This is a genomic window from Deltaproteobacteria bacterium (assembly GCA_020848745.1).
In the GTDB taxonomy this organism is placed as follows: Bacteria; Desulfobacterota; Binatia; order UTPRO1; family UTPRO1; genus UTPRO1.
The window spans coordinates 1-40,835 of the sequence record JADLHM010000073.1 but is presented as its reverse complement, the minus strand read 5'-3'; the positions used below and the strand labels follow the sequence as shown (position 1 = coordinate 40,835).

The window sequence follows — 40,835 nt, the reverse complement described above, 5'->3', positions numbered from 1 at the left end:
TCCGCGTTGTCGAGCGCTGGGAGTCCCTCGATGCGATCAAGGCGCACCTCGTGAGCCCGCACATGGCGGAGTTCAACCTGGCGGTCGCTGCGCTCCAGCCGAAGGGTCTCGACATCAAGGCCTACGAGGTCGCCAGGGAAGTCGCGCTCGGCTGAGAAGAAACTCCGGCGATCGAATCAGGCGGCGTCCCGAGGTTGCCTCAGACACCCAGGTCGGCAACCCGACGGATGAGCCGTTTGGTGAGCTTCGTACGGTCGCGCGTGTCGAAGGAGGCGCCGGTCAGCCCGGCGCTCAGGCTCCCGTCGGAACGATCCGTGCCCCTTCGATGCTCAGATCGCGATCCGTGCCCCAGACCTCCCGAATCCTCAGGCGGCTCAGCAACACCAGGCTCGAGGCATCGACATAGGTGAGCTTGTGGCCCCGCAGGCGCTCGAGCTTGACGAGCACGGCACTGTGGTGTGCAGCGTCGAGCGTCTGGAGGGTCAGCCAGGTGAAGTCGGCCAGGGCGAGGCGAAAGGTGCGCGCCGCCTCCTCGCCGAGCCGGTGCAGGAACCATCCGTACGTCTCCGCGATCACCGCGAGGGACGTGTGACAACGGCGCGGCGGACTCGAGAACAACTCGAGGGCAGCAGAGTGAAAGCGATCCGAGCGGTCGAGGAAGGCGATGAAGATCCCGCTGTCCAGGAAGACCGTGTCGACTCTCACGGTCGCGGTCGTCCGTAGACGACCGCATCGACGCTCCGGCTCGCCTTGGAGTCACCCGAGGCCAACGCACCGGCATGGCGCATCCAGGGTCGCTGCTTCGTTCGCCGGTGCCGGATGCCGCTGGCGACCAGTCGGCGCACCAGCTCCGCCAATGAAATGCCTTGCTGCCGCGCTTCCCGCTTGGCTTCGCGGTAGGCGTCTTCGTCGAGCGAGATTTGCGTGCGGATCATTGTTATCACAATAGAGTATGTTGATATCAACGGTCAACCGGATCGCCAGCACCGTGGATCGTCAGCACGACACCGGGCGCGGCACCGAGGAGATCGCCACCGCCCTTGGTACGGCTACGATTCGCGAGCACGGCAGGAGCGCATTCCCCGGCTACGAGCGCGCGCAGCATCGACGGAGTTGAAGGACACTTCGGTTGCGTTTTCGCTCCCGCCAGTTGTCAATTCGCGTCAACGGCCGCTCACGCTCGTACGGCCAGGTTGCCACAGCCGCCGTCGGGATCGGCGACCGCGACCGCGTCACCGGCGCGACGACCGAGCTGGCCAGGTCGACCGTGACCCACGTGCGAACGGGGATCAGGTACGTCCGCCTCTTCTCTCGCGCCTCGCCCCACGGTTGAACACGATGTGGACCCGGGGACCTACCCCAGGTTAACTCGAGTTGAACATGGAGCGCATCATCAACACCAAGCAGCTGAGGGCGGCGCTTCCCAAGATGGTGGAGCGCGTTCGGCGTGGCGAGCGCTTCACCGTACTGTATCGCAGCCGGCCTGCATGCCGAATCGTGCCGGTCGCCGATGGTCGCCTCGAGCCAGCGCAGAGCGTGGAAGACGATCCGCTCTACCGGGCCGAGCCGGTCGGACGCTCGACCGACGGTCGGACCTCACGCGATCACGATCGCATTCTCTACGATATCGACGATTCGTGAAGGCGGCCTTCGTGGACACGGCGGGATGGATGATGCTCGCCGATGCGGCCGATCCGTTGCACGAGGCCGCCGCCGACTTTCGCGATCAGTGGCTCGTCAAGCGCGGGGTCTTCGTTTCCACGGACTTCGTCATGGACGAGGCGCTGACGTTGCTCCGCGTTCGCCTGGGAGTCGACGCGGCGGAACGCTGGTGGGATCAGGTCGAGCCAGCGCACGCGCATGCGCGTGATTCGCCCTCCGTCAGCAGGCGGACGAGGCTCGGCGCGGCATTCAACGTCCGCGAGCGCCACACGTCGGGATCGGGAACGGCGAGGCCCATGAGCATCGACTCATCCCGCGCTGGTGCGCGGCGTAGCCGCCCAGCGCATCGAGCACCACGCGGAACGCACCCACACTGGAGGTCCGGACCACCGCCGCGGTCCGACGACGGCTCCTGGCGACCGACAACCGACTCCCTCGCGCCGCCTGAGCGCGACTTATCGTCAGATCAAGGCTGGCTGCGCGGCTCGGGCTCGGCGGAACCGAGCTTGTCGCCCTCGCGCCAGAGCTCGTCGAGATCGAGCGTGAGGTCCGCGCAGCCCGGGACCGTCGCGAGGATCCCGCCCGTGGCGCCGAGGGCGCGGACGTAGCGGCCGTCGGCGCCGAGCTCGAGGATCTCGAACGTCTGCTGCTCGGGATCGACGATCCAGTAGTAGCGGACGCCGAAGCCGGCGTAGTCCTCGACCTTCTCCACCCGGTCGCGGCGGACGTCCCGCGGCGTCGGGGTGACGATCTCGATCGCGACGTCAGGCGGCACCCGCACGGCGCCGCGGCGCGGGAGCGCGGGATGTCCCGGAAGGTACATGGTGAGGTCGGGCTTCCGTCCCCGCCGCGCGGCGACGGCGAACTTGCCTTCCGACCCGAACACGAGCCCCCCGCGCGGCGCCGCCCACGACCGCAACGAGTAGACCAGCCACGTGAGCACGATCTCGTGCAGCAGACCTGGCATCTCTTCCTCCACCAGGTAGCCGTCCACGAGCTCGCCCGGCTCGTCCTCCGGCAGGTCTGCCCACTCGTCGATGGACATCGGGCGGGAAACCAGGGGCTCCGACTCGGACTCGCGGGACGCGCGGCTCATACGCTCGGACGCTACCACGGCGATCCGCGTACACGCCAAGCAAAAGCGGCGCGAGACGACGAGTATCAGGGTCAGCGCCGCAGCAGCGCCGGCAACGCGACCGCCAGGCGTTCGTAGTCGGCGATCGTGTTGTACGCCGCCGCCGAGATGCGCAGCAGCCGGCGCGGAGCCGCCGGCCACGGCCCGACCGGCACCTCGATGCCGGCTTCCGCCAAGAGCGCGTCCTGGAGCGGATCACGGTACGGCCCCGACGTCGGCGGCGCGGGCGAGCCGTCGGGGACCGGCACGGCGGCGAGCGAGCCGATCATCGACTCGGGCGCCGGCTCGGCGATCCCGAGGCTCTCGCAGAGGAGGCGGCGGCCCGCGAGCGCGAGGTCGCGATTGCGGGCGCGGAGCGCCGGCCAGCCGCCCGGGAGGAGCGACCCGAGCACCCGGATGGCCTCCGGCACGCTCAGGTACGCGGTCGGGTCGACGGTGCCCGTCCAGTCGAACTCGAGAAGGAAGCGCGAGCGGTCGGCGCGCCGGAGCCGCGCGCCGTGGCTGATCGCGAGTGGCCGCACGAGCGCCTGGACGTCGCGGCGCACGTGCAGGAAGGCAGCCGTCTTCGGGGCGCAGAGCCACTTGTGGCAGTTGCCGGTGTAGTAGGCCGCGCCGATCGCCGACACGTCGAGCGGCAGCATGGCGACGGCGTGCGCGCCGTCGACGAGCGTCTCGACGCCGCGCTCGGCGAGCGCCGCCACGAGCTCGGCGATCGGCCAGACGAGCCCGGTCGGGCTCGTCACGTGGTCGAGGAGCGCGAGCCGGGTGCGCGGGGTGACGCGGGCGAGCACGGCCTCCGCGACCGCGGCCGGCCCGTCGAGCGGGAACGGCACCTTGGCGACCACGACCGTCGCGCCGCTCCGCTCGGCGACGAAGTGGAGCGCGTTCTCGCAGGCGACGTAGGCGTGATCGGTCGTGAGCAGTTCGTCACCGGGCGCGAACACGAGCGAGCGCAGGACCGTGTTGACTCCGGAGGTGGCGTTCGGCACGAACGCGAGGTCACCCGGCGCCGCGCCAACGAACGCCGCGAGCGCCGTCCGTGCCTCGTCGAGAAGCCCCTCGAGCTCGCGCGCCATGAACTGCACCGGCTGCCGCTCGAGCCGTGCGCGCCACTCGGCTTGCCGCGCCAGGACCGGCACGGGACAGGCGCCGAACGAGCCGTGGTTGAGATACGTGACGGCCGGATCGAGGGTCCAGAGCGCGGCGTACGGCGACGGCTCGCGAGTCGGCATGGCCGCGCATGATGATCGCACCCCGCGCGGCCGGCAAGCGCGACGCCGAGCCCCGCCGAAACGAGTTCTCGCCTAGACTTCGCAGGCGCTGCGCTATAGATGTCGAGCCACGACGCGCGCGCGCGTCCCGTGAAGGAGGCAAGAGGGACTGTTGCTGAAAGTCGCGTCGCAGAACGATCTCCGAGCCTGGACGATCCGAGACTCGATCGAGCTCTACAACGTCAACGGCTGGGGTCGGGACTTCTTCACGATCAACGACGCCGGCAACATCGAGGTGACGCCCGGCGGCCCAGGCTCCCCGAAGATCGACCTCAAGGAGCTCGTCGACGACCTCCGCAGCCGCGGCTTGAAGCTCCCCCTTCTCATTCGCTTCTCCGACATCCTGAAGACCCGCATCCAGCAGCTCGCCGGGTCGTTCGCGCAGGCGATCGGCGAAAGCGATTACAAGGGCGCGTATCGCGGCGTCTACCCGATCAAGGTCAATCAGCAGCGCCACATCGTCGAGGAGCTGGTCGAGTACGGCCGGCCCTGGAACCTCGGCATCGAGGCCGGCTCCAAGCCCGAGCTGCTAGTCGCGCTGGCGCTCCAGGACAACCCCGAGGCGCTGATCCTCTGCAACGGCTACAAGGATCGCGCCTACATCGAGACGGCGATGCTCGCCCAGAAGCTCGGACGTCAGATCATCATCATCATGGACCGGATCGGCGAACTCGAGACGATCCTCGCCTGCGCGCGCGACCTCCAGGTCCGACCGGTGCTGGGAGTGCGGGCGCGGCTCGCCACCAAGGGCGCGGGCAAGTGGATCGAGTCGGCGGGCGACCGCTCGAAGTTCGGCCTCACGACCGCGGAGATCGTGGCGACGGTCGAGCGGCTGAAGCAGGAAGGCATGCTCGACTGCCTCCAGCTCCTCCACTTCCACATCGGCTCGCAGGTCACGAACATCAGGGCGGTCAAGGACGCGCTCCGCGAGTCGAGCCGCATCTTCGTCGAGCTGCACCACCTCGGCGCCAACATGCGCTTCCTCGACTGCGGCGGCGGCCTCGGCGTCGACTACGACGGCAGCCAGACGAACTTCCACTCGTCGGTGAACTACACGCTCCAGGAGTACGCGAGCGACATCGTGAGCCAGGTCGCCGAGGCGTGCAACGCGGCCGACGTCCCCCATCCGGACATCGTGACCGAGTCGGGGCGCGCGCTCGTCGCGCACCACTCGCTCCTCGTCTTCAACGTCCTCGGCACGCACGAGATCCTCGACGGCCAGGTGCCCGAGGCACTCTCCGGGAACGAGCACACGATCATCAAGCAGCTGCACGAGACCTACGAGGGCATCTCGCGGAAGAACTTCCAGGAGGCCTACCACGACGCGCTCCAGCTGAAGGAGGAGGCGATCACCGCCTTCAACCTCGGCGTGCTCGATCTCAAGGGCCGGGCCCGCGTCGAGCAGCTCTTCTGGGCGGTCTGCGAGCGCATCCTCAAGGTCGTCCGCGACCTTCCCTACGTGCCGGACGAGCTCGAGGGCCTCGAAAAGCAGCTCTCCGACACCTACTACTGCAACTTCTCCATCTTCCAATCGATGCCGGACCACTGGGCCGTCCGCCAGCTCTTCCCCACCCTGCCGATCCACCGCCTGAACCGGCCGCCGACGCGCCGGGCGGTCCTCGCCGACCTCACCTGCGACAGCGACGGCAAGATGGACCAGTTCATCGACCTCCGCGACGTGAAACACACCCTCGAGCTGCACGCCCCGAACGGCGAGGCGTACTACATCGGAAGCTTCCTCGTCGGCGCCTATCAGGAGATCCTCGGCGACCTCCACAACCTCTTCGGCGACACCGACGCGGTGCACGTCCGCCTCGACGGCGACGACTACCGGGTGGAGCACGTCGTCGAGGGCGACTCGGTGAACGAGGTGCTCTCCTACGTGCAGTACTCGAAGGAGGATCTCGTCTCGCGGGTGCGGCGCGCGGTCGAGGTGGCGCTACGCGAGAAGCGCCTCACGATGGCCGAGTCGGGCCGCCTCCTCCGTCGCTACGAGGAGGCCCTCGAAGGCTACACCTACCTGACGGAGAGCGAGTAGAGCGCCATCCGTCGTTCGCGACCACCGCGCCCCCCGAAGACGCGCCGCGCGCGCACCGGGCGCACCCGCGCGATCGTGAAGCAAGCGCGCGGCCGGGCGCGACACGCGCGAGAGCACGGCGGCGACCGCCGGCGGGACGCGGCCGGCGCGCGTGACGAGGCGGCAGCCGTCGCCGCGATCGAGCGCGGCCTCGGCGTCATGGCGGCGCCGCCCGGCGGCGAGGCGCTCGCCGCCCTCGCCGCCGAGCACGGCCTCCGCGCCGGCACCGTCTCGGTGCATCCCGACGGCTACGCGTTCCTCGTCGAGCCGGGCGGCGACGAGCGGCGCGGCGAGGACCTCTACATCGGCGGCGCCGGGCTCCGTCCGGCCATGCACGGCGACACGGTGCTCGCCGCCGTTCGCCATGCGCGGCGCGGACGGTTCACGCGTTCCGAGGGGCGGGTCGTCTTCGTCGTCACGCGGCGCTGGCAGCGCCTCCTCGGCGTCTGTCGCCGGGGTCGGAGCGGCGCGTACCTCATCCCGCAGGACCACCGCCTCCTCTACGGGTGCCGGCTCGTCGAGACGGCCGGCGCGCGCGACGGCGACATGGTGAGCGCCGTCGTCACCCAGTACCCCGGCCCGCACCACGACCTCGAGGCGCGCGTGGAAGCGGTGCTCGGCCCGGCGAGCGACCCGCGCGTCGAGACCGAAGCCGTGATCCGGCGCCTCGAGCTCCCGACGGAGTTCCCGCCGGACGTGCTCGCCGAGGCCGCCAGGATTCCCGCGGCGATCGATCCCGCCGTGCTCGGCGCGCTCGCCGGCGAGCTGCCGCCGCCCGTCACGGCCCGGCGTCCGTGGCACGAAGCCGTGACCATCCGCGAGCGCCTCGACCTCCGCGCGCTGCCGCTCGTCACGATCGACGGCGAGACGGCGCGCGACTTCGACGACGCGGTCGCCGTGCTGCCGGGCCCGCACGGCGGCGCGCGGCTCCTGGTCGCGATCGCGGACGTGGCGGCCTACGTGCGGCGCGGGAGCGCCCTCGACCGCGAGGCGCGCCTGCGCGGGACCAGCGTCTACTTCCCGGACCACGTGCTGCCGATGCTCCCCGAGGCGCTCTCGAACGGCATCTGCAGCCTGAACCCGGGGGTCGACCGGCTCGTCCAGGCGGTGCTCCTCGACTGCGACGCGCGCGGCGAGGTGCTCGGCGCCGCGTTCTTCCCGGGCGTGATGCGGAGCCGGGCGCGCCTCACGTATACGACGGTGCGGCGGGTCATCGTCGATCAGCACCCGCCGACGCGGCAGGAGCACGCCGACCTGGTCGAGCACCTCGAGCGCATGGCGGCGCTCGCCGAACGCCTCACCGCCATGCGGCGCCGGCGTGGCTCGATCGACCTCGATCTCCCCGAGGCCGAGGTGATCATCGACGCGACCGGACGTCCCGAGAACATCGTGCGCGCCGAGCGGAACGCGGCGCACCGCTTGATCGAGAGCTTCATGCTCGCCGCCAACGAGGCGGTCGCGCACTACCTCACGACCCGACGGATCCCGCTGCCCTACCGCATCCACGAGCCGCCTGCCGAAGACGCGCTCCGCGATCTCGCGCGCTTCCTGGAAGGGTTCGGCCTACGCCTCGTGCTCCAGGAGGGCGCGGTCCGGCCGCGCGCCGTGCAGCGCGTCCTCGACGGCGCCGCCGGTCGTCCCGAGGAACGCCTCGTCCACACGATCGTGCTGCGCTCGATGACCCAGGCCCGCTACGCGCCGGAGAACGCCGGCCACTTCGGCCTCGCCGCGTCGCACTACACCCACTTCACGTCGCCGATCCGGCGCTATCCCGACCTCGTTCTGCACCGTATCCTCGCGGCGCACCTCCGCGGCGACGGGCGCGTCCTCGCGGCGATCGCGGGCGAGCTCGGACCGATCTGCGAGGAGAGCTCGAAGCGCGAGCGCCTCGCCATGGACGCCGAGCGCGCGGTGATCCAGCTGAAGAAGGTGCAGTTCATGGAGGACAAGGTCGGCGAAACCTACGACGGCTTCGTCTCGGGCGTGGCGGCGTTCGGCCTCTTCGTCGAGCTCGCCGAGTACTTCGTGGACGGCCTCGTCCACGTCGCCACCCTGACCGACGACCACTACGACCTCGTCGAACGTCAGCACCGCCTCGTCGGCCGCCGGCGCGGGCGGACGTTCCGCGTCGGTGACGCCGTGACGGTGCGCGTGGCAGCCGTGTCGATCGAGCGGAAGCAGATCGACCTCGTGCTCGCCGAGGCGCGTCGCGACGACGTCGCGCGCCGGGCCGCTCGCGTCACTTCGACGCGAGACCGCGCACGCTCAGGACCGGGCACGCGGCGCGACGCACCACGCTCTCCGCGACGCTGCCCATGAGCGCGTGCGCGAGGCCGGTGCGGCCGTGCGTCGCCATGACGATCAGGTCCGCCTTCTCGTCGGCCGCCCCGCGCACGATCTCGTCGGCGGCGGCGCCGCGCCGGTACACCGCGCGCGCCCGAACGCCGCGTGCGCGCAGCACGTCGGCGGCGCGCCCGATCGCGACCTTCGAGGTGACGACGTCGTCCTGCGTCGGATCGTAGATCGACGGGGCGAAGTCGACGTAGAGGACGAGGAGCTCCGCGTCGAAACGGCGCGCCATCTCCTCCGCGTAGGGAAGCGCGTGCAGCGACGACGGCGAGAAGTCCGTCGGCACGAGGACACGGCGGATCGCCGGAGCGCGCGCCGCTCCGGGCGCGCCGATTTCCGTCGTGAACGTTTCGATCAGGATCTCGTCGAGCGTGATGCGCTCGCCTTCGGGTCGCGTCATAACGTGCGCCTCCCGATCTTCGGAAATGCAGAGACCATGCCACGCACCACCCGCGCGGGAGCAGCGCGAAGCCGGGCGCGATTCCCAGCGCTGCGAGCGACACCCGAGGGCGTTTCGCGCCGTCCGGAACGCCGCCGCGGGAACGACGTCAGCGCGCGTGGCCGTGGTAGCGCATCCGCGCCGTCCCGTTCCAGGACGAGCCACGACGCCGCCGGCCGCTCACGCGCGGTCGGGACCCAATCGCACGAGCATCTTGCCGGCGTTGACGCCGCTGAAGAGGCCGAGGAACGCCTCGGGCGCCCTGGCGATGCCGTCGACGATCGTCTCCTCCCACTTCATCTTGCCTTCCCGCACCCACTGCCCCATGTCGGCGAAGAAACTCGGGACCATGTCGAGGTAGTCCGACACGATGAAGCCCTGCAGGGTGAGGCTCCTGCCGATGACGAGGCCGAGATTGCGCGGGCCGGGCGGCGGCTCGGTCGCGTTGTACTGGCTGATCATCCCGCACGCGACGATGCGCCCGAAGCGGTTCATGAGCTCGAGCGCGACCTCGAGATGCTCGCCGCCGACGTTCTCGAAGTACACGTCGATGCCCCGCGGCGCCGCGGCCTTCACCGCCGCCAGCAGACTGCCGCAGGTCTTGTAGTTCACGATCGCGTCGACGCCGGCCTCGCGGCGGAGCCAGTCGGCCTTCGCGTCCGACCCGACGGAGCCGACCACGCGGCAGCCCTTCGCTTTGGCGACCTGACACACCACCGACCCGACCGCGCCTGCGGCCGCCGACACGAAGACCGTCTCGCCCTCCTTCGGCTGCCCGATGCGCAGGAGCCCCGCGTACGCGGTGATCCCCGGCATGCCGAGCACGCCGAGGTACGCCTGCAGCGGCGCGAGGGCGGGATCGACCTGCTGCATCATCGTCCCGTCGGAGAGCCACCACTCGCGCCAGCCGCCGGTGGCGACGCCGCAGACGTAGTCGCCGGCGGCGAAGCCCGGGTGCTCGGACTTCATCACCTGCCCGACCGAGCCGCCGTCCATCACCTGCCCGACCTCGAACGGCGGGATGTAGCTCGGGCGGTCCATCATGCGGCCGCGCATGTAGGGATCGACCGACATGAAGACGTTCCGCACCAGGAACTGTCCGGCGGCCGGCGTCGGAATCGGGACGTCGACGAGCTCGAAGTCGGCGGCCGTCGGCATCCCGACGGGACGCTTCTTCAGGTGGATCTCGCGGCTCACGGTCGTGCTCATTGCTGTCCTCCGGCGCGGGACCTTCGCACGGGCGCCGTGCCGACACCAGGCTGTTCCTTGGCGCGCGAATCATGATTCACTCCGTCCGGAGGAGTGCGACATGACGGCATGGCTCAGCGACGCGGACGTGGCGCGGCGGCTCTTCGACCACATGGACCGGGGCGGGACCGATCTCGCGGAGGGTGTGTGGCGCGAGCCCGTGGCCCACTATCGGTCGGCCGCGCGCTACGCGGCCGAGCTCGAGCTGTTGCGCGGCCGCATCGCGGCTTTCTGCCCGTCCGCGGCCCTGCCCGAAACGGGATCGTATCTCGCACGCACGGCGGCCGGAACGCCGCTCGTCGCGGTGCGCGGCACCGACGGGTGCGCCCGCGTCTTCCGGAACGCGTGCCGCCACCGCGGCGCGCGCGTCGCCACCGGCGACGGCTGCGCCAAGGCGTTCGTCTGCCGCTACCACGGATGGACCTACGGGCTCGACGGCGCGCTCCGCCACGTGCCGCATGCGGACGCCTTTCCGGGGCTCGATCAGGCGCAGCGCGGCCTCGTCGCGCTGCCGACCGTCGAGACGCACGGACTCGTGTTCATGTGCCAGGAGCCCGCCGTCGCGGCCGACCCCGAGCTCGACGGGTGGCCGGCCCTCGTCCCCGCCGGGAACCGCCTCGTCCAGGCGACCGACCAGGAGCTGCCCGTCAACTGGAAGGTCTTCGTCGAGTCGTTCCTCGAGGGCTACCACATCCGCTCGACCCACCGGGACACGTTCTACCCGGTGCAGTACGACAACCTGAACGTCGTCGAGCACGTCGGACCGTACACGCGGATCACGTTTCCCTATCGCGCGATCGAGCGGCTACGCGCCCGGCCGGCCGCCGAGTGGCGCGTCGACGGCAAGCTCACCTACGTCTACCACCTCTTCCCGAACGTCATGGTCGCCACGTTCCCGCACTTCGTCTTCGTGGTCGCGATCGAGCCGGTCGCGATCGACCGCACGCGCTTCCTCACCTGGGTCACGGCGGCGGACCAACGCAACGGCACCGCGGGAGGCGTCCCGGCGGCGCCGCGCCTGCGCGCCACCTCCGCCGAGGGCGCCGCGCTCATCGCCGCCGGCGCGGCCGAGGACAACGCCGCCACGATCGCCGTGCAGGAAGGCCTCGCGAGCGGCGCCAACGCGTGGCTCGAGTTCGGCCGCGCCGAAGGCGCGATCCAGCACTTCCACCGCACGCTCCGTGACGCGCTCGCCGCGCGCGGCGTCGTTCCCGAGGCGACGGCGTGAGGCGTCGCGGACGGCTTCCGGGCCCGACGCAGGCACGTACGTCACCGCCTCGCTGACGAGCTCCGTGTCGGCGTACGCCGACGCGATGCGGCCGGTCGTCGCGGGTTGACCTCGACCGATTCGTTCTTACCCTGCGGATCGCCCTTCGGCAGATCCGGTTCGCACCGCCGCACCCGACGATCGACGCAACGACTGGAGGAGACGAGGCGCCGCCCGCCCCGCGGGCGGCGCCGCCCGCTACCGTAATGGACTCCGAGAACCACATGTTCGAGCCCGACGCCGTACTGGCGTCGGAGTTCCACGCGCCCCGGTCGGGCCTGCCCGAGCCCGAGCGGGCCCTCATGATCGCGGTGCTGGAGGAGGCCTCGCGCTGCTTCCTCAACTACTGCGCGTCGTCCGACCGCAAGCAGCGCGCGCTCTACGAGGAGGCGCACGCCTGGTTCGCGTCGTCTGAGGACACGCACCTCTACGCCTACGAGAGCGTCTGCAACGTGCTCGGATTCGAGCCCGGCTCCCTCCGCCGCCGCATCTTCGCGGTGCGCGACCGCCGCCGGGCCGCCAGCGCGGCCGCTCCACGGGCGGAGCCGACCTTCCGTCGCGCCACGTCCTGACGAAAGCTTCCCGACGAGAATTTCGTTGACAGGCGGCCCGTGCCGGTCCTAGGAAACGCCTTGGCGTTCCTGGGAGCTCCCGGTTAGCCACGTTCCGGTTCCTTCCGCGAGAGACGGTTTCAACGGTTCGGGACAGGAGAGGTGATGGCTGTCCTGTGCGCTCGTGACACGCCCGTGTCCGCTCCACGCGGCCACCCGGCGCCTTCGCGGCCGCGCGCCCCGCCGCGCGCTCCCGAGCGTTCGTCCGCGTTCGCCCATTGTTCGTCCACGGCAGCTCGACGAAGGAGCACACCATGAGCATTCGACATGGACGTTGGATCGCATGCGGAGCGGCCCTCCTCACGCTCGCCACGACCTCGGTCGCGACCGCACAGTTGGTTCCCCTCTTCGATCACCTGAAATGCTACGCCATCAAGGACTATGCGCAGAAAGCCGTCTACAAGGTCGATCTGCTTCCGGAACAGCGCCCGCCCTTCAATCTCGAAACGGGGTGCAAGCTGATCGTGCCCGCCAAGCTGTTCTGCATCGACGTCGTCAAGCAGAACGTGCAGCCGCCGCCCCCGGGCGCAGCCCCGGGACCGAAAGCCTACGATTACCTCTGCTACAAGCTCGCGTGTCCGAAGCAGACGCTGCCCACGCTGCTCGTCGACGATCAGTTCGGATCCCGCGACGTCACGGTGAAACCACCGAAGTTCCTGTGCGCACCGGCCACCAAGGAGATCCTGCATCCGACGCCGGTGCCGACGGCGACGGCGACGCCGCTCGCGCCGACCGAGACGCCCACCGCGACCCGCACACCCGGGTGCGATTTCAACACCGTGGCCGGCGGTGGTCAGTGCGCCGGACCGTGCCCGCTCTCGGCGAACGGGAATCCGCAGCAATGCGTGTTCGTGATCAACGCCGACGGCACCGCCGACTGCGATTGTCGCGAGCCGGATCCCGCCTGCCAGTCCGCGGGCGCGCACGTCTGCGCCGGTCCCTGCCCCGACCCGCGCGACCAATGTCGGGTGGCGCCCGACGACGGCTGCATCTGTAGTCATCCGTGCAGCCTCGATCCGACGGCGGTCCCGCAATGCAGCGGCGATTGTCCGGATCCGACCGAGGTGTGCGTCGTGAACACGGCCGGCGGATGCGACTGCCGGCCGCCGACCAATCCGCCCTGTGGCGGCACGAACGCCCCGACCTGCGATGGCGCGTGCCCGAACTCGGGAGAGGCATGCGTGCCGAACGGGCCGACCTCCTGCTTCTGCGAGACGGGAACGCCGCCGCCCTGCGGCGCGCTCGCAGGCAATCCGCAATGCCTCGGCGCCTGTCCCGCTGGCCTGGCCTGCGTCGCCGTCGGTCCCGTCCCGGGCGGCAGCTGCAATTGCCAGTAAACGCTCGATGACCGCCCGGCGCGGGCAGGAGCCGATCACGCGCTCCTGCCCGCGCCGGAGGCGGGCGCTTGGCGCCCGGGCCCCGTTGGCGGTACACCGCCGCTCGTGCCGGCGACCCCGAAAGCCCTCGTCCTCGGCGCGAACGGCTTCCTCGGCAGCCACGTCACCCGACAGCTCGTCGCCGCCGGACGTGCCGTCCGCGTCCTCGTCCGCGCGACCAGCGACACGCGCGCGATCGACGACCTCGCGGTCGAGCGGGCGCGCGGCGACGTCCTCGACCCGGCGTCGCTGCGAGCCGCCATGGAGGGCTGCGGAAGCGTCTTCCACTGCGCGGTCGACACGCGCGCCTGGCTGCACGACTCGGCGCCCCTCTTTCGCGTGAACGTCGACGGACTGCGGAACGTGATCGACGCTGCGCTCGCTGCCGGCGTCCGCCGTTTCGTCTTCACAAGCTCGATCGCGACCATCGGACGGCCCGTGAACGGCGGCCGCGCGACCGAGGAGGACGCGATCGATCCGGGCGAGGACGTGCCCGCCTACGTACGGTCGCGCGTCGAGGCCGAACGCCTCTTCCTCACCGCCTGCCGCGAGCGCGGCCTGCCCGGCCTCGCGCTGTGTGTCGGCAACACGTACGGCGCCGGCGACTGGGCGCCAACGCCGCACGGCAATCTCGTCCGGAAGGCCGCACGCGGCCGCATGCTCTTCTCCTGGAATGGCGGCGGCCCGTCGGTGGACGTGGACGACGCGGCGCGCGCGCTCCTGCTCGCGGAGACGCAAGGCCGCGTCGGCGAGCGCTACATCGTCGCCGAGCGCTGGCTCACGTTCCGCGAGCTCCTCGAGCTCGCCGCGCGGGCCGGGGGTGCACGCCCGCCGCGCTGGCACGTGCCGACGCCGATCATGGAGGTGGGGGTCCGGGCGATCGAGACCGTCGCGCGCCTCCTCGGCATCGAGACCACGATGACGATGGCGTCCCTCGAATGCTCCCGTCGCATCCCCGACACGGACGCGTCGAAGGCGCGCACCGAGCTCGGCTGGGAGCCGCGGCCGATCGAGGCCGCGATCCGCGATGCCGTCGCGTTCTACACCGAGCGCCGGCGCGACCCGGAGGCACGTTCGTGAGTCCGCGTCGCGTACCGGTCTCGCGCCTGCCCGCGACCCACGCGCGGCGGCCCATCGTGCCCGACGCCGAGTTCGAACGCGGGCTCGCGGCCCACCTCCGCGCGACGATGACGCCGAAGACGATCGCCGAGCTCTGGGGTCGTTTCGTCGACGGCACGAGCGACTTCGACGCGCTCATGCGGCGCGCCGTGCTACGAGCCCTCGCGGTGCGCGTCGGCGACGGCGTCCGCATCGAGCCCGGCGCCGGCTTCCTGCACGCCGAGACCTTCGAGGTGGCCGACGGGGTCTTCATCGGAGCGCAGGCCTACCTGCAGGGACGAAGCGGCGGGACGTGCCGCATCGGTACGCGGGTCTGGATCGGACCGCAGGCCTACCTCGACGCCCGCGACCTGGTGATCGAGGACGACGTCGGGATCGGCCCGGGGGTGCGCATCCTCGGCTCGGCGCACACCGGACTGCCCCCCGACCCGCCCGCGATCGACGCCGACGTCGCCGCGGAGCCCGTACGCATCGAGCGCGGCGCCGACGTCGGCGTGAACGCGGTCGTCCTTCCCGGTGTCACCATCGGGCGGGAGAGCGTGGTCGGCGCGGCCGCGGTCGTGACCCGCGACGTGCCGCCGCTTGCGATCGTCGCCGGCGTACCCGCGCGCATCCTGCGCTATCGCCGTCGGGCGCGGCCCCGCCAGCGCCCGACGGCCGGAGCGACCCCGGGCTCGTGAGGGACGCCGTCCCCACGGGCGCGCCGCCCGCCGTCACTTTGCCGGCGCCTGTGCCGCGCCGGCAAAGTGACGGCGGGGCCGCGCGTAACGCTGTGCGTCTTGACCGATCGGGCAGTTTCCCGTAACCGCGCGCCAACATTCGCCGACGGAGGTTCTCCCTTCATGTTCATGCGCCCGCGCTCGCTCCTCGGAGCCACCCTCGCCGCCGGCCTCCTGCTGGCCTCCGTTGCCGACGCCCAGACGACCCTCGTCGGCGGCCGTACGCTGAACGTCAAGGCGAAGCCCGGCAAGCCGCCATCCACGAGCATCGGCTTCGTGAAGGACCCGGAACTCTACGCGCTCACGAACCCGCTCTGCCCCGCGACCTCGGCGCTGCGGCTCTCGTCGTCGAGCCAGGTGAAAACCGAGATCAGCCTTCCCTGCGCCAACTGGGCGATCGCCGGGGGCGGCTTCGCGTACAAGGACAAGCTCGGCGCCGCGGGCGGCGTGCAACGCATCACGTACAAGGGCGGCAAGCTCGCCATCAAGATGAAGGGCGCGGCCCTCTCGCCGCTCACGGGTCCCGTCGACTTCGCCGAGGTGCGGCTCCGGATCGGTGACACGCGCTACTGCGGCCGCTTCACGACCTTCAAGGCCAACGAGGCCAGCCGGATCGGCGGCAAGGGCCCGACCGTCGCGTGCCAGCCGATCTGCGGCGACGGCATCGTCGACCCGAACGAGGTGTGCGACGACGGTGACCTGCAGAGCGGCGACGGGTGCGACGCCAACTGCACGCCGACCGCGTGCGGCAACGGCGTCACGTCCGGCACCGAAGTTTGCGACGACGGCAACATCGCACCGGGCGATGGCTGTCGCGCCGACTGCACCGTCGAGGCGTGCGGCGACGCCATCGTCGACCCCGGCGAGCAATGCGACGACGGCAACGTCGTCGACGGCGACTGCTGCTCGGCGACCTGCGCGGCCGAGGACGGCGGGCCGTGCACCGACGGCGACCTCTGCACGAGCGGCGACGTCTGCGTCGGCTCAACCTGCGTCGGCGCGGCGGTGAAGCCCTGGATCAACGAATTCGACTACGACGACATCGCCCAGGGCGGGAACATCGACCGCGACGAGTTCGTCGAGATCGCGGCGCCCGCCGGGACCGATCTCGGCGGCTACGCGATCGTGGCGGTCGAAGGCAACAGCGGCTGCGGCTTCACGGGCTTCGTCGGCGTCACGACGGGCAATGCCAACTTCACGTCGGTCATCCCGGCGGGCACGATCGTCCCCGACGATACCGGCCTCGGCGTCGGGTTCGTGGTGGCGTGCTTCAGCTACACGTCGGCACGCCACGTCGCGGCCGGCGACTGCGATCTCGTGCTCCCGGCGCCGAGCACCGAGACGAACCTCCAGAACGGAGACTTCCTCAATTCGAACGGGTGGCAGTGTCCCGACGGGATCCTGCTGCTCGATCCGCAGGGCGGGCTCGCGGATGCCGTCAGCTACGAGGGCACCGTGCCCGGCGTCGGCAGCTTCGGGCCGCTCTTCCAGGTGACGCCGTACAGCGCGGGCGTCGACCAGGGCTTCAAGACCGGCGTCTCGTTCGAGAAGCGCAGCCAGATCGGCCGTGCCACCAGCACCGCCGAATGGGACCTCTCCGGCAGTTGCACGGACGCCGGCCTCTTCGACCTCACGTGCACGGAGTTCTCGGACTCGCCGGGCCGCGAGAACCCCGGCCAGGACCTGCACTGCCCCGAGCTCTTCTGCGGCGACGGCGTCACGACCGCGGGCGAGCAATGCGACGACGGCGCCGCCAACTCCGACGCGCCGGACGCGGCGTGCCGCACCGACTGCACGCTGCGCCGCTGCGGCGACGGCATCATCGATCCCGTCGCCGGCGAGGCCTGCGAAGCGGACGCGGAGTGCGCCCCCGGCGAGACCTGCTTCGGATGCGTCTGCCTCACGGGCTCGCTGCTCGGGGCGCTCGACTTCAGCGTCGCGCCGGGGCCGTCGACCTCGATGGTGACGGACGACGGAGAGTCGAGCTGGCTCAGCGTCACACCGACGTTCGGCATCAACAACGGCACCCAGGGGAACTTCAACCCCGGACCGCTCCACCTCGAGGCCGGCATCCCCGACGTCAACGGCAGGACGGCGCTCTACCTGACGGCGACGGCGTACATCGGCGCGAGCGTCCCCTCCATCGCCGGCCCCGGACGCGTGTGCCTCCGCATCGAGCAGGATCCCGCGCATGCCGGCGAGATCGACTGCGACGGCGGCACCAACTACGACGTGGACCTCGTCGTCGACAGCGCCGGGCTCGGCGCGAACGGCACGCCGACGATCACGGTCGGCGCCGGCGCCGGCGACTCCGGCGCGGGAGCGGCAGTGATCCGCGTCCGCGCGACGGCGGCGCAGACACCGGACGGCGTCACGCCGTGCGAGGACGCCGACTACTCGCCGGCCCCGACCGTCGAGACCGCCTTCACGACCGCAATCGCCAAGAGCACGATCCTGAATCCCCGGCAGGGCGGCGCGCAAACGGTCGTGACGCTCCCGGGCAAGCCCTTCGACTGCGGCGCGTGGACGGAGAACGGTCCCGCCAGCATCGTCGCCCCGAACGTCAACATGGACGTGGCCCTGCCCGTCGTCGGGACGCTCGACATCGCGCAGGCGCTGCGCTTCGACGACGACTGAGGCACCCCCGGACGAAGCCACCCCGAGGATGTTCCGCCCGGCGATCGTCCTGATCCTCTCGGTCGCCTCCGCGTCCATCGCCCTCGCGGCCGGCGACCCTGAAGCTGCCTGTCAGAAGGGCCGCGTCTCGGCGGCCGCCCGGTTCGCCGCCTGCGAGCAGAAGGCCGCGAGCGTCGTCGTGGCGACGGGCGATCACGACAAGCTCTCCGCCGCGGTCGGCAAGTGCCGCGTCAAGTACCAGGCGGCATGGGCGAAGCTCTGGACCCAGGCGCTCGGCACCGGATCGAGCTGCGACACGGATCGCTTCGTCGAGGTCGCCGGGACGACCGTCGTCGACAACCTCACCGGCCTCCAGTGGGAGATGAAGACCGACGACGGCGGCGTGCACGATAAAGACGACTTCTACGATTGGAGCGCGACCTCGATGACCTCACCGGCGGCGGACGGAGCCGTCTTCACCACCTTCCTCGCGACATTGAACGGCGGTTGCTTCGCCGGCCAGTGCGATTGGCGGCTGCCGACGCGCGGCGAGCTCGAGACGATCCTGTCGCAAGGGTACCCGTGCGCGGAGAACCCCTGCATCCCGCCGGGGTTCGGGCCGACCAACGGCTCCCTGTACTGGGCGAGCACCAACGTGCCGGGCTTGCCGAGGTTCGCCTGGACCGTGCACTTCGGAACCGGCTACGTCTTCTACAACTACACGCACCAGACGAGCATGGTGCGAGCGGTGCGCGGCGGCTTGTAGGTCCTCCGTCCGCCCCCGCGGTGGGAGCCCTCGGCGATGGCGTCGCTCGTGCGCGCGACGGCAGGTGCGCACGCGGCCGACGTACCGTCGTCGACTTTAGCGCGCGGCGCGCAGAGGGTTCACGACCTCGAGGTCGTCGAACTGGAGGAAATCGACGTCGGTCGTGTAGATGCGCCGCAGGCCGTGCTCGCGCATGGTCACCACCGTACGCACGTCGAAGAAGAGATTCCCGCTCGGGTGGGTCAGGCGCTCGAGGACGCGCGGCAGGAGCGCCCAGTGCGCGTCGGTAGCGCGCAACACGTGGACGTTGGCCGCCTCGAGGAACGGTTGGAGGAACGCGAGCGCATCGCGCCACGTGAGTGGTTGCGGGAACACCTTCGGATGGGTCGCGACGCGCAGGAACTCGTAGACGATACCGTCGGTCAGGTACCAAGGGTCCGGTGCCCGTCCCACGGCGCTCAGAAACACGCGGGCGACGGCATACTCGTCGGCATCCGCGTTGGCGCCGTAGAGCAACACGTTCGTGTCGACGAGACCCGACACCGCGTGGTCACGAGTCCATCAAGGCTTCGAGCGCGTTCCGATCGCCGAGATTGACCCTGGGCCGCCCCATCGAGAAGCTCGGCAGCGCGAACGCACGCGCCCGCCGCGCTCGACGACGTTGCAGACCGTCGGCGAGGAGCTCGTTCACGACGTCCGAGAGCTGCCGGCCCTCGCGGCGCGCCAGCTCGCGGACGCCGTCGATGCAGGCGTCCTCCAGCACCAGGGTGGTGCGCTTCATGCATACAGGTGTATTGACTACCCACCCAGGTGTCAATGTGGCATGGCCCGGCGCCGGAATCGCGGTCGATCTGACGGTCGGCGGGTGCGCGCGCCGGCGCGGGCAGCGTCAGCGCGATCCGAGGATGCGGGCGGCGCAGCCGTCCCCGAGCAGGCGGTCGGCCGCCTGCACCCCGGAGGTCATCGCCCCGACGATGCCGTGTCCGGCCCGCGTCGAGGCGCCCGCGAGGAAGAGCCCCTCGACCGGCGTCGCCGCGCCCGGCCGCCGCTCGAGGAACTGCCCGGGGGTCGCCGCGATGCCGTACGAGGTGCCGCCGGTCGAGCCGGTGTAGCGCGTGTGCGTGAGGGGCGTCGCGGCCTCGCGATAGACGATGTGCGCGCCGAGGCCCGGAACGACCTGCTCGGCGGCGGCGATCAGCCGCTCCATGAGCGCGTGCTTCACCGCCTGATAGCCCTCGTTCGCTTCGTAGGTACCGTCCACCACCTCCTGCGCGCTCACGCCCCAGAAGGCGAGCTGCGGCGGGGCGATCGTCATCAGCTGGAGGTTCGTGTGCCCGGGCGGCGCGAGCCGCGTGTTCGTCGGATCCTTGCGCGACGCGGTCGCGACGTAGAGGAACGGGACGTCCGGCATCTCGCCGCGCGTGACGCGCGCGTAGGCGGCCGCGAAATCGTAGTCGCCGAACCACCAGCGATTGACGTTGCCGTAGGGCAAGCGCTCGGCCGGAACGTCGAGCCCGAGGAAGACGACGAAGAGCGGGAGCGCCATCTCGAAGCGCCGGACGCGTTCGACGACCTCGGGCGGGAAGTGCTCGGCGCCGACGAGCTCCTGCACGGTGCGCTTCAAGTCGGCGTTGCTGACGACGATCGGCGCCGCCACTCGGACCGTCCCGAGATGCTTGTTGTCGAACGTCACGCCGGTCACGCGGCCGTCCTCCACGTGGATGCGGCGCACGCGCGAGCGCAGGCGGATCTCGCCGCCCGCGGCCTCGATCGCCTCCGCCAGGCGGTCGGCGAGGACTTGGCCCCCGCCCTCGGGGTACCAGCCGCCGCTCACGAAGTAGTGGTTCTGCAATCCCGCGTGCAGCACCGCCGACACGCGCGCCGGGTCGATCGCGTAGGTGCCGTTCTGCGCGGTGAGCACCGCGCGCAGCCGCGGATCGCTCGTGCAGTCGTCGAGCAACCGCCCGAGCGGGCCGCGACCGTAGCGGAGCACCAGGGGCGAACGGAGCAGCGCGAGGATCTCCCGCCAGCGCACGCCCGAGGACATCGCGGTCGTGACGCGCTCGACCTGGCGGAGGAAGCGGAACCAGCGGCGGATGCCGCGGGCCTCGGCGGGGAAGCGGGCCAGCAGCCGCGCCTCGAACTCGGCGCGGTCGCGCGGGATGCAGAAGTCGAAGTCGGGGAAGCTCAGCTGCTCGAGCTCCGGGTCCATCGGCAGGAACCGCACCCCGCGCGCACCGCACGCCTCCAGGATGCGCGGGATCAGCCCGCCCGGCTGACAGTCGCCGAGATAGTGGATGCCCACGTCGAACTCCCAGCGCTTGCGCCGGAACACCGTGGCGTTGCCGCCGGCGACGTAGTGGCCGTCGAGCACGAGCACGCGCTTGCCGGCGCGGGCCGCGAGCGCCGCGGCGACGAGCCCCCCGGGCCCGGCGCCCACCACCACGACGTCGTACCCCTCGGCCACCGGGCGCCGGAAACGGTCGGGATGGCTCCGGACGGCCGCGGCATGACTCTCGTTCTGCTCGAGCGGGCTATCGCGCATGCCGGGGGCACGAGCACGCGCCGTGCCGCGGCGGAATCGCCGGCTTCGCGGAAGCCGATTCGCCGCCGCCGGAATTTCCCGCCCGCCGATTCGCGCGAATGGGAGCAAGCGCGCCCGGCGGCCGGTAGTGTCTCGGTTCGATTCTCACGCGGCGGAGCAATTCGGAGGCGGTGGCCGCAGGCGAGCGGGTCGGGGCGCCGATCGCTTGGTCCGTGCTGCGACGCTTCGGCGGTGGGGTGGGTCCGCGATGGCTCGGGGAACCGCAGCTCGCTCGCCGTGCCCTCGGAGAGGGTGCGCAAGCCAGGCCGGCACCGGCGGGCCCTACGCGCCGGGTGGCATGATCCCGGCGAAGGGCCATCGCGGACTCACCCCACCGCCGACACCGAACGAAGACAGCGCGCGCCAGAGCGAGCCTCCGCTGCGTGATCGAACTGCTGCGTCTCAGCGACCCGCCGCCGTCGGCGCCTGCGGCCCCTCGCAGCCGGCGGGCGTCGTTCGCTCCACCGTCCCGAACTTCGCGAGCTGCGGCGCGATGCGCTCGGCCGGGCCCACGACGACGATCGCGGCGTCGGCGGTCGGCACCCAGCGCCGGGCGAGACGCGCCACGTCCGCGAGCGAGGTCGCGTTCACGCGCGCCGGATAGGCCTCGAGATCGCTCCGCGGGAGCCCGAACCCGGCGAGCTCCGCGAGCTTCCCCGCGACGGCGCCCGGCGTCTCGAGCTGCTTCGGGAACTGGCCCGTCAGCAGGCTCTGCGCCCGCGCCAGCTCCTCGGACGTCGCGCCCTTCGCCGCGAAGCCGTCGAGCACGCCGAGCGCGACCTCGAGCGCCTCGCCCGTCGTCTCGACCTTGGTGAACGTGCCGACCCGGAAATCGCCCGGCGCCTTACGCGCGGCGAAGCCGCTCCACGCGCCGTAGGTGAGGCTCCGCTTCACGCGCAGCTCGTCGATCAGCCGCGCCCCGAACCCGCCGCCGAGGATCGTGCTGGTGACGTTGGCGGCCACGTAGCTCGGATCGGTACGGGCGATCGCGATGTTGCCGATGCGGATGTGGGTCTGGGTGGCGTCGGGCTTGTCGACCAGCAGGATGCGCCGACCGCTGATGCGGCTCGGCGCCGCCGGCGGCTCGACCGCCGCTCCGCCCCGCTTCCATCCGCCGAAGGCGCGCTCGACCCTGGCGAGGATGTCGGCGCTCGGCGCGTCCCCGATCACGACGAGGATGGCGTGGTCGGGCACGTAGTGCCGCGCGTAGAAACGCTGCACGTCGGGGCCGCCGAGACGCCGCACGCTCCCCTCGGTGCCGCGCGAGAGGTGGCCGTAGGGGTGCGCGCCGTAGAGCCAGCGCGCGTAGCAAGTCTCGGCGACCGTGGCCGGGTTGTCGCGTCCGGAGACGAGGCCGGCGAGCATGAGGCCCCGCGTGCGCTTCAGCTCGTCGGCGCGGAAGGCAGGATGCAACACCACGTCGCTGAAGAGATCGAGACCGGCATCGAAATCCTTGCTCAGGAACTCCCCCCCGACCGTGGAGAAGTCGGTGCCGGCATCGGCACCGAGCTGGCCGCCGAGGAACTCGACCTCGCGCGCGAGGTCCTCGGCGCTACGCCGGATCGTGCCCTGGTCCAGGAGCTCGGCCGTGAGCTCGGCGACGCCCTCCTTGCCGGCCGGATCGTACGCCGCACCGCCGGGGAGGAGGAGGTGGAAGCGCATGATCGGCAGCGCGTGGTACTCCGAGACGAGCACCGTGAGGCCGTTCGCGAGGACCCGCTCGGTGACCCGCGGCATCGTGACCGCGGCCGCCGGCGGCCCGATCGACGGCGGCGTCGACCGGCTCGCGCCGAAGAGCGCGCCGCGCGGCGCGCACCCGACCGCCACGGAAGCCGCGCACGCGAGCACGAGGGCGGCACGCGAAGAACGCGACATCTGGCGCGTCATCGCGTCACCCCCGGCTCCGACGGACCGGTGGACGCGCCGGCCGGCCGTGGCGGCGGGGTCCCCGCCGTCGGCCGCTCGGGCACGAGCTCGATGGTCGTCCGCTCGCTCGGCACCAGGTAGGTGCGCGCCACGCGCTGCACGTCGGCCGCCGTCACCGCCTCGACCCGCTCCGTCTCCTTGAACATCTCACGGTGATCGCCGAACACGACCTCGTAGAACCCGAGCTGGTTCGCCTTGCCGGAGACCGAGCTCAGCCCGCGCACGTAGTCGGCCTGGAGGAGGTTCTTGGCCTTGCGGAGCTCGCGCTCGTCGGGTGGATGCTCGCGGAGCTTCACGACCTCGGCCTCGATCGCCCGCGCGAGCGCCTTGGCGCTCTTGCCGGGACGCACCTGGCCCGAAAACCAGAAGAGCTCCGGGTCGATCCCCCAGTTGAAGCTCACATCGACGCCGCTCGCGAGCTCCTTCTCGCGGACGATGGCGCGATGGAGCCGCGAGCTCTGTCCGTGGCCGAGGATCGTCTGCAGGACGTCGAGCGCGGGGCGGTCGGGATGGCGCGCGCTCACGGCCTTGTACGCGATCGCGACCGAAGGCAGCTCGGCGACCTTGTGATACTCGACGGTCTTCGGCCCGTTCTGGGGCGGCTCGACGTTCACGACCGCCCGCGGCGGCGCCTGCGCCGGGATGCCGCCGAAGTATTTGTCGACGAGCGCGAAGCCCTCGCGCGCGGTCACCGCGCCGGCCAGCACCACCGTCGCGTTGTTGGGGGCGTAGTAGGTGCGGAAGTAGCTCTTGGCGTCGTCGAGCGTGATCGCGCCGATGTCGGCCATGAACCCGATCGGCCCCCAGCGATAGGTGCTGGCCTCGTAGGCGGCGAGATAGATCTGCTCGTACATCGTGCCTTCGGGATCGTCGTCGGTGCGCAGGCGCCGCTCCTCCTTCACGATGCCGCGCTCCTGCTCGAGGTTCTTCTCCGTGATGGCGAGGGCGCGCATGCGGTCGGCTTCGAGCCACAGCACGCGCTCGAGGGCCGGGGGCGGGAAGCTCTCGAGGTACACGGTGAAGTCGCGCGTCGTATAGCCGTTGGTGGAGCCGCCGTTCCCTTCGATGATCTCGTCGAACTTGCCGACCGTGTGCTCGCCGCCGTTGAACATCATGTGCTCGAAGAGGTGCGAGATGCCGGTGATCCCGGGGCGCTCGTTGCGCGAGCCGGTGCGGAAGAAGATGTAGAGGCTCACCACGGGAAGATCGCGATCCTCGTGGACCAGTACCGTGAGGCCGTTCGCGAGCGTCGTCTTCTCGACCGGAACGTCGATCGCCCCCCGCGCCGCCGGCACCGCCGCGCCGCATGCCACGACCGTCGCCAAACCCATCGCCGCCAGGAACCGTCGTACGCGCATCGTCCTCCACCCCCGGGCCGAGCGCCCGGGCCGCGGGATCATGCCGCGCCGCCCGGCGCTCGCCAACCCCACTTCGCGAGATTCATCCCGCGTCGAACGGCTCGGGGGACACGAGCGCGCCGACGCGCGCGCGGGCGTCGGCGTCGAGCGCCCTCCAGGCCGCTCGCAGCTCCCGCCAGACGCGCACCTGGAAGGTCTTCACGACCGCGCGGAACGGGCGCCCGAGGAGCGTCCCGTCATAGAGCGCCCGCCCACGGTCGAAGGCGCGCTCGTTGAAGAGCGTCTCGCCGTGCCCGCGCGTCGCCGCGTAGGCGTGCGCGTTCTGCCGCATGAGCGGCACGAAGGTGCGCGCGACGACGTCGAGGAGCGGGGCGAGGTCGTGCGGGAGGGCCGGTGGGCCGCTCGCGCCGGCGTGCCGGCGGGCGCGGACCGCCTGGAGCCATGCGAACGTCCGTGGCGCGCGCGCGCGGAGATCGTCGGCCGCCGTCGGGTCGGCGAGGTTCATCGCGAGCTGCCCGTACACGCCGGCGTCGGCGATCGTGAAGCCGGCGCCGAGAAGGTAGGGACGGCGGGCCAGCACGGGCTCGAGGGCCGCGAGGAAGCCGACCCACGCCTCGCCGAGGAGCGCGTGTGTCGGCGGGAAACCGGCGGGCGCGGGCGGCGTGAGCGCCGGTCGGAGGCCGACCGAGAAGCCCGCCGGCGCGACGCTGAAGAGGTACGGCAGCCGCCGCACCTGCCGCGCGGCGAAGCGTCGCGCCATGATCCATCCCGTGCCCGGCGGCAGCACGCGGCGGAACTCGCGCGCGAGCCGCGCACCCGCGTCGTTGGTGGTCGCCGACACGACCCAGCGGTTGTGGTGCGCGATGTAGAGCCCGAATTCGTCGAAGGCCTCGTCGAGGAGACGCGCCACGAACGCGGCCGCGGGATCGGTCGGCACGAGGCGTCCGTGCGCGGAGGGGTGGCAGTCGTCGATCCACCGCGCGAGCGCCGACGAGTCGTAGAGCACGCGCCGGTCGTCGACCACGAGGAACGGCACGAGCGGATACTCGTCGAGCGGGTCGAGACGCGGATGGCGCTCGACGGTCCGCGCCCGCTTGGCGCGCTCGATCATCCAATTCACGCGCAGGTTGCGGAGCCGTCCGCCCTCGGCGGGCAGCCATTCGTAGCCGAGGCCCGCCCAGTCGAGACACGCCCGCACCTTGAGCGCGAACGGCGAGAGCTCCGACCCCCAGAGCGCGAGACGCGGCGACGCCACGGCGCCGCTGGCTTAGCCCGCATTTCTCACCAGGTCCACGTCGCGAGAGCGTCAAGCGCATGGATCACGCCACCGAGCGTGCTCCCGGTCGTTTTTTCTCTTGACGTTGGACGATCGTCCTGAGACTCGTGGATCTTCGCGGTGCCGTGCCGAGCCGTCGGCCGCGAGGAGGACTTCCATGCGTCGCCCCCCACGTTCGTTCGCCTTCGTGGCCTTCTCGTGTCTCGCGATGTCGGTCGCCGCCGCGGCCTACGCGGATCCGCCGCAGCAGGACTGGGTCCGCACCGAGAGCCGCGCCGACTGCGCAAGCTACGATCCCCTGCGGACCCCCTTCTTCGGCGAGACCCACATCCACACGAGCTTCTCGGGCGACGCGGCGTTCGTCCGGGTGCGCACGACGCCGCGCGACGCCTACCGCTTCGCGCGCGGCGAGCAGATCGCGCTCCCGCCCTACGACGCGCTGGACCAGCCGACGCGCTCCGCGCAGCTCCGCCGGCCGCTCGACTTCACCGCCGTCACCGATCACTCGGAGTTCCTCGGCGAGATCCGCACCTGCTTGACCGCGGGCCTGCCGGGCTACGACGACCCGATCTGCCAGGACGCCCGCGCCGAGCTCGCGAGCCCGCCCGACGGCATCACCGCGCCGATCCCGGCGGTCGTGATCGCGTTCCAGCTGACGATCCAGGCGGCGAACCCGATGCGGCTCGGCCTCTGCGGACCGGGCAACGTCAACTGTCTCACCCAGGCGGCGCTCGTGTGGCAGGACGAGCTCGACGCAGCCGAGGAGTTCTACGACCGCACCGACGCGTGCGCCTTCACGACCTTCCCGGCGTACGAGTGGACGAACAACCTCGACGGCTACAACCTGCACCGCAACATCATCTTCCGGAACGCCGAGGTGCCGGCGCTGCCCACGAGCTACTACGAGCAGCCCCTCGTCGAGGGCTTGTGGAGCGTCCTCGAAACCGACTGCCTCGACGCCGCGGGCAATTGCGACTTCGTCTCGATCCCGCACAACTCGAACGTGAGCGGCGGGCTGATGTTCGAGTCGAAGAACGGCGACGGCTCGCCGCTCACGCGCGCCGACGCCGAGCGGCGCGCCGGCCACGAGACGCTCGTCGAGGTCTTCCAGCACAAGGGCAGCTCGGAGTGCCAGCCCTCGAGTTCGCCGAACGACGAGCTCTGCGGGTTCGAGCAGCTGCAACGCCAGCAGCTCTTCTCCAGTACGCTCAAGGACCAGCCCGTGCCGGCGCGGAACTTCGTCCGGAACGCGCTCATGGAGGGCCTCCGCCTGCAGGACGTGCTCGGCGCCAACCCCTTCGCGCTCGGCTTCGTCGGCGGCACCGACGGCCACTCGAGCCTCGCCGGCGGTGTCGTCGAAGAGGACTTCGGCACGACCGGACACCTCGGCGTGCGCGACGGCAGCGCCGAGAACATCCTCTCGAAGATCGCGCCCGGCGGCATCGTCACCAACGGCGGCGGCCTCACCGTCCTGTGGGCGGAGGAGAACTCGCGCGACGCGCTCTTCGCGGCCATGCGGCGCCGTGAGGCGTACGCGACGAGCGGCACGCGGCCGATCGTCCGCTTCTTCGGCGGGCATCCCCCGAAGGGCGCGTGCGAGGACGCGAGCTTCGTCGAGGAGGGCTACACGCACGGCGTGCCGATGGGCGGCGAGATCGGACCCGCGCTCGGGCGGCGGAGCCCGCGCTTCGCGGTCATGGCGCTGCGGGATCCCGGCGGCAACGGCGAGCCGAGCACCCCCCTCGAGCGCGTCCAGATCGTGAAGGGCTGGGCCGACGCGGACGGTCAGGTCCACGAGCGCGTCTTCGAGGTCGCGGGCGACGCCCGCGGCAAGGCGGGCGTCGATCTCGCCACCTGCGCGCCGACGGGGACGGGCGCGTCGTCGCTCTGCGCCGTCTGGCAGGATCCCTCGTTCCGTCCCGAGGAGCGCGCCTTCTACTACGCCCGCGTGCTCGAGAACCCGGTCTGCCGGTGGAGCAAGCGGCTCTGCAACGCGCTCGCCGTCGACTGCACCGACTTCGCGTCGGTGCCGACGATCTACCGCGAGTGCTGCCTCGGCCTCGCCGACGACACGATCCAGGAGCGCGCCTGGACCTCGCCGATCTACTACCAGCCGGAGCGGTTCGGCACGAAGGGCCAGATCCGCTTCGGGAAGGCGCCGGCGAGCGACCGGCTGCGCCTCGAGCTCACCATCGGCCGGCTGCCCGCCGCGCTCGACGTCGTCGCGAACGGCCTCACGGTGACCGTGACGGACGACGACGCCGTCTACGCCGCGACGCTTCCGGCGGGCGCGTTCGCCACGCGCAGCCCGGGCCGGAACTACCTCTACGACGACCCGACCGGCAGCGTCGACGGCGTCAAGAAGGCGCGGCTCCGGATCAACAAGCACGGCACCGCGACGTTGACGCTCGACACCGTGCGCCTGGACCTTTCGAACGCCGGGACGACGACGCACCGGGTGGACGTCCGGCTCGCGAGCGGCGCCTACGACCAGAGCGACGGCCGCGTCTGGGAGGGGCTCCGCGGGAAGCTGAAAGCCTCGCGTTAGCCCCCGCTCGTGCTCGCCGCCGCCGGTCGCATCATCGGCGCCGGGGCTCGCCTCCCGGCGCTGCACTTCCTCCTGCTCGGCGCCGGGCTCGCGGCGCTCCAGGCCGCGGCCCGCCCCCCGGACGCGGCGCGCGGGCGGGACCCGATCGTGATCTCGGCGGCGCGGGTCGCCGAGATCCGCGCCGACTACGCGCGGAGCCTCGCGCCACCGACCTCCGAGGAGCTGCGGGCGCTCGTCGCCCGCGCCGCCGACGAGGAGATGCTCTACCGCGAGGCGCTCGTGCTCGGCCTCGACCGCGGCGACGGCGCCGTCCGCTGGCGGGTCGTCGAGAAGATGCACTTCCTCTATGGCGAGGCGGCGGGCGATGCGGAGACGGCCTACCGGCGCGGCATCGCGCTCGGCCTCGACAAGGACGACGTCGTGGTGCGAAACGCCCTCGTCACCAAGATGCGCCTCCTCGCCAAGGCCGCGAGCCGCCAGGACGAGCCGACGGGGGCGGCGCTCGACCGCGAGCTCGTCGCCTTCATGACGCGCCAGCCGGTGCGCTATCGGCGGAGCGACAGCGTCACGCTGACGCAGGTGTTCCTGAACGCGACGACCCGCGGAGCGACGCTCGACGGCGACGCATGGGCGCTGCTCGCGCGTCTCCGCTCCGAGCGCGTCTCCCCCGAGGTCGCCGCGCGCTTCGGCGACCCGTTCATCGCCGGCAGCACGCTCCGCGCCGTCTCGCGCGCCACGCTCGCGAAGACGTTCGGGGACGACTTCGCCGTCGCCGCGCTCGCGCTCCCCGCCGACACGTGGTCGGAGCCGATCCGCTCTCCCTACGGCGTCCACCTCGTCCGGGTGAGCGCACGGCGCGCCGGCGACCTGCCGCCCCTCGACGCCGTCCGCGCGCGCGTGCTCCGCGCCTGGCGCGCCGAGCGGCGCGATCGGTACCTCGCCCGCATGATGGACGAGCTCCGCGCCGCGTACGTCGTACGGGTGGAGAACGAGCATGCCGGGTAGCCGGGCGGCCGCCGGGCACGGCGCGCGACGTGGCGCCGCCGGATGTCGCCTGGCGTCGCCACGCGCACGGGTCGCGCGGCCGCTCGCGCTCGCGCTGCTCGTCGGGCTCGGCGCGCTCGCCGCCGCGCCCGCACGCGTCGGCGCGCACGCGCTCTCGCCCGCCCTCCTCGGGCTTCGCGAGACGACGCCCGGCACGTTCGCGGTCACCTGGAAGATCCCGACGCTCCGGCTCATCGGGGCCGAGCTCCGTCCGGTCCTGCCGCCGGCGTGCGCCGCGACCGGCCCGCCGACGATCGACGAGACCACGGAGAGCCTCACGTCGCACTGGACGGCCGACTGCGGCACGACGGGTCTCGTCGGCGCGACCCTCGGCGTCGACGGCCTCGGCGGCGCGAAGACGGATGCGCTCCTTCATCTCGAGCTTGCCGACGGACGCACGATCGACACGGTGCTGCGCGCGCGCGACCCGACGTTCATCGTATCGGAGCGTGACACGGCGCTCGACGTCGCACGGCGCTACGTCGGCCTCGGCGTCGACCACATCCTGACCGGGTACGACCACCTGCTCTTCGTGTTCGGGCTGCTGCTGCTCGCGACCGACTGGCGACGCCTGGTGGCGACGATCACCGCGTTCACGCTCGGCCACAGCGTCACGCTGACGCTCGCCGTCCTCGACGTCGCCCGCGTGCCGCCGGCGCCGGTCGAGGTGCTGATCGCGTTCAGCATCTTCGTGCTCGCGGTCGAGCTGGCGCGCCCGAGGAGCCGCGCCGACGCGGACAGGCTCGACGGCGGCGCCGGCGGCGCGACCCGGATGCGGCGCCGTCCCTGGCTCATGGCGCTCGCGTTCGGCTTCCTCCACGGGCTCGGCTTCGCGGGCACGCTGCGCGCCGCCGGCCTCCCCGCCGACGCCGTGCCGCTCGCGCTCCTCGGCTTCAACGCCGGCATCGAGCTCGGACAGCTCGCGTTCGTGCTGACGGTGCTCGCGCTCCGCGCTCTCACGCGGCCGGTCGTCGCTCGCCTTCCCGCCTGGGCCGACGCGGTGCCGATCTATGCGATGGGATCGCTCGCCGCGTGCTGGATGATCGAGCGCGCACGCCTCCTTCTCGCGTGATGGCACGGGCCGCCCCGACCCGGTAGGAGAGCGCGCCATGCGACGACTTCTCCGGCTGGTGGTCGGCCTCGTGCTGGTCGGGGCGCTCGGGCTCGCGGCGCTCTGGCGCTCGCCGGCGCTCCAGGACGCGGTGCTGCGCCAGGTGATCCCGCGCCTGATCGAGCAGCGCGGCAACGCGCTCCTCGCGGACGACGCGCTGCGCGTCGCGCTCTGCGGATCGGACGCGCCGCTGCCGCATCCGACGCGCGCGAAGGCGTGCGTCGCCGTCTTCGCGGCCGGCAAGCTCTGGGTCGTCGATACGGGGCCACAGTCGTGGAATCGGCTCGCCTTGATGCGCGTCGACGGCAAGCACATCGGCGCCGTGCTCTACACGCACTTCCATTCCGACCACATCGCCGAGCTCGGCGAGCTCAACCTCCAGACCTGGGCGGCCGGCCGTCCCGAGCCTCTGCGCGTCTACGGGCCGCCAGGCGTCGAGCGCGTGGTCGCCGGCTTCCAGGAGGCCTACGCGCTCGACACGAGCTATCGCGTCGCCCATCACGGCGCCGATCTCCTGCCGCCCGCGATCGAACGCATGCGCGCGCTTCCCGTCGTGGCGCCGCCCGGCGCGAAACCGGTCACGGTGCTCGAGGAGGGCGGGCTCGTCGTCACCGCGTTCCCGGTGAACCACGAGCCGGCGACACCCGCCTACGGCTATCGCTTCGACTACCGGGGCCGGTCGGTCGTGGTGAGCGGCGATACCGCCAAGAGCCCCGCCCTGATCGCCGCGGCGCACGGCGCCGACGTCCTCGTCCACGAGGCCCAGGCGAACCACCTGATCGCCATGATCGGCGAGGCGGCGGCCGGCGCCGGCCGCGACCGCGTCGCCAGGATCATGCGCGACATCCCGAGCTACCACGCGACGCCGGTCGAGGCGGCCGAGAGCGCGAACGAGGCCGGCGTGCGCCTCCTCGTGATGTACCACCTGAACCCGCCGCCCCCGAACGCGCTCGTCGCGAAGGTCTTCCTGCGCGGCGTCGCGGACGTGCGCCCCGAGGGCTGGATCCTCGGCGACGACGGGACGTTGGTCACGCTGCCGGCGGCGTCGAACGAGGTCGTGGTGGGGGTGGTGCGCCAATAGCTCCGCACGGCGCGCGCACCCGTGCCGGGCTGCCGTCGCGGGCCCTACAGCTCGATGAAGTCCACCCGGTGGTTCCCCTCCTCCTCCGTCCGCTGCGTGAGGATGGCGAAGCCCCCGGCGAGATCGTGCCCGGCGAGCCAGCCCCGGATCCAGTCGTTCCATGAGGCCGGGGCCTCCGGAAGGTGCACCGGGACGACGCCGCACGAGAAGAGCAGCTGCTGCGCGGTGCGAGCGTCGTCGCACACGGCGACGGTCCAGACCGGGAGGCGGAACGCGGCGAGGCGGCGGGCCGAGTTGCCGTCACGGGTCCGCGCGAACACGGCGGCGGGCTTCAGGTACGCGACGCTCGCCTCGATGCCGACGAGGACGAGGTGCGCGGGGAGGAGCCGCCCGCGCAGGTCGATGCCGGCGAACATCCCGGCGACCGTGAGCTGGCAGCGCGTCGGTTCGACCTCGGTCGCGATCCGCGCCAGCGTCGCGACCGACTCGACCGGAAAGGCGCCGAGCGCCGACTCGCCGGAGAGCATCACGGCGTCGGTGCCGTCGAGGATGGCGTTGGCGACGTCGGTCGCCTCGGCGCGCGTCGGCAGGCGGTAGGCCGTCATCGACTCGAGCATCTGCGTCGCGGTGATGACGGGCTTCGCGCGCTGATTGGCGCGTCGCATGATGTCCTTCTGCACGACCGCGATGCGCTCGATCGGCACCTCCACCCCGAGGTCGCCGCGCGCGATCATGACGCCGTCGGCGGCGTCGAGGATCTCGTCGAGCCGGGTGAGCGCGCGCGAGCGCTCGATCTTGGCGATGACGAAGGGCTCGTGGCCGAGCGCGCGTGCCGCCGCGCGAACGGCGTCGACGTCGGCGGCGCTCTCGACGAACGACTGGCTCACCGCGTCGACGCCGTGCGCAAGCGCGAACGCCAGACACTCTCGATCGCGCGCGGTGAAGGCGCCGATGCCGAGATCGACACCGGGGAGGTTCAAGCCCTTCTTCGACCGCAGCTCGCCGCCGACCCGCACCACGCACGCGACCTCGCGTCCGCGCGCCTGTGCGACCTCGAGCTGGATGTAGCCGTCGTTGAGCGACAGCACGTCGCCCGGCGTCACGACCTCGGGCAGACGCGCGAACGTCACCCCGATCCGCTCGGCCGTGCCGGCGACGTCGTCGGTCGTGAGCACGAGCCGATCGCCCGCGCGGAGCGTGATCGGCTCGGCCGCGAGCGTCCCGATCCGCATCTTCGGCCCGGAAAGATCGGCCATGATCGCGACCGGCCGCCCGGCGCGCGCGGCCGCGGCGCGGATCGCCGCGATGTGCCGGCCGTGGGCCGCGAAGTCCCCGTGCGAGAAGTTGAGGCGCGCAACGTTCATGCCGGCGCCGATCATGCGCTCGAGCACCTCGGGCGACTCCGATGCGGGCCCGATCGTGGCGACGATCCGCGTCTTGTGGGACGGCAGGTGCACGATGATCGGTCGCTGCTTAACCCACGTTCCCCGCCCTGCCAATCCGCGGGACGGCGCCCGCCGGCTCAGGCGTCGGCCGCGCAGCGGAAGCCGACGTGCGCGGTGGTCGAATCCGCAGTGAGGCCGATGCGCGCCGCGGGCCGGTAGCGGGCGCAGTACTCGGCGGCGCAGAGGTACGAGCCGCCCTTGAGCGTGATGAGGGCGGGCTCCGCGGCGGCCGCGAGCCCCGCGGAAGCGGGCGGCCCCGTGGCGACATCGCCGCCTCCGCACGCACAGCGCGGCCCGGCGGCGGGCGCCGCGAACGGCGACGCGGTCCACTCCCACACGTTGCCGATCATGTCGTAGGCCCCGAAGCCGTTCGCGGGGAACGTCCCCACCGGCGTGGTGCCGGGCGCGCCGGCGCGCGCGAAGTACCAGGGGAAGGCGCCGGTCCAGAAGTTCGCGAGGAGCCTCCCCGCGGGCAGGAGCTCGTCGCCCCAGGCGTACGCGGCGCCCGCGAGACCGCCGCGCGCCGCCGCCTCCCATTCGGTCTCCGTCGGCAGGCGCTTGCCGAGCCACGCGGCGTACGCCTCGGCGTCCGCGAGCCCGACGTGCACGACCGGGTGGTCGGCGCGGCCGTCGATCGTCGAGCCGGGGCCGAAGGGCGCGCGCCACGTCGCCCCCGCGACGAAGCGCCACCAGCGCATCGGGTCGTGGAGGTCGACCGGTCCCGCCGTCATCGCGAACACGGCGGAGCCCGGCGGGTCGGCGCGCTCGGCGGCGGTCACCCACCCCGTCGCCTCGATGAAAGCCGCGAACGCCCCGTTGGTGACCGGCGTCGCGCCGACGCGGAACGCCGCGACCTCGACCGCGCGCACCGGCCGCTCCTCCGCGTAGTGCTCGTCGGACCCGACGACGTAGCGTCCACCCGGCACCGTGACCATCGCGTCGACGTCGCGCACGCCCTCGCCTCCCACGGCCGGCTACACGCGGATGCCGATCGCGTCGATGAAGCGCATCGTCTCGATCGCGCTGAACGGCGTGGTGTCGACGTGGATCTTGACGCGCACGATGCGTCCCTGGAAGGGGTTCGGTCCCGCGTAGAGCGTCGAGACGCGGTTGCCGAGATCGGATCCCAGCGAGAAGCCGTCGTAGGACGTCGAAAAGAGCACGCGCGCGAACGCGTGCTCGGCGACCTTGCGATCGCCGACGTAGAGCGCGCCGGTGCCGTCGAAGGGACGCGCGGTCATCGTCTGCACGTAGCGCACCGTGACCGGGCCGTCCGGCAGCGCGACGTCGCTCTCGATGCGCTCGTTCCACGGCGCCAGACTCTGCTCGTAGACGAGCCGGCCGTCGCGCACGTGCAGGACGTAGCCCGCGTGCCGCGACCCGTGCGCGAGCAGGACGCCGTCGCCGCGCCCGGCCGGCCGTTCGAGCTCGACGGTGATCTCGTGTCCGAGCGCGCAGACGAGGGGCGCGACCTGGCTCGCGAGCCGCTCGAGCGGCGGCACGAGCTCCCAGTCGGCGCGCAGGCCGCGCCGCTGCCGGTCCTGCACCATCTTGATGACGAGGTTGCGGTCGTCGAGCGGAAAGACGCCGTACCGCTCGGCGGCGGCGTTCCACTTCGCGACGAGCTCGCGCACCTTGTCGGGATGCTCGGCGGCGAGATCGACGAGCTCGTTCGGATCCGCCGCGAGGTCGTAGAGCTCCCAGACGTCGTCCTCGAAGCGCGTGCCGCGCGCGTGGCGGGTCGCGAGCCGCCAGTCGCCATCCAGGAACGCGCGCTGGCCGCCGAGCTCGAAGTACTGGCTGGTGCGCGTCGGCGCGGCGGGGTCGGCGAAGGTGGCGAGCACGCTCGTGCCCTCGACGGGCTTGAGGCGCCGCCCGCGATGGGTCGCGGGCCGTTCGACGCCGGTCGCCTCGAGGATCGTCGGATAGAGGTCGACGACGTGCACGAAGCGCGTGCGCAGCTCGCCCTTGGCCGCGATGCGCTTCGGCCACGACACGATCAGCGGGTCGGCGACGCCGCCGAGGTGCGCGTACTGCTTGTAGAGCCTGTAGGGCGTGTTCGAGCAGCAGGCCCAGCCGATCGGGTAGTGCGGGAAGGTCGCGTCCTCGCCCATGACGTCGTAGAGCTTCGCGGCCTCCTCGACCGGTACCGGCCGCCCGAAGGCCGGGGCGAACACGTTCGGGGTGCCGGTCGGCGTGCCCTCCGCCGAGCCGCCGTTGTCGGAGAACACGAGGACGAGCGTGTTCTCGCGCCATCCCCCGGCGTCGAGCGCGGCGAGGAAGCGGCCGATGTTGGCGTCGGCGTTCGAGATGCAGCCGGCGTAGACCTCCATGTAGCGCGCGCAGACCCGCTGCTGGGTGGCGTCGAGGCGGTCCCACGGGTCGGCGCCCGGCGAGAGCGGCGGAAGCTGCGTCGTCCCGGGCACGACGCCGAGCGCGCGCTGGCGCTCGAGGCGCCGCGCGCGCACGACGTCCCAGCCCGCGTCGTAGGCGCCGCGGTACGCGTCACGGTCGCGCGGACGCGCCTGCAGCGGGGAGTGCGCCGCCGGGTAGCAGAGCTGGAGGTAGAAGGGCTTCTCCGGCGTGACGGCCTTCTGCGTCTGCACGTAGGCGATCGCCCGGTCGGTGAGGGCGTCGTTGACGAAGTAGTCGTCGCGCTCCTCGGCCTCGACCGGCGTCACGCCGTCGATCAGCTCCGACGGCTTGAAGTAGTCGGTCGAATGGCCCTGGAACCAGTAGGCGCGCTCGAAGCCGCGGCTCGTCGGCCAGTTGTGGTAGGGACCGGTCGGGCCGCACGACGCGGCCAGGTTCACGTGCCACTTGCCGACGTGCAGCGTCGACCAGCCGCGCTCGCGCAGCACCTCGGCGAGCGTCGCGGCGTCGTGCGTCAGGTCGCCGCGGTAGCCGGGGTAGCCGGCGTCGACGTCGGCGAGCCAGCCCATGCCGGCGGAATGGTGGTTCAGGCCGGTCATCAGGGCAGCCCGGGTCGGCGAGCACATCGCGCAGGTACGGAAGTTCGTGTAGCGGAGCCCGCCCGCCGCGAGCGCGTCCAGACTCGGCGTGCGGATCTCGCTACCGTAGCAACCGAGGTCCGCGAAGCCGACGTCGTCGAGGATGATCACCACGACGTTCGGCGCGCCGGCCGGCGCCGTCGCGTCGGCGGCGTACGCCGGCCGCGAGTCGGCGAACGACTCGGCGATCTCGGCCGGCTTCCCGGCATCGACCGCGGCGGGCGTGCGCAAGCGGCGCGACTTCTCGCGTACGGCCGCGACGCCGGCCGCGCCGAGCGCGGTCGCCGCCGCACCGCCCGCGGCGCCGAGCAGGAACGAGCGGCGGTCGATCCCCTTTTTCTCAGCCATGAGTGGCCCTCCCGCCAGAAACGTCGCGCGGCGTCGTCACGAGGAGCCCTCGGCTCGGCGTGACGGGTACGCGCTCCCTTCCTATGACATATTCTCGCGGCGGCAACCGAGCGCGCCGCCACGCGCACGCGCAGGCTCAGCATCACAGGCCGCGGGCTGCTACCGCTGCCGATCATGCGGCCGGCTGGTAGCGGAAGTCGGCGGACAACCGGAGGCGGTCCGGGCTCGCGTTCGGCAGGCCGCGATGGACGATGAAGCAGCGGAGCAGCGTGATGATGCGGGCGTAGATCTGCCCGCTCCGGCGGAGCTTGCGCCTCTGCTTGACCGGATCGTAGCCGAAGAGTCCGAACCTCGACCGATGGGCGTCCGACATTGCCTTGAGCGTCACCGTGTCCCTGTCCTGCAAGGTTGCGTCAGAACGGCGCACCATTTCGAACGGGGGCGCCAGCCATTCGTCAGGATTTCGCTCGATCTTTTCGCGACGGATGTGGAATCTTCCGACCTTGAGAGCGCTTGTCAGGAGGTTGTCATGTCACCATCCTTCACCGCCCCAGGCCGCCTCGCCTCGTTCGTCATCGCCGCGTGCTTCGTCCTGCTATTCGCCCCGAGCGCGCACGCGGTGTCGTACTCGTGGAACGTCGCCTCGGGCGACTGGTTCACGGCGACCAACTGGAACCCGAACGGCGTGCCCGGCGTCGGCGACAGCGTCACGATCTCGAACGGCGGCACGTGCACGCTCGATGCTCCCGGGGCTTCGATCCAGAGTCTCGCGATTGGCAACGGCACCCTGGCCGGCAACGGCAACCTCCAGATCACCGGTACGATGGCCTGGACGGGTGCCGGCTTCCTGGCGAGCCAGGTATCCGGCAGCGGCACGATCACGGTGAACGGCCTCATGACGATCAATGCTACCGTGTTCGGCGCGAAGTCCCTGAGCGGGCGCACGCTGCACCTGGTCGGTGGGGCCATCTACACGGGGAACCAGCACGGAGTGAGCCTGTCGTCCGGAGCCGCCATCATCAACGACGCCACCTTCGAATTCGTGAGCGACTCCGGCGCCTCCCAGGTCATCGGCGGCACGGGCACGTTCACGAACAACGGCACCGTGCGGAAGCAGGCGGGCAATACCGGGACGAGCGCGATCGACCCCACGTTCACGAACAACGGCACGGTCGAAGCCTTGTCGGGTACGCTCAGCATCGCGGGCGGCACCAGCAGCGCCGGGTCGAGCTACAGCGCCGCATCCGGCACGACCCTGACCTTCGCCGGGACCGGCCAGAGTTTGAACGCGACGTCGAGCATCAGTGCGGCCGGGACGGTGCGGTTCGTCGCTACGACTACCACCGTCGCTTGTCCGTACGCCGCCGCGACGACCCAGCTCGCTGGCGGCACCACGAACTTCACCGGCGCCAACCCGTTGATGGGTGCCCTCACGATGAGCGGCGGGTCGGTCGGCAATTTCACCTCCGGCACCGTCGTCAACGCCGCCAGCCTCACGTTCTCTCAAGCCATCCTCGGCGGCACCGACGACATCGCGATCGCGGGGGCAATGAGCTGGACGGGTGCCGGCTTCACGTCGAGTCACGTCAGCGGCAGCGGCACAATCACGGTCAATGGCCTTTTCACCATCAATGCTACCGTCTTCGGGCAGAAGACCCTGGATGGGCGCACCATGGTGCTGACCAGCGGAGCCACGTTCACCGGGAACCAGCATGGGGTCGCTCTGTCGGGTGGAGCCGCCATGATCAACAACGCCACCTTCGAGTTCGTGAGCGACTCCGGGGCCAACCAGGCCATCAGCGGAACGGGGACGTTCACCAACAACGGCATCATCCGGAAGCAGGTGGGTAACACCGGGACGAGCACGATCGAGCCCACGTTCACCAACAACGGTGCGGTCGAAGCGTTGTCGGGAACGGTCAGCGTCGCCGGTGGCACGAGCAGCGCCGGTTCGACCTACAGCATCGCGTCCGGTGCGACCCTGATCTTCGCCGGGTCCGGTCAGAGCCTACACCCGACCACGACCGTCACCGGCGCGGGCACCGCCCGCTTCACCGGCGTCACGACGACGGTGCCAGGCACGCTCAGCGTCGGCGCGACGCAGGTCACCGGCGGCACCACGACCTTTAGCGGCGCGAGCCCGTCGATGGGGCTGCTCACGGTCAACAACAGCTCGGTCGCCAACTTCACGAGTGCGACCCCCGTCAGCGCCAGCAGCCTGACCTTCCAGGGTGCGACGATCGGCGGCTCGGCCGACATCAACGTGGCGGGAACCATGAGCTGGTCGGGCAATGGCTTCCTCGGAACCCTCATCACCGGTACGGGCACGATCACTGTGAACGGACTCCTCACGGTGAACGGTCCGACCGGCGGAAAGAACATGAACGGCCGGACACTCGTGCTCGCCGGCGGCACGACGTTTACCGGCGCCGATTTCATCGGCTCCGGCATCAGCATGGCGGCGCCGGCGGCGATCGTGAACAACTCCACGTTCGAGTTCGTGAACGACGGCGGCGGCCAGTCGATCAGCGGCACGGGCACGTTCACCAACAACGGCACGCTCCGGAAGGCGAGCGGTACGGCCACCAGCTCGATCGCTCCGACCCTCGTCAACACGGGCACGATCGAGAGCCTCTCCGGTACGCTCAGCTTCGGCGGGACGTACACGCAGACCGCCGGGTTCACCCGACTGAACGGCGGCGCCATCACGAAGACGGGCGTCGCGATGACCATCCAGGGCGGTACGCTCGAGGGCACCGGCACACTGACCGGCACGGTCAACAACACGGGCGGCACCGTCGGGCCCGGCCTGTCCGCCGGGCAGCTCAATCACACCGGCGCCTACACGCAGGCGAGCGGCGGCACCTTCAAATCCGAGATCGGCGGCCTCACGGTCGGTTCGCAGTACGATCGCCTGGCGACGAGCGGTGCCGCGACCCTCGGCGGCACGCTCGACATCGTCCTCATCGACGGCTTCGATCCGAACGTCGGCGACACGTTCACGGTCATGACCTTCGGATCACGGACCGGCGACTTCAACCACGTGGCCGGCCTCGTCATCGGGGGCGGCAAGGTGTTCCAGAAGATCGTGAACGCGACTGACGTGACGCTTGTCGTCACGACCGGACCGACACCGACGCCGACCGCGACGCCGACGTTCACCCCGACGCCGACGGTCACCGAGACCCCGACGCCGACGACCACCATCACACCCACCCGGACCGCCACACCGACCCCGACCGTCACGCCGACGTTCACCCTGACGCCGACGCCGACGGTCACGGTGACCCCCGGCATCTGTGGGGACGGCAATCTCGACGCGGGGGAGGAGTGCGACGACAACAACGTCGAGGACGACGACGGGTGCTCGGCCACCTGCACCATCGAGCCCTGCGAGGCGGCGCCGACGCTCGGCTGTCGCGCGCCCGTCACCGGCAAGGCCTCGGTGAAGCTCAAGGTCATCACGGGCGACCCCTACAAGAGTCAGTTCCAGTGGAAGTGGGTGGGCGCCGCGACGACGAAAGCCGAGTTCGGCGATCCCACCGCGACCGAGTCGTACCATGTGTGCCTGTACAGTGCCGGTGCGCTCGTCAGCACGACCTCCTTCCCTGCCGGCGGCACCTGCTCCGGCAAGCCTTGCTGGAAGGAAGGGAGCAAGGGCTATCAGTTCAAGACCAAGGCTCTGGACCCCGAGGGCGGCGTCGGGTTGGCGTTGAAGGGGGGCGTCGATGGCAAGGCGCAGCTCCAGTTCAAGGGTAAGGGCTTTTACCTGGAGGTCCCCCCGACGGTCGGGAGCCTGGTGACTCCGGTCGTCGTCCAGCTCAAACAATCCAGCGACGGGACGTGCTGGAGCTCGACGTTCAGCGCGCCCTTCACCAAACAGGGCGACCCGATCTTCAGTGACAAAGCCGACTAGTATGGAGCGACCTCTGTCAATCGTCTCGCTAGCGCGGCGCGAGCTCGGGGAGATCGCCGCCGGAGGAGTGAGGGACGCGGCGGTCCAACGCACAGGCGTCGTCAGTCCGCGCGATCGCGAAGCTGCGATGTGTCGAGTGCCTGGAGCCGGGGCTGTCGACGAGGCCGATCGAGACGCACACCGTCGTGCGTCGAACACTTCGTCACTTCGTCGAGCTTGCTGTCGACTCAACTCGCGCGCTCTCACCCTCACGGTTCGTGGCAACCTGCACGCGCGGCCGCAAGTGAGCGGCCATCCGTTGGACGGCGCGGAACGATGGCTGAGGTAGGATCGCGTGAACCCTCTCTGCCAATGATCGTGAGACAGTGGGGTGGGGGGAATGGTCGAACCGGCAGACGCGGACTACTTAATGATCCCCCGGCAAAGCCGGGGGAATTTGAAGAGTGAGCCGCTCAAAGCGGCTGGAATGTTGGCCGCTCACGAGCGGCCCTGTGAGCGCCCTGAAGGGCGCTGCTACCAGAGGTGCAGCTGA

At 71.3% G+C, this 40,835-nt stretch carries 32 protein-coding genes; 16 read left to right on the top strand and 16 right to left on the bottom strand.

Going from position 1 to position 40,835, the window contains the following annotated elements; translation table 11 throughout:
* Positions 1–155, top strand: a 155-nt coding sequence (locus tag IT293_11265; GenBank protein MCC6765230.1) for an antibiotic biosynthesis monooxygenase, incomplete at its 5' end; no start/stop codon positions are given.
* Between the two features lie 136 nt (positions 156–291).
* On the opposite strand, the gene IT293_11260 is transcribed toward IT293_11265, so the two are convergent.
* On the bottom strand, positions 292–705 hold the full coding sequence (locus tag IT293_11260) for a PIN domain-containing protein (GenBank protein ID MCC6765229.1): 414 nt from the start codon (positions 703–705) through the stop codon (positions 292–294).
* Between the two features lie 675 nt (positions 706–1,380).
* Here IT293_11260 and IT293_11255 point away from each other — a divergent pair.
* On the top strand, positions 1,381–1,641 hold the full coding sequence (locus tag IT293_11255) for a hypothetical protein (GenBank protein ID MCC6765228.1): 261 nt from the start codon (positions 1,381–1,383) through the stop codon (positions 1,639–1,641).
* Here the strand turns inward: IT293_11255 and IT293_11250 are convergent.
* The 3 genes from IT293_11250 to IT293_11240 form a co-directional block, all read right to left on the bottom strand.
* On the bottom strand, positions 1,620–1,862 hold the full coding sequence (locus tag IT293_11250) for a hypothetical protein (protein ID MCC6765227.1): 243 nt from the start codon (positions 1,860–1,862) through the stop codon (positions 1,620–1,622). The two genes, IT293_11255 and IT293_11250, sit on opposite strands and share 22 nt — an antisense overlap.
* A gap of 266 nt (positions 1,863–2,128) precedes the next feature.
* A complete protein-coding gene (locus tag IT293_11245; GenBank protein MCC6765226.1) occupies positions 2,129–2,758 on the bottom strand; it encodes a Uma2 family endonuclease in 630 nt (209 codons plus the stop codon).
* 71 nt (positions 2,759–2,829) lie between these two features.
* Positions 2,830–4,029, bottom strand: a complete 1,200-nt coding sequence (locus IT293_11240; GenBank protein ID MCC6765225.1) for an aminotransferase class V-fold PLP-dependent enzyme — start codon at positions 4,027–4,029, stop codon at positions 2,830–2,832.
* Between the two features lie 148 nt (positions 4,030–4,177).
* Between IT293_11240 and speA the strand changes: the two genes are divergently transcribed.
* Both speA and rnr read left to right on the top strand, forming a co-directional pair.
* Positions 4,178–6,106: a biosynthetic arginine decarboxylase gene (gene speA, locus IT293_11235; protein MCC6765224.1), complete on the top strand. Its 1,929-nt coding sequence runs from the start codon at positions 4,178–4,180 to the stop codon at positions 6,104–6,106.
* 75 nt (positions 6,107–6,181) lie between these two features.
* Positions 6,182–8,464, top strand: a complete 2,283-nt coding sequence (rnr, locus tag IT293_11230) for a ribonuclease R (protein ID MCC6765223.1) — start codon at positions 6,182–6,184, stop codon at positions 8,462–8,464.
* Here rnr and IT293_11225 read toward each other — a convergent pair.
* Together IT293_11225 and IT293_11220 are read right to left on the bottom strand one after the other, a co-directional pair.
* On the bottom strand, positions 8,385–8,894 hold the full coding sequence (locus IT293_11225; protein MCC6765222.1) for a universal stress protein: 510 nt from the start codon (positions 8,892–8,894) through the stop codon (positions 8,385–8,387). The genes rnr and IT293_11225 overlap by 80 nt on opposite strands.
* A gap of 219 nt (positions 8,895–9,113) precedes the next feature.
* On the bottom strand, positions 9,114–10,142 hold the full coding sequence (locus tag IT293_11220) for an NADP-dependent oxidoreductase (GenBank protein ID MCC6765221.1): 1,029 nt from the start codon (positions 10,140–10,142) through the stop codon (positions 9,114–9,116).
* Positions 10,143–10,242: 100 nt separating this feature from the next.
* On the opposite strand from IT293_11220, the gene IT293_11215 reads away from it, so the two are divergent.
* The 7 genes from IT293_11215 (at position 10,243) to IT293_11185 (ending at position 18,655) form a co-directional block, all read left to right on the top strand.
* Positions 10,243–11,409: an aromatic ring-hydroxylating dioxygenase subunit alpha gene (locus IT293_11215; GenBank protein ID MCC6765220.1), complete on the top strand. Its 1,167-nt coding sequence runs from the start codon at positions 10,243–10,245 to the stop codon at positions 11,407–11,409.
* Positions 11,410–11,672: 263 nt separating this feature from the next.
* Positions 11,673–12,020 (top strand): hypothetical protein, encoded by a 348-nt coding sequence (locus IT293_11210; protein ID MCC6765219.1) that lies wholly within the window; start codon positions 11,673–11,675, stop codon positions 12,018–12,020.
* Between the two features lie 293 nt (positions 12,021–12,313).
* On the top strand, positions 12,314–13,396 hold the full coding sequence (locus IT293_11205; protein MCC6765218.1) for a hypothetical protein: 1,083 nt from the start codon (positions 12,314–12,316) through the stop codon (positions 13,394–13,396).
* 105 nt (positions 13,397–13,501) lie between these two features.
* Entirely contained in the window at positions 13,502–14,515 is a 1,014-nt protein-coding gene (locus IT293_11200; protein ID MCC6765217.1) for an NAD-dependent epimerase/dehydratase family protein, read from the top strand.
* A 107-nt stretch (positions 14,516–14,622) separates the two neighbouring features.
* Complete coding sequence (locus tag IT293_11195; GenBank protein ID MCC6765216.1) at positions 14,623–15,234, top strand: N-acetyltransferase; 612 nt, start codon at positions 14,623–14,625, stop codon at positions 15,232–15,234.
* 162 nt (positions 15,235–15,396) lie between these two features.
* Positions 15,397–17,910 (top strand): DUF4215 domain-containing protein, encoded by a 2,514-nt coding sequence (locus IT293_11190; GenBank protein MCC6765215.1) that lies wholly within the window; start codon positions 15,397–15,399, stop codon positions 17,908–17,910.
* 28 nt (positions 17,911–17,938) lie between these two features.
* Positions 17,939–18,655: a DUF1566 domain-containing protein gene (locus IT293_11185; protein MCC6765214.1), complete on the top strand. Its 717-nt coding sequence runs from the start codon at positions 17,939–17,941 to the stop codon at positions 18,653–18,655.
* A gap of 96 nt (positions 18,656–18,751) precedes the next feature.
* Here IT293_11185 and IT293_11180 read toward each other — a convergent pair whose 3' ends face one another.
* From IT293_11180 to IT293_11155, 6 genes are all read right to left on the bottom strand, one after another.
* Positions 18,752–19,198, bottom strand: a complete 447-nt coding sequence (locus IT293_11180) for a PIN domain-containing protein (GenBank protein ID MCC6765213.1) — start codon at positions 19,196–19,198, stop codon at positions 18,752–18,754.
* Positions 19,199–19,205: 7 nt separating this feature from the next.
* Positions 19,206–19,436, bottom strand: coding sequence for a hypothetical protein (locus IT293_11175; GenBank protein MCC6765212.1), 231 nt, complete (start codon positions 19,434–19,436; stop codon positions 19,206–19,208).
* Between the two features lie 108 nt (positions 19,437–19,544).
* Entirely contained in the window at positions 19,545–21,200 is a 1,656-nt protein-coding gene (locus IT293_11170) for an NAD(P)/FAD-dependent oxidoreductase (protein ID MCC6765211.1), read from the bottom strand.
* A 441-nt stretch (positions 21,201–21,641) separates the two neighbouring features.
* Complete coding sequence (locus IT293_11165) at positions 21,642–23,114, bottom strand: insulinase family protein (GenBank protein ID MCC6765210.1); 1,473 nt, start codon at positions 23,112–23,114, stop codon at positions 21,642–21,644.
* An 8-nt stretch (positions 23,115–23,122) separates the two neighbouring features.
* Positions 23,123–24,523, bottom strand: coding sequence for an insulinase family protein (locus IT293_11160; protein MCC6765209.1), 1,401 nt, complete (start codon positions 24,521–24,523; stop codon positions 23,123–23,125).
* An 82-nt stretch (positions 24,524–24,605) separates the two neighbouring features.
* The gene (locus IT293_11155) at positions 24,606–25,778 is read right to left on the bottom strand and encodes a glutathione S-transferase family protein (GenBank protein MCC6765208.1); all 1,173 of its coding nucleotides are present in this window, start codon (positions 25,776–25,778) and stop codon (positions 24,606–24,608) included.
* A 178-nt stretch (positions 25,779–25,956) separates the two neighbouring features.
* Between IT293_11155 and IT293_11150 the strand changes: the two genes are divergently transcribed.
* From IT293_11150 to IT293_11135, 4 genes are read left to right on the top strand one after another with little or no spacing between them, the layout of a single operon-like run.
* Positions 25,957–28,347: a DUF3604 domain-containing protein gene (locus tag IT293_11150; protein ID MCC6765207.1), complete on the top strand. Its 2,391-nt coding sequence runs from the start codon at positions 25,957–25,959 to the stop codon at positions 28,345–28,347.
* A 9-nt stretch (positions 28,348–28,356) separates the two neighbouring features.
* The gene (locus IT293_11145; GenBank protein MCC6765206.1) at positions 28,357–29,352 is read left to right on the top strand and encodes a peptidyl-prolyl cis-trans isomerase; all 996 of its coding nucleotides are present in this window, start codon (positions 28,357–28,359) and stop codon (positions 29,350–29,352) included.
* Positions 29,342–30,463, top strand: a complete 1,122-nt coding sequence (locus IT293_11140) for a HupE/UreJ family protein (protein MCC6765205.1) — start codon at positions 29,342–29,344, stop codon at positions 30,461–30,463. Before IT293_11145 ends, IT293_11140 begins: the two co-directional genes overlap by 11 nt.
* A 37-nt stretch (positions 30,464–30,500) precedes the next feature.
* Positions 30,501–31,583, top strand: coding sequence for an MBL fold metallo-hydrolase (locus IT293_11135; GenBank protein MCC6765204.1), 1,083 nt, complete (start codon positions 30,501–30,503; stop codon positions 31,581–31,583).
* A gap of 44 nt (positions 31,584–31,627) precedes the next feature.
* Here the strand turns inward: IT293_11135 and pyk are convergent, their stop codons facing one another.
* From pyk to IT293_11115, 4 genes are all read right to left on the bottom strand, one after another.
* On the bottom strand, positions 31,628–33,040 hold the full coding sequence (gene pyk, locus IT293_11130) for a pyruvate kinase (GenBank protein MCC6765203.1): 1,413 nt from the start codon (positions 33,038–33,040) through the stop codon (positions 31,628–31,630).
* 65 nt (positions 33,041–33,105) lie between these two features.
* Complete coding sequence (locus IT293_11125; GenBank protein MCC6765202.1) at positions 33,106–33,963, bottom strand: formylglycine-generating enzyme family protein; 858 nt, start codon at positions 33,961–33,963, stop codon at positions 33,106–33,108.
* A 39-nt stretch (positions 33,964–34,002) separates the two neighbouring features.
* Positions 34,003–36,387 (bottom strand): arylsulfatase, encoded by a 2,385-nt coding sequence (locus IT293_11120; GenBank protein ID MCC6765201.1) that lies wholly within the window; start codon positions 36,385–36,387, stop codon positions 34,003–34,005.
* A gap of 172 nt (positions 36,388–36,559) precedes the next feature.
* Positions 36,560–36,775, bottom strand: a complete 216-nt coding sequence (locus IT293_11115) for a hypothetical protein (GenBank protein ID MCC6765200.1) — start codon at positions 36,773–36,775, stop codon at positions 36,560–36,562.
* Positions 36,776–36,916: 141 nt separating this feature from the next.
* On the opposite strand from IT293_11115, the gene IT293_11110 reads away from it, so the two are divergent.
* Positions 36,917–40,303 carry a hypothetical protein gene (locus IT293_11110; GenBank protein ID MCC6765199.1) on the top strand — a complete coding sequence of 1,129 codons (3,387 nt, stop codon included), beginning with the start codon at positions 36,917–36,919 and terminating at the stop codon, positions 40,301–40,303.
* Positions 40,304–40,835: the final 532 nt, after the last annotated feature.

Excerpts from the sequence above, each read along its gene's own strand:
- IT293_11205 (MCC6765218.1), top strand. The coding sequence starts at position 12,314 with ATGAGCATTCGACATGGACGTTGGATCGCATGCGGAGCGGCCCTCCTC.
- IT293_11135 (MCC6765204.1), top strand. The coding sequence starts at position 30,501 with ATGCGACGACTTCTCCGGCTGGTGGTCGGCCTCGTGCTGGTCGGGGCG.
- IT293_11240 (MCC6765225.1), bottom strand. The coding sequence starts at position 4,029 with ATGCCGACTCGCGAGCCGTCGCCGTACGCCGCGCTCTGGACCCTCGAT.
- IT293_11185 (MCC6765214.1), top strand. The coding sequence starts at position 17,939 with ATGTTCCGCCCGGCGATCGTCCTGATCCTCTCGGTCGCCTCCGCGTCC.
- IT293_11150 (MCC6765207.1), top strand. The coding sequence starts at position 25,957 with ATGCGTCGCCCCCCACGTTCGTTCGCCTTCGTGGCCTTCTCGTGTCTC.
- IT293_11120 (MCC6765201.1), bottom strand. The coding sequence starts at position 36,387 with ATGGCTGAGAAAAAGGGGATCGACCGCCGCTCGTTCCTGCTCGGCGCC.
- IT293_11225 (MCC6765222.1), bottom strand. The coding sequence starts at position 8,894 with ATGACGCGACCCGAAGGCGAGCGCATCACGCTCGACGAGATCCTGATC.
- IT293_11195 (MCC6765216.1), top strand. The coding sequence starts at position 14,623 with ATGACGCCGAAGACGATCGCCGAGCTCTGGGGTCGTTTCGTCGACGGC.
- IT293_11215 (MCC6765220.1), top strand. The coding sequence starts at position 10,243 with ATGACGGCATGGCTCAGCGACGCGGACGTGGCGCGGCGGCTCTTCGAC.
- IT293_11175 (MCC6765212.1), bottom strand. The coding sequence starts at position 19,436 with ATGAAGCGCACCACCCTGGTGCTGGAGGACGCCTGCATCGACGGCGTC.
- IT293_11125 (MCC6765202.1), bottom strand. The coding sequence starts at position 33,963 with ATGGTCACGGTGCCGGGTGGACGCTACGTCGTCGGGTCCGACGAGCAC.
- IT293_11220 (MCC6765221.1), bottom strand. The coding sequence starts at position 10,142 with ATGAGCACGACCGTGAGCCGCGAGATCCACCTGAAGAAGCGTCCCGTC.
- IT293_11110 (MCC6765199.1), top strand. The coding sequence starts at position 36,917 with ATGTCACCATCCTTCACCGCCCCAGGCCGCCTCGCCTCGTTCGTCATC.
- IT293_11160 (MCC6765209.1), bottom strand. The coding sequence starts at position 24,523 with ATGCGCGTACGACGGTTCCTGGCGGCGATGGGTTTGGCGACGGTCGTG.
- IT293_11245 (MCC6765226.1), bottom strand. The coding sequence starts at position 2,758 with ATGAGCCGCGCGTCCCGCGAGTCCGAGTCGGAGCCCCTGGTTTCCCGC.
- IT293_11140 (MCC6765205.1), top strand. The coding sequence starts at position 29,342 with ATGCCGGGTAGCCGGGCGGCCGCCGGGCACGGCGCGCGACGTGGCGCC.
- IT293_11190 (MCC6765215.1), top strand. The coding sequence starts at position 15,397 with ATGTTCATGCGCCCGCGCTCGCTCCTCGGAGCCACCCTCGCCGCCGGC.
- IT293_11165 (MCC6765210.1), bottom strand. The coding sequence starts at position 23,114 with ATGTCGCGTTCTTCGCGTGCCGCCCTCGTGCTCGCGTGCGCGGCTTCC.
- IT293_11210 (MCC6765219.1), top strand. The coding sequence starts at position 11,673 with ATGTTCGAGCCCGACGCCGTACTGGCGTCGGAGTTCCACGCGCCCCGG.
- IT293_11170 (MCC6765211.1), bottom strand. The coding sequence starts at position 21,200 with ATGCGCGATAGCCCGCTCGAGCAGAACGAGAGTCATGCCGCGGCCGTC.
- IT293_11250 (MCC6765227.1), bottom strand. The coding sequence starts at position 1,862 with ATGCGCGTGCGCTGGCTCGACCTGATCCCACCAGCGTTCCGCCGCGTC.
- IT293_11255 (MCC6765228.1), top strand. The coding sequence starts at position 1,381 with ATGGAGCGCATCATCAACACCAAGCAGCTGAGGGCGGCGCTTCCCAAG.